We start from the raw sequence: 57,671 nt of genomic DNA, 5'->3' as shown, positions 1-57,671 counted from the left end.
TTGGCGGCATTTCTGGGCTTTAGTGGTTTTTTTACCTGGATCCAGGGCAGTGATATTTTTATGCGCCGCGAAGCGGACCTTGAAGTGTTTTTCTCTGTGGCTCGATGGACGCTGTTTTTCTTTATTCCTGCGTTGACGATGAAAATGGTGGCTGAAGAAAAGAAAACGGGGACCATTGAGATGCTCCTCACCAAAGATGTCACGGACAGAGAGGTGATCCTGGGTAAGTTTATGGGCTGCCTGATGTTGGTCAGCGTGGCTTTACTGTTCACCTTGCCTTATTATATGAGTGTGGCGTGGTTGGGCAAGATGGATCATGGGGCTACGATCACTGGTTATGTTGGTTTGTTATTGATGTCTGCTGCCTACATTGCTATCGGACTTTTTGCAAGCAGCATCACCAATAATCAGATAGTGGCTTTTTTGCTGGCTTTATTGATTGGGATATTTTTTCATCTATTGTTTGACTTTATTGCAGCCGGCACCTCTGGCTGGATGAGTGATTTGTTTCAAACTTTAAGCCTGACTAATCATTACGATTCTATCTCGAGAGGGGTAGTCGACACCAAAGATTTGATCTACTTTGGGTCATTGACGGCGATTGGACTATTTCTGGCTGAATATTTTATTTCAAAGCGATAATCATTTTATAAAAGTATAATCGTGATCATGAAAAAAAATCTAACTACCATATTGTTGATTTCCGGGATCTTGCTCATCGTCAATCTGTTATCGAGAAGGTATTTTATAAGACTTGATTTGACTAAGAGCGGAGAATTTACCTTGAGCAAGTCTACAAAAAACATCTTAAGAGGATTGGAAGATCCTATCACCATCAGCGCGTATTTTTCAAAGGATCTGCCAGCCAATATCACCAAAGTGCGTACAGATTTCAAAGACCTTTTGGTCGAGTACAGCAATCGAAGTGGCGGCAACATTAATTACGAGTTCATCAATCCCAACGAAAGTGAAACCATAGAACAGGAAGCGATGCAAGCCGGCATTCGACCTATCATGATCGATGTAAGAGAGAAAGATCAATCAAAACAACAAAAAGCATATCTCGGCGCTGTATTAAAAATGGGTGACCGAACAGAAGTATTACCTTTTGTCCAGCCCGGAGCTTCAATGGAATACGATCTCACCACCGCCATCAAAAAAATCTCTAATCTCAACAAACAGGCGATCGGCCTGGTCCAAGGATATGGGGCTGCCAGCATGCAGGAATTGGCTCAAGTCAACCAGGCGCTACAAGCACTGTATATTGTAGAACCTGTAGACCTAAATAATCCAATTGATCCTAAATTTAAAACGATCTTATTCGTAAGACCTAAGGATACGATCCAACCCATCGCCTTTCAAAATCTCGATCAATTTTTAGAGAGGGGAGGGAATATGGTAGCAGCAGTCAATGCGGTAGATGGAGACCTGCAGAATGCCATGGGTCAGGTGGTATTTACAGGATTTCCGGAGTGGTTAGCCACTAAAGGCATTCATATAAATAACGATTTGGTGATAGACTCCAGGTGTGGTCAGGTCAACGTGCAGCAACAGCAAGGTTTTTTTACCATGATGACTCCTGTCAAATTTCCTTATCTCCCTATGGCTGCTAATTTTAGTACCAATCCGGTGACCAAAGGGTTAGAACAAGTGATATTTCCATTTGTCAGCAGTGTCACGGTGAGAGACAGTTCGCTGAGATATATCTCCCTGGTCAATTCTTCTGAAAAGTCTAATACTGTCCCGGTACCAACCATGTTTGATATTCAAAAGCAGTGGACTCAGACCGATTTCCCCAAAAATAATATTTCGATGGGTGGGATCGTAGAAAAGATAGGATCTCCGGCATGGAAGATGATCGTGTATGGTGATGGTGACTTTGCAGTCAATGGACAAGAGGGTAGAGGAATGTCACCGGACAATATCAATCTACTGGTCAATAGCGTCGACTGGATGAGCGATGAATCAGGTCTGATGGAGCTCAGGACCAAAGGTGCCACCACCCATCCCATCAAGGAAATTGACGAGTCCCAGCGCAGCTTGATCAAATATGCCAATTTTATTCTTCCGGTTTTGTTGGTGCTGCTGTATGGTTTTATCAGGTCACAACAGACTAAATCAGCCAGAATTCGCAGGATGCAAGAGCGTTATGTTTAAAATGAGTGATCACCATTTAATTGTGTTTTCGATATGAATAATAAAAAACTATTGTACGTATTTCTGGGATTGATCGCCATCTTAGGTTTGACACAGTTGTTCAATAGCAGAAAAGATCGGTCTTTTAAATCTGAATTGGTCAATGTGGATACTTCCAAAGTGACCAGGTTGGTCCTTCATCCTCAATCAGAAAATCATGCAGAGATCATACTTTCTAAGGAGAATGGGGAGTGGATAGCAGAGAAAGGACAGAAAAGAGCCAAAACAGAACCTGGTTCAGTATCCTCCATACTCAAAGAACTGGTATCTATCAAAGTGAAATCAATTGCCACTCAATCCAAAGCCAGGTGGCAGGAATACGAGATCTCAGACAGTGCAGGATCCAGGATAGAGGCTTATGCAGGTGCGACCAAATTAGCCGATTTTTATAGTGGCAAGTTTGGGTTCAACCCCCAAGCCAAAAATATGACTTCATACCTTAGGGACGCTGGAGACAATGCGGTATATGCAGTAGAAGGATTTCACAGCATGACATTTAATCCCTCTTTCAGCTCGTTTAGAGATAAAACCATCAGTGCGTTTAGGCCTGATCAATGTACCCAGGTGAGCATCCAAAGTGGAGGCACTGCTATCAACCTTACCAAATCAGGTATGCATTGGACTGCCAATGGAGCTCAAATATCCGATACCATGGCAGTGCCTAATTTTTTGAACAGTATACAACACATGCGTGGTACAGATTTCAATGATGATTTCGTAGCTGGTGCTGCTATTCATTCTGCGAAAATAGTGACCGATATTAACCCGATCGATATTAATATCTATTCCTCTGGAGATTCTACCAGGCCATTTATGGTACACAGTTCTCTCAATCCTGAGGTTTACTTTGCTGAAGATTCATCTGGAGTGTATCGAACTTTAATTGAGGGATTGAATAAGTTATTGGAGAAAAAATAAGGATTTGGCCTTCCACTTGCTTTTTTATTATATCCAATAAAAATTAATTAACCTGTGCCGTTTGCGGAGCTCAAACTTGCAAGCTTTGCAGAGTAATCCTTTGAGGGGTTAACTATGTTAGTTTTTTTCAACAATCAATATTCCAATTCTAAAATCAAATAATTCTAACCAATACTAACCAGCATGGTTTGCCGAATAGCCCCTGTGAGTTGATATCCATGTAGGCTTTGTTCCGCCAGCCAACATCAATCTTGCTATATGCCTAATAACCCATTGGTGGAACCATGTAGGTTTTATTTCAAATGAATATCCCAATCTAAAATCAGATAATTCTAAATAGTTCCAACCTCCCTGGTTTGCCGAATAGCCCTTGTGTGCTGATAACCATATAGGTTTTGTAACAGACATTAGCCAATATCAACTATATAATCAAAGCCCCCCGGTCCCGATGAAACCAAAAAGAGTAGAGAATAAGTTGATGATTAAGGAAGGTTTATCGGGATCGGGGTACACGGCCTTTTTTTTGAGCCTCTTTTCAAATCGTTGGAGCCCCCCGGTCCCGATGAAACCAAAAAGAGTAGAGAATAAGTTGATGATTAAGGAAGGTTTATCGGGATCGGGGTACACGGCCTTTTTTTTGAGCCTCTTTTCAATCAAGTGGAGCCCCCGGTCCCGATGAAACCAAAAAGAGTGGAGAAGAAGTTGATGGTTTAGGAGGGTTTATCGGGATCGGGGTACACGGCCTTTTTTTTGAGCCTCTTTTCAAATCGTTGGAGCCCCCCGGTCCCGATGAAACCAAAAAGAGTAGAGAATAAGTTGATGATTAAGGAAGGTTTATCGGGATCGGGGTGCACGGCCTTTTTTTGGAGCCTCTTTTCAATCAAGTGGAGCCCCCCCGGTCCCGATGAAACCAAAAAGAGTGGAGATGAACTTGATGGTTTAGGAGGGTTTATCGGGATCGGGGTGCACGGCCTTTTTTTGGAGCCTCTTTTCAATCAAGTGGAGCCCCCCGGTCCCGATGAAACCAAAAAGAGTGGAGATGAACTTGATGGTTTAGGAGGGTTTATCGGGATCGGGGTGCACGGCCTTTTTTTGGAGCCTCTTTTCAAGTGGCACATAAAAAAAAGGCCGTGCCCCCCGACACGACCTTTCGTTTTTTATTGACTCTAGGTTCAATAAATATGTTGCAAAGGTAAAAATTAGTTGAATATATACCTAACTCCTAGCTGGATTTGCCATACATCGGATAAAGAACTACCGGTTTGAGTAGCATTAGTTGGCAATGCGTTACTGATCTCTGTAAATCTGTACACTGGTTGATTAGTTGTAGCATTTCTACTTCTAAACTGAAGTGGATTACGAGTAGTCGTCACGGTAGCAACGCCCCAATCGCTATTAATAAAATTAGTGAGGTTGACCATGTCCAATCTGAATTGAAGTGTATTTCGTTGACCAGCTACTTTTACAGAGATATCTTGTGTGATACTGGCATCCACCGTGGTCAACCAGGGAAGAAGATATCCATTACGGGTAGCATAACTTCCTTTATTGTCAGAAAGGTAGGGAGAGCTGGCAATAAACTTATCAAAGGCAGCTTTTTGAGCATCCACAGTCACTGTACGGGCACTGGCACCTGATCCAACAGTGTATTGTTCAAATTGAATTTCGCTGGAGGAGGTAGGGATATACATCAGGTCATTAGAAGTTTGTGCATCACCATTTAGATCTCCATTGACTATATAGGTGGCGCGTCCGATATTACCTGACTGTAGTCCCAGGTTAAAGGCTGTTGAAGCAAATTTACTCCAGGGAATTTTATAATACATACCAGCGATGATACGATGTCTTTGGTCATTGTCACTAAATGCTAATTGCTGAAGATTGTTACCCAACAGGCTGGGGTTGTCTCTCCAGGAAGAGAACGCAATAGAGCCGGCAGTCATCAAATCTTTAGCTTCGCCAAAATTGTAGGCAGCATTCAAAAAGAAATTCTTAGCAAACTGCTTTTGAACTTGTGCAGTCAAAGAATAAGTGTAACCTTTATTTGTATTGGTCAGTAAAATAGCATCGGTGATTTTATCGACTATTCTTAAAGCATTGTTCTGTGCAGTACTGGTTAAACCTAAACCTGGAAAAGTAGGTCTGTTATCGGCTCCACTATAAGATCCGGTAGCTTTTTCCTGATTAGCATTGATATAATAGATTTGATTTAAGTTTTTACTGAATATTCCCTCCAGTGTTCCGACCATACCAAAAGGCATTTTGAAGTCAACGCCGATATTGGTTCTCAATAATTGTGGAAACTTAAAGTTTGGATCCGTGACAGCAATATTGTAAGAAGCGGGAGTGGTAGCGTTTTCAGGAATATATTTTTCTACATTATCTGAAAACGGATAGTTTTTGGTATCATTGAAAGTAAATGAACCTGTCAAAATACCATTATTACCTACCTGGTTGGAGATCCATACAAAAGCAGGTCTTCCGGAGAATATACCGGTACCTCCACGAATTTGTAAAGAACGATCACCTTTGACATCCCAGTTAAATCCAACTCGGGGTGAAAAAAGGATTTTCGCACCAGGCAGTTTAGAGGTGCTGAGTTTTAAAGGTTTGTTTTCTGCATCTTGGAAAGTAAATCCTTCTACCTCTGGATTATTGCGTGCTGTTTTTCCAAATATTGGCATATCGAGCCTAAGTCCATAGGTTAGTTTGAACTTATCCTGCATCATATTAAGCTCATCTTGAATATAGATACCAGGTTGAGATGCTCTCGTAGTTGCAGTTGGCAAGGCGTGACCTGGCAGAGCTGAGTAAGTCAAAGCATACCTTCTGGCTGTGATACTGGCATCACCATTGGCTGCAGCATAAAAATCTTCTAATGAATTGTAGACATACTGACCATAATATGTAGGTGTAAAGGTGTTGTCAAATTTGAAAGTTTCAACATTTACACCTGCTGTAATCGTATGCCGGCCAGCGTAGAAGGTCACATCATCTTTAAACTGCCAGGTATCTGTATTTAAAATATTGTTGGCTGTAAATGGTTCATATCCAAAGGAGGTGTACGTTGTACCATCCTTTAGAATATCAACCAATGGGAATACACCGCCTCCACTACTTCTGTAATCTCTGTTGGCGGTATAACCAAACTGTAGGTTATTGGACATTTTACTCCCCAGGATTGTATTTAACTCGACGATGCCAGAGTATAGGTCATTGTTGATAATATAGTTGGCATTTTGAAAATTCATGGCAAACAAATTATTGCTTCTGTTTCCGCTGACCACACCACTATTACTCATAGTCACATCCCTAAATGATTTGAGATAATTAAATCTCACACTCAGGCGATTTTTCTGATTGATATTGTAATCTATTTTAGCTAGCCCTTTACGGCTCTCAGTTGCTAAAGGAAATCCTTCGTATGCCCCAGTGTTGTAGTTAAATTTGGTTTTAAGAAAGGCTGATAAGGCATCAAGATCTGATGCCAATACACGAGTTACGTTATTGCCGGAAGTGCCCCGATTAGCCAAATAAGAGCTAGAAGGATCCGAGCGCAATTCCTGCTCGTAGTTAACGAAATAGAACAATTTATTTTTGATGATGGCACCACCCAGGCGGCCTCCAGCTTGTTTTACATTAAAATTGGCTGTGACAACATCCGTTCCTGCCGCATTGGAGCCAACATAATCCTGGTTGCGGCCACTAAAAAATACAGAACCCTGGGTCTTGTTAGTACCTGAGCGTGTCACGGCGTTAATACCAGCGCCGGTAAATCCACCTTGTCTGACATCATAAGGTGCTAAACTCACCTGGATCTCTTCAATAGCATCCAGTGATATCGGGGTTGAATTAGTTTGTCCACCTGGTGCACTGGCCAGACCAAAACTATTATTAAAAATAGTTCCGTCGATGGTGAGATTGTTAAATCTGCTGTCCTGGCCTGCAAATGATACTCCTGAGCCAGCGGTAGATGCAACGGACGATGATCTGGACTGGGGCACAAATCGTAAGAAGTCATTCAAACCCCGGCTGATAGTCGGCATAGCTTCAAGCATTTCTTTTTTGATAGTGGCACCAGCACCGGTTCTTTCAGAACTCAGAATAGATCCTTTGTCACTTACGACGGTAACCTCTTCGATCAAAGAGGATTCTTCACCCAATTTAGCCCTGAACTGCAGCGTTTGGCCTAGTGACAATTCAATGTTTTTTTCTTGATAAGTGTTATAACCTACATAAGATACGGTGATAGAGTAAGGTCCACCAATACGTACATTGGGTATGTTAAATCTACCATCCTCCCGGGTAGCTGTACCATACTGCGAGCCAGAGGGTTCGTGTATAGCGATGACAGTAGCTCCAATCAAGGGCTCACCGCTTTTGTCTGTGATCAATCCTGCTATATTCGCAGAGGTAACACCTTGTCCAAATGACAAAGTACTGATACCGGCAAAAAGAATCATAAGTATGATTTTGGTTACCGATGTAGAGAGCGTGTAAAATTCCTTCATTTCTCAGGTAAAATTTGATTTCGGCGCAAAAATACGACACACATATTAAGAAAAAATTAATTTATGATAAAACTTTATATATTAATTATTACAATATGATGATTAAAAATATACCCTCATTTTCAGTTCTTTATACGTTAAAAAGTGCATTTTTGTGATCTATTGCATATTATCAAACTTAGTTATTGGAAATGAGCCAAATAGGTGAAGAAATAAAAAAGCTGCTGGAAGAGCATCAATCCCTCAAAAAATCAGAAGCCAGGCTGGCTGAAATCGTGCCTGAAATCGAAAATGTGAACCGTGAAGTCCAAACGCTGGAACAACAAATGCGTAAAGAGTTTGAGGATATTGAAAACCTCGAAAAATTAGGGATGAAAGCACTTTTTTACAAGGTTTTAGGTAGCCAGGAGGAGCAGTTAGAAAAAGAAAGACAAGAATACCTACAGGCATCCCTTAAATACGATCAGGTTCGGAAAAATTTAGAGCTCCTCGAATTTGAGTATAATATATTGAAAAAAAAATCAGGAAATCTAGCGACAATAGAGCAGAAGCTCAATGATTTAAGTGTGAGACAAGAGAAAGAATTGATCAATATGCCGGGTGCCGCTGCGCTGGAAATCAAAAAAATCTACCTCCAAATCGATCAGCAGGAAAGGTTGAAAATAGATATATCAGAAGCAATCAAAGCCGGATTAAAGGCATTAGAGTGCATTGATGCCGTCATAGCAGGATTGCAACAAGCACATAACTGGGGGCAATGGGATGTAAGTGGTCGTAATCCGATGAGCAACCACCTTAAATATTCAGCGATTGATAAGGCCAAGGACTGGGCTTATGAGTCGAATCGACAACTTAAAGTATTTGAGAAAGAATTATTAGATGTGTACAAGCAGATTCCAGAAGATTTTCAACTACATATCGATTCCTTTAACCGATTTATCGATGTCTTTTTTGATAATCTGATTACAGATTGGATTATTCAACAAAAAATTTACAATGCGCTTAATAACACCTTAAATATCAGGGATAAAGTAGTAAGAATGATCAAAACTTTAGAAGGTGAAAATCCTAAAGTAGCTCAAACTATTAGTACGCTGGAGCAACGTAAAAAGGAGTTTATCCTGTCCAATACTGTTTAACCCAGGACTGCAGTCTAATCTGGATATGATATAAGGAGAGTAGATAATCAATCCTCTATACCACCTCCTGCCTGAGATATATATTTATCCACATCAGTAGACTCCGGTGATAATGGAAAATCACTTTTCAATTTTTTAAACTCTGCCAATCCTCCGGGCATATCCTTTTGATACAAATAGAGCATGCCTAATTTCTTTATATAATATGGTGTGAGCAATTCATTGTTGCCAGCTGCTATGGCTTTCTTATAAAATGAAATTGCATTAGAGAAATCTTTTTTCTCAGAGTAAGCATCTCCAATGGTTCCTAAGCGAGTGATATTGGTAGGTTCATCTTTGGCATTGTAATCATTAAGAAATTCAATAGCTGCATCATGCTGACCCAGGTGCAAATAGCAGATACCCGCATAATATTTGGCCAGATTGGCTGATTTGGTGCCACTGTAAGTCTCTATGATATCGAGAAATCCTGAATATCCACCGCCGGGATTAGTCAAGGCGAGTCTAAACGAGTCTTTTTCAAATTGTTGCTCAGCCAGCATCATTTGCTCTATCGCTCTTTTTTGTCGGGGCTGTTGATACAGTAAAAAATATGCAAGTAATCCGCCAACGAGCAATATCAAGCCTCCTCCAGCAATGGAAATAAGCTTTTGATTGTGTTCAAAGAAACTTTTGGTTTTTTGTTGAACTTCTACCAGATCCAATAACTTTTCATCCGGTTTATTCTTATTCGTATTAACTTTTGCCATGCTGGGTCTTAAAAAAATTTGCGCAAAGATAAATATTTTAATCTACCTCGCAAATTTGTGAAAATATTAAAAATTTAATTTGTTATTGCCTCACTATCAATATTGAATCTGGACTTAAGACACAAAAGGGTAATCCGGCTGCACATAATTGTCTGTAAAAAGCTCAGAAGGATCAGGGAAAGGTGATTCTTCTGCAAAGGCCACTGCATCATCAATCTCTTGTTTGATCTTGTCCTTAATGATGAGCAACTCTTCTTCTGTACAGATGTTTTCGGCCAATATTTTTTCTTCAAGGGTTTCTATAGGGTCCTTTTCCTGATATTGGTGTAATTCTTCTTTTGACCGGTAATTAGCTGGATCACTCACTGAATGGCCTTTATATCTATAGGTCATGATCTCCAGGAAATAAGGGCCTTGACCTGACCTGATATGATCGGCTGCTTCCAGGATAGCTTCATGGACAGATTCCACATTCATGCCATCTACACGTTTTGATGGCATATCAAAAGCTGCGCCTATCCGGTAGATCTCTTTAACGTTGCTCGTCCTTTCTACCGAAGTTCCCATTGCATAGCCATTGTTTTCACAGATGTACAGGACCGGCAGCTTCCAGGTCATAGCCATGTTAAAAGCTTCAAATACAATGCCTTGCCTGGCTGCTCCATCCCCAAACATGGTGACACAAAGCAAATCCGTGCCCTTATATTTTTCAGCAAAACCGATACCTGTACCGATGCCTATCTGAGCACCCACTATACCATTCCCTCCAAAAAAACGATGCTCCTGTGAGAAAAAATGCATGGATCCTCCTTTGCCTTTTACACATCCTCCAGACTTGCCAAACAGCTCAGCCATACAGGTTGAGGGACTCAGTCCTCTTGACAATGCTATGCCATGTTGTCGATAGCCTGTGACCAAAGCATCTTCAGCTCTGATAGCTGTAACCAAGCCGCCCGCAATGGCCTCCTGACCTATATATACGTGGCAAAATCCCCTGATTTTCTGTTGACTATACATGAGAAGTGTACGCTCTTCAAATTTTCTGATTCTAAACATGGTTTCAAACCACTTCAGATAAGTGGCTTTATCATATTTATTGGCGGTAGCGACTACTTTTTTATCTATCACTTGCATGTACAAGAATTTTGACAAAGATAAACACTCTATTCATTATAGTTTTACATAAAAATTATTGATACTTAAAGTTTGGTGGCGTAGAAGCAGTGTCCAAGGAATTCTATTGATAATGAATATTTTATAGATATTTGGATCCTAACAATCAGATTTAATAAAGCATCGTACTTTCTTCCATCATACTGACTCAATTTAAAAATTATCCCTTTCAGGAAATAACATTCGCTGAAGGATTTAATTTAATTTATGGCTACAATGGGAGCGGTAAAACCAATATTTTAGATGCTATACATTATTTGGCCTTGACCAAAAGTCATTTTGTCCCTCAGGATCGAATGGCGATCATGCAAGGATCAGATTTTTTTCGATTGGAAGGCCATTTTGTTAATGCTTCCAATAACACCAAGGTAGTGATCAAATATAGACCTGCAGAGAAAAGGCTCGAAGTCAATGACGATCCATTGACCAGGCTAGCTGATCATATCGGGACGATTGGAATGGTGATGATCGCACCAGATGATCTCGATGTTATAGATGGCTTGAGTAATCTGCGACGGAAGTACATGGATGTATCTTTATCTCAACTTGACCGATCCTATTTGATGCATTTAAGCACTTATAAAAAGCTTTTAGATCAACGAAATGCTTATTTGAAGCAAACCCAGGTACCGGATACAGTTTTTCTCCAGGTATTAAATGAAAAAATGGCACCCAGTAGTGCTTATCTGCATCAATGTCGGAGTACATTTGTAGCTGCCCTTGAGCCCAATTTTCAATCATATTATGGAGCGATAAGTGGTGAAAAGGAAATGGTCTCACTCAAATATGAGTCAGAACTCAGTACTAAACCATTATTGGAGCTGTTCGGAGAGAGCCATCACCAGGATCTTAGAAACAGATACACACATAAAGGCAGCCATAAAGACGATTTAAAATTTTTAATCAATGGACAGGATCTGAAATATATTGGTTCGCAGGGTCAGAAAAAGACTTATTTGGTCAGCTTGTTTCTGGCGCAAGCAGATTATTTATCACATTTAATGCCTACGCCGCCTATAATATTACTGGATGATATCTTTGATAAGCTGGATACGCTCCGGGTCAGTCATCTTATGAGGACCCTGAGTGAGCTGCCTTGCAAACAAATCATCATGACAGATACCACAGACCATAGGGTAGGCGCTATCATCAATGAGCTATCCATGCCCTTAAAATATTTTAAAATAGAAAATGGTCAATGCCTATCAATGAAATAGGATAAATTTGTGCTGTGAAACGACATAATGATTTACCGATTTCTCAAGTACTTAAACAATGGAGCCAATCTCCCAAATTTAAACCCAGGTTGATCCAGGAAAAAATCGAGGCTGGATGGGAGGATTGGTTTGGGAAAACCATCTCAAAAAACACTGAAAAACTAGTGGTGAAGAATAATACCCTGTATGTCTATATTAAGTCGGGCCCTTTAAAATATGAAATGAATCTGGGAAGAGAGCAGATCAGGAGGATCCTCCACGAGCGCCTTGGAGAAAATTATTTTGAAGATATAGTCATCAATTAATCTTCCAGGATTTTAAACTGACTTATTAAATTTTAATTTTATAATTTCACTCAACATACCTTAAATAATCACTTTGTATGAAAACCGTCTGCTTTATCAGACATGCTAAATCAAGTTGGGATCAGGCTGGTCTATCAGATATAGATCGGCCTCTAAACATACGTGGAAAAACTACTGCACCCATCATGGCCAAAATTCTGGCTGATAAAGATATTACCCCTGATCTGATCATCTCCTCTCCTGCAAAAAGAGCCCGACAAACTGCAAAAGCATTTAGAAAGCAATATGGGATGAGCAAAAGCGACACCCAATTTGAACCATCTATCTATGGGGGTGATGAGCAAAATATTTTTGACATCTTGCGCAAGGTTGACAATGCCAGGGAAACAGTTTTCGTATTTGGACATAATCCTACAATGAATTACCTGGCCGCACTTTTTTCTGAAGACCATATACATGTGCCTACCTGCGGCATCATGGTGGTAAAGTTGAACATTACAGACTGGAAATCTCTTCAACCCGATCACAAAGGGTTACAGGAATTTATTTATCCAAAACAATATATTCCTGAAGAAGGTGAAGATTAGACCAATACTATATATTTTACTGGTCATCTTTTTATCAGGCTGTCAGTCCAAAGTGAAAACATTGAGTAAGGAGACCTATACAGACATCATCCTGGATCTGCAGGTAGGAGAAACTATAATCCTCAATTCAAAAGTGGATAATAAGGACAGTTTACGAAAAGCGATTCATCAAAAGATCTGTGAAATTTATGGTTTTTCGGATGTCGATCATTTAAAAGAAAGTCTTAAACCTTTGGAATCTGATCCACAATTAATGCTCGACATCACCAAGATTATGAGTGTCAAATTGGATGCCTTGGCAGATTCGGCAATAGCCTATCCTCAGTAAATCAACAGTTTACAACTTAATATTTATTTAATGTACTATATTAAGTTCTTTCAGCTTAATAGTATTTAATTTACATTTAATTAATATAACCAGTATATCACATGGAATCTAAGTTCAAAGTCTTAGTAGTAGATGATGAACCGGATATAACCGAGTTTTTGTCCTACAATCTTACAAAAAATGGATTTGAAGTGAGGTCAGCATCTACTGCCGATGAAGCTATGGAGATTGCAAGGGTATTTAAACCTCATGTTTTTGTTTTGGATATTATGATGCCTGGTAAAACAGGAATAGACCTTTGCAAAGACATCAGGAGAGATGATACTTTTAAATCTTCCATGATCGCGATGCTTACTGCGCGGCAGGAGGATCAGATCCAGATCGATGCATTGAATGTAGGAGCTGATGATTACATCACCAAACCGCTGAAGCCATCTGTGTTTTTGAGCCGAATACAGGCTTTGTTGAGGAGGATGGAGCCTTCTGCCAAGGAGCATAAACTTGAATTCAATGAGCTGGTGATCGATCCTGTCAATTTCATCATCAGCATAGAAGGAAAACAAATAGATCTGCCCAAAAAAGAATTTGAGATATTATACCTTCTCGCCAGCCGACCAGGCAAGGTATTCAACCGAACAGAGATATTGTCAAAGATCTGGGGGAAAGAGGTAATCGTTGGTGACAGGACCATCGATGTACACATCAGGAAACTCAGAGAAAAGATTGGAGAAAAATATGTTCAGACCATTAAAGGAGTTGGATATAAATTTGTGTTCTAAAATGGTTGATGGACAATATTACGCTTAGAAAGATTGCTCTCCTCGCCGGTGCGGTCGTCACTGCATCTGTATATTTCAATGATTGGTTGATTAGTTCATTATTATTCAACGAAAATTCTACTACGGTTAATATCATTGTTTCTCTGGCTACCGGTTTGATAGCATATTGGTTTACTGAAAAAGCTGTCAATTATTTTCTGCTAAAAAGGTTGAAACAGATCTACCAAATGATCTACCGTCAAAATCATAAATCGATTGACACCGTTAAAATAGACCTTGACAAACCATTGTTCAAAGAAGTGGAAAATGAAGTCTCTCTATTTATTAAGGCACAAAAAAACGAAATGAATACCCTCCGGCACCTGGAAAACTACAGGAAAGATTTTGTGGGTAATGTCGCGCACGAATTAAAAACCCCAATCTTCAATATTCAAGGTTATGTGCACACCTTGATCGATGGGGCTATAGATGACCCTGAAGTCAATAAGTCATATCTGCAAAAGGCTGCAGACAATATAGATAGATTAATCAAAATTATTGAAGACCTGGATTCAATCTACAAACTTGAATCTAATCAGCTCAAATTAGAATGGCAATCCATCGACTTAGGCCAGTTTATTGATTCTATGATGGATGAGATAAAATTGCTTGCGCTTGAAAAATCCGTCACTGTCCGCTATGAACCAGAGGTGGAGAGTGATATAGACATCATAGCAGATCCGGATTATTTACGCCAGGTATTTATCAATTTATTGGAGAACTCCATTAAATATGGGAGGGAGCAACGAGGAGAAACATTAATCAAGGTGCTGGAGCTGGATACGCAGGTATTGGTAGAGATCAATGACAATGGTCCGGGCATTGAAGCCAGGCACTTAAGGCATTTATTTGATCGATTCTACAGAGTAGACAAAGCCAGATCCAGGCAAGCAGGAGGCAGTGGACTAGGTCTTTCTATCGTCAAGCATATTATAGAAGCTATGGGGCAAAGTATTCAGGTGCGTAGTACTATTGGATCAGGCAGTACATTTAGTTTTACACTTGACAAGGCCAGCCCAAAGCGTTTGCTTCAAATGCAAAACGATCTTGCTTCAGGACCTAATTAATGAATTAACATTACAGGTGTCCAACGTAGAGTAGGGGGTAATTAAGGAGTTGGTATTGCCGGATTTTAGATGATCGACGATGACATCCCTGTATTTAAAGAAATTAGGCAATTCTGCCTTCGGCATCGGATCTGGGTCTGGAAAATTTTCTTTTAGATGATTGACTTGTTTGCCGTTTTTCCAAAACCTAAAACATACATGAGGCCCGGTTGCTAATCCTGATTGACCCACATAGCCAATAGTCTGACCCTGATTGACATGCGTCCCTGGATGGATACCAGCTCCGAGTTTGGACATATGCAGATATTGAGTTTCATACATTTTATCATGTCGGATTTTTACAAATAAGCCATTTCCACCACGTTTGGTGGATTCCTCGATCGTACCCGCAGCTACAGCCCTGATAGGCGAACCGTACCTTGCTGCATAATCGGTACCCATATGGGGTCTTCGATATTTCAGGATAGGGTGTAGCCTGTTCATATTAAACTTTGAGGAGATGTAACCAATTTCTACCGGCGATTTTAAAAAGGATTTTTTGGTAGGAGCACCATTAAGGTCAAAATAACCTTTCTGCTTTTCAAATTCATAGTAGATAGCAACGTTCTCCTTATTCTCATTTTTAAAATAAGCACCTATAAGATTGCCTATATTGACAATTTGGTCATCTATGGATCTGGTCTCGTAGATTAACCTGAACGAATCTCCTTTTTGGACATGATAGAAATCTATCTGGCTACCAAGTGCATTTTCCATTAAAGAAATGAGTTCAAGAGTCGCCCCTTTGGTCTCCATCGCTTCCCAAAGTGAAGACTCTATATGACCTTCATCAAATACGATGGAAGTATTGAAAGGACGGTTGACTATTTTTGCTTGAGGTTCATCCCCAAGTTTATATACCACATAAGACCATGCATTGGGTTCATAAACCAAAAAGTCAGGTTTGCCACAAGGTGTAGAGGAGACGGTAGCATACTTCTTGCCGACTTGAAGTTTAGTGACAGAAAAGACATTTTTAGCTTTTTCAGCCAAAGACATGATACAGTCATTGGATACACCGCAATTGGACAGGATTTTTCCAACAAAGTCATTTTTTAAGATTTTGCCCTCTTCAATATGAAAAAGCGATTCATCAAACCCATATTTCACTACAGGATCTACACAATGATCAATAGAAGTACCGGCTAATGCAGCTTTTGGACTGCTCATAAATGAGCTGGCAGGGATAATAAAAAAGGTGCAAAAAAGTAAAAAGCTTGAGAATAAAAACAAGCTAAACTTTGGATTGGTGGAAGCGACAAAAGTCGTATTATCTTGACGATGACTAATTTTCACGGTCAGTACACAGTTTAGGTTAATAAATAAAATCGTTTAGACTATTGATCTAGTCCAGAATCCTTTCGGGCTAAAATTATGCCAAAATATTCAGACTCCGTATATTTTAACATATGCTAAGTTTTATACTTATTTGCCTCATTTTGAATAATTTGACGACCTTTGCGGTTGATGCAAACCCATCCATTTTATTCCCCTGGTTCTCTTAATTGCAGGGGGAAACTGATTCCTTTAGAAGCTCCTTTAGTTATGGGTGTAATCAATATTACAAGTGATTCTTTTTATTCTGGTTCGAGGAAGTCGGCTGCTCACAGCATATCAGAGTCAGCGAACAAGATGATCAATGAGGGAGCGACCTTTATAGATTTAGGCGCAGCATCATCAAGGCCGGGAGCCAAACCAATATCATCAGACCTGGAGATAGAACGATTAAGGATGGCATGTGAGGTTGTTAGGTCAGAATGTCCTGGTGCCCTCATCTCTATCGATGCTCATAAAGTAGAAATTCTGCAAGCTATTGAGCCTTACCACATTGATATGGTCAATGATATATCCGGAGGGAAGGCAGGAGATGAGATCTGGTCGTGGACAGGTGCTCAGAGGGTACCTTATGTGCTCATGCATATGAAAGGTACACCAGAGTCGATGCAATCTGAAGCCCGGTACACCGACTTGATGGCAGAGATATTGGATTATTTTATTGAAAGGATTCCAAAAATTTTGGCCCAGGGCATTAAGGATGTTTTTATTGACCCGGGAATTGGCTTTGCCAAGACTGTAGAACAAAATTATGCTCTCCTAAAGCATCTTGAAGTTCTTGCGATACTGGATCTCCCAATCATGGTAGGCCTTTCACGCAAGTCTTTGATTTGGAAGACATTAGGAGTGCAGCCTGAAGACGGACTCAATGGTAGCACCGCTTTGCACATGCATTGTCTCAACAAAGGGGCAAAAATGCTTAGGGTCCACGATGTAAAAGAAGCCATGCAGACGATCAAACTTTGGCAAAAATTAAATCAAGCTACACTGCAGTCCACCGATTAACACCTTTGATCTTATGGATATAAACAAAGCTAATTTTGTTAAGCTCTACTTAATTGTCTTGCCAAGGTAACTATAAATCAATTTGTTGCGTTATTTTAGTTAAGTATGGAAAGCAAGCCAACAGCACCCTACAATCCCACCATCTTCGGTAAAATCATGCGGAGATTGTTGCTGTTTGTATTTATAATTATAGGTCTGCTTTTATTGCTTACTTTGGTGCTGCAGGTGCCTGCGGTGCAAAATATAGCTCGTCAGAAGACAGAAGTATATTTGCAGGATAAATTAAATCAGAAAGTTTCAATTGGGAAAATTCGCCTGGAATGGCTGAGCAATCTGCAGATAAATCAATTTTATGTAGAAGACGCTTTAAAAGATACGGCCTTATATGCAGGTTATTTATCAGCCAGTATCGATATGAATATCCTGGCTTTGATTCGGGGCCAATTATCCATCCACGATATTAAACTTCAGGATGTTAGTATTAATAACCAAATTATGGATGGGGATTCAACCAGCACACTCACTTCTATCCTGAACCGTCTTTTTGTGCCCAAAGCTAATAAGGATCAGGCCCAAAAATCTGCCTTAGAGTTAGACCTGAAAAATATCTCACTGGATAGAGTTTCCTTCAGGGATAAGTCAGATAAAATAGACAATAGTTATATTCTTGAAAATGGAGAGTTGGCCATAGAGAAAGTGGATATAACCAACAAAACGATCCTGATTAATACCATCCAATTGAATGGACCTGAGATTAATCTGTCAAAACTAGGGCTTCTGGCCCAAAAATCGGGTAAAGCACTGTGGACTGATACAAACTGGGTAATAAAAATAAATAAATTGAGTGTGGCAAATGGCAAATTTGCCACCGAAGGCTGGCCTAACCAATCCATTTTGAACAGGTTGGGGCAGCACATGAATGATGCTCGAATATCCCTGGAAAATGTGGTTTTAGACAAAGGTGCATTAAGCTTTAAAGTCGAGCAAATACAAGCGCTTAACCAAGAAGGTTGGGGGATTAAATCTTTCCAGGTGGATAAAGTATTCTTCGATAACCACCAGGCTCAAGCTCTAGGAATGGCACTGAATACAACTGAGAGTTATGTCTCCGATTCGCTGACATTTAGATATGATTCCTTAGGTGACTTTAAATTTTTTGCAGATCGGGTAAAATTGGATGTCAATTTTAAAAATACAGCCATCTCTTTAAAAGAATTAAGTGAATGGATACCCAGCATGGATCAGTCGGCATTTATCAAAAAATATTATAACCAAAAGGTATATCTCGATGGTAAGTTTACAGGTACTTTGAACGAACTAGCGAGTAAAAATACCAGGATCAGACTGAAAGATTTGGCTGAGTTTGATGGCCGAATTGAGATCACGGATCTGACCAAGCCCAAAGAAGCATTTTATTCGCTTCGAATAAATTCTCTGACTACCCAAGCCAAGATTCTACGTGATTTAATAAAAGGGATAGAAAAACTCCAAAATATTGATAAACTTGGAAATCTGAAATTCAAGGGAAGTTTTGATGGATCAATCCAGGATTTTGTGGCATATGGTATTTTGAATTCTGAACTCGGTATCACCAAAATGGATATGAGAATGAATACCAAAAATGGCATTGAGCAAGCCAGATATAGTGGAGAACTAGAGTTAAATAATTTTGATTTAAAAACCTGGACGGGCAATAGTGACTGGGGCAAGGTGTCACTTAAAGCCACCGTGTCAGACGGAGTCGGATTACAAGCCAAGTCTGCCAGTGCCAGCGTAAATGCCAATGTGGAAGTACTGGAGTTTAAAGGTTACACCTATTCTAATGCGATATTTAATGGCAAATTGCAGCAACGACTATTGGATGGTGCACTTAATATGCACGACAAGAACGCAGACCTTAATTTTAGTGGAAAGATAGATTTTACAGAAATTGCGCCTTCCTATGATTTTGTTTCAGAAGTAAAGAATCTGGATCTATATAAACTGAATTTGTCTAAACGGCCTCTGGCATTAAAAGGCGATATAGATATTTCCTTACAAGGGAAAAAAATAGAAGATTTAATAGGTGAAGTTAACCTCCAGCATCTTATTATCATTCAGGATACTTCAGAGGTGATCCTTCAAAACCTTTCTTTGACAGCGACACAGACGCTAGCAGGATTACAACGGCTGAATGTCAGGTCAGATTGGGTAGATGGCTTTATTGAAGGTAGTTATACACTCAAGGACATCTGGCCCGCATTGAGACAGCAAATGATCCTCCAATTTCCTGAAATTGCTCACAGTTTAGACCTGTATAAAAAATTATTAGCTACATCGGACAGTAACAAATTACAAAAATATCGATTTGAGTTCTTGATTAAAGACCTCGTGGGATTTGAAGAATTGCTCCACACGGAGATGTATGTTTCTCAGCCGATTAAAATAAGTGGAGCTGTCGATGCTGGTCAGAAATATTTCCAGACTAACTGGAATATCCCGGACCTTCGCGTGAAGAATTTAAGTATTTTCAATTCAGTAGGCCGCTTAGAAGCCAAAGGTGCTCTTGCCTTTACCTCTTCTTATGTAGACTCCACCATTTCTAAAGACTTTCGCATGCCGCATGTCGTGCTTACAGCTGACTTGTCCTATAACAAAATGAATTTTTCCATCAAAACCCCTAAAGTAGCAAACCTGATCAATAATGTCGCCTTGAATGGAACAATGGAATTAATCGATTCTACATATACATTAAAATTTGCAACTTCGCAGGTGTCGTTTCTGGATCGAAATTGGGACATATTACCAGACAATGAAATATCCTTTCGTCCGGGTTTTATAAGAACTAAAAATCTTCAGTTTGTCAATGGAATTGAAAAAATTGAATTTGCAAGTGTAGGTTCAAATGGATTGAAAGCAGAGGTTACTAATCTTGATATAAACTGGATCAATTCATTTATGCCACTTAAACAATGGCAGTTAAAAGGAAATGTCAACCTCAAAGCAGAGGTAGAAAATATAGCTAACCTAAAGGGATTAAAAGTGGCCGGATTAATAGATTCAATTTGGATCAATGATTCGTATTTTGGATTATTGGATTTGAACGCATACACACCCAGTATGAATCAACCGCTCAAGATAAGTCTGGCGATGTTGGATGGCAAGCGGCAGTTAATAGGGGAAGGGTACTATGATAAAGAAGGTTTGCTTTCTAATGGAGTAAAAAATAATTATCAGTTCAAAGTAATATTTAAAGATTTTCCTTTAAAGTTGTTTGAGTTTTTAATTGATGATATAGTGGACAATACCCAGGGCAATATGCAGGGCCGTTTAGACATCACTAAGGTTGATAATAAACCAAATTTTGATGGTGATATCCAAATAAGAGATGGTGGCTTGAAGGTAAACTACCTCAATACTACTTATAGTTTGGGCACACAGCCCGTGAAAATTAATAACAATATAATCAATGTGGCCGGAATCCAATTGAAGGATGAATTGGGTAATCTGGCTACTTTGAGCGGCGGCATCCTACATGATCATTTTAAAAATTTCAGACTGGATGCAGGCGTGTCTTCCAATAGATTTTTAGTCTTGAAGACTACCAAAGAGCAGAATCCGGATTATTATGGTACTGTGGTAGGAAACATGGTAGCAAGGTTTCATGGACCATTCAATATGATCGATATAGATGTGCAGGGCACTACGGCCAGGCCATCTGCACTGTATATTCCTATCAGTCAGGCCACCACCACCACCACAGATAGGCTGGTGCGATTTAGGCCTCAGGTTAATACAAATCAAGATACTTTGAAATCAAAAAGGATATTAGCGGCAAGAGGAGTATCTGTAGGTATAGATCTCACGGTTAACAATGATGCAGAAGTATCTTTGATATTTGATGAAAAAAAAGGAGATATCCTAAAAGGTGTTGGCAATGGAGTATTGCAAATGAGATTTGAACGCAGTGGAGATATCACTATGTATGGAAACTATGAAGTAGACCGGGGGGAATATTTATTTACGTTGTTTGGTGTGGTCAACAAACCTTTTTCAATTAAACAAGGTGGTACTATCCAATGGAATGGTGATCCGATAGGTGCTATCATTGATCTCGATGCAGAATACAAGGGGCTTACTTCAAATCTTATAAATCTTTTGCCCGAATACGAGAATTCACTTCAAAGCGGAGAGCTCAGGACCCAAGCTAATATAGACCTCGGCATGCATTTGTACGGCGAATTGTTCAAGCCTGAGATCAGTTTCAATATTGAAATCCCCAATCTTACTGGCAATTTGCGGAGCATAGTTGATCAAAAACTCAATCTGCTCAAATCCGATCAAAATGCGTTAAATCAGCAGGTATTGGGTTTGATGGTATGGGGTAGTTTTTTGCCCCCCAATCAACTGGTGGCATCCAGTGGGGTCATAGGTTCTACCATCAATAATCTTTCACAGTTCGTCAGTAGTCAGCTTTCATTATTGGTAGAAAATGCACTTAAGGAATTGGTTGCTGATAATAATGTAATTTCTGGATTTGATTTTGATGTCAACTATTACAACAATACCAATGCCGTTGATATCAACAACCTCTCTATTTTTGATGAGGTGAATATAAATCTTGGGCCTAAGTTTTTTGAAGATAGGTTGAGTGTAGGCGTTGGCGCCAATTTTGTCAATAGTACTTTGTTTGACAGACTGATCACTCCACACTTTGAAGTCGAATATGCCTTGACTAAAGACAGAAGACTTAAAATAAGAGCTTATGCAAGAAAAGATGATATCAGTCAGGGCCAATTAAAAGATCGTATCGGAGGCGGTATATCCTGGCGAAAAGAATTTGATTCCATAGAGGATTTTAGGCGGCAGCTCAATGATGATCTTAAACTGAAAAAATCTGAGCTTTAAGAATATTTTTTGTTATTTATTATTTCCTGAGGGCGGACCATAATATTTCTGCCGGATGCAAAGCAAGTCTTTTGGTACCATCTGATATTTGGTGTCGACAACTCGTCCCTGAAGCAACAATGATGGTGGAAGCATTGGATGCTCGTATAGCTGGAAATAAAACAAGTTCTCCGATTTTCATGCTCAGATCATAATGTTCTTTTTCGTAGCCAAAGCTGCCAGCCATACCACAGCATCCACTTTGAATCATGGATATCCTATGCCCCACTGGCAATCCTAATACATGCAGTGCTTGCTCAGTGTCAGTCAATGCTTTTTGATGACAGTGGCCGTGAATCTTTATGTCCCTTTCTGTAGTATCGAATTGATCTGCAATGATATTTCCTTTATTTATTTCCTGATAAAGAAATTCCTCTAAAGTAAAGGTATGCAGGGCGATGATTTTTGCTTGCTCTTGAGCGTCGTTTCTTAAAAGCTTAGGGTATTCATCTTTAAGAGTCAAGATGGCAGAAGGTTCGATGCCTACAATGGCATACTTTGGGATATATTTTTGGAAGATTTCAGTGTTTTTTTGAGCCAGTTGTTGCGCTTGATCCAGCATGCCTTTTGATAATTGGGCTCTTCCACTGGAACCATGATCTGTAAAATGTATGGGGTAGCCGAGTTTGTCAAGGAGTTCCACCGCTTTGATGCCGATAGCTACATCATAATGGTTGGTGAATTCATCCACAAAAAACAGAACTGGTCTTTTAGAATTGTTTTTGTTAGATTCAAATTTATTGGTCCACGATCGAAAGGTATGATGATACAAATTGGGCAGCGTGCGATCCTGATGGATGCCAATCATTTTTTTTACAAAAGAAAGATTTTGAGCCCAATTGCTGAAGGCAGGGAGGATTGAGGCGTATTGATTAATTGCATCGATTTGACCAAAAAGGCTGGTTCGGAAAGGCAATCCTTGTCGTTGATGGTATTGGTTCATAAACTCTGCTTTCAGGATAGTCATGTCCACTTTCGACGGGCATTCGTTATGGCATCCTTTACAGGACAAACATAGGTCTAATATTTCTTTGACCTCTTTCATCTCTTTGATCGATGACAGAGCCTGGTCACTATAAAATTCACGCAAGGCATTGGCTCTCGCTCGGGTACTATCCTTTTCGTCCAGGGTAGCCATAAAACTTGGACACATGGTACCACCCAGGCTGGCTTGTTTGCGACAATCAGCAGAACCAGAACACCGGGCTGCGGAATGATAAAAGCCACCCGTTTCAGAAAAATCAAAAACAGTAGCCACTTCAGGCCCTGCTTTTTCGTGGTCGTAACGAAGGTCTTTGTCAAGCTTAAAAGCATCGACTATTTTGCCCGGATTAAAGATGTTTTGAGGATCCCATATCTGCTTGATCTTTCGAAGAAGTTGATAGTTTTTTTCTCCAATCATAAGAGGGATCAGCTCACCTCTTAATCGGCCATCCCCATGCTCGCCACTGAGGGAACCATCGAATTTTTTTACCAGGCGGGCACTGTCCTCGCAAATCGATCTAAAATCTTTCCTGTCCGCAGGATCGTGCATGTTGAGCACTGGTCTCAAATGAAGCTCACCTGCACCGGCATGAGCATAATACAAGGGCTTCTGATGGTAGGTGTCCATCATAGCTGTAAACTCTTTGATGTATTGAGGAAGGTCCTCCAATGCTACCGCTGTATCCTCAATACATTCTATTGCTTTTTTGTTGCCTTCGAGATTCGCCAACAAGCCCAATCCTGCCCGTCGCAGATCCCAGACCTTTTTGATGTTTTTTTCTTCTATCATTGGATATGCATAACCGAGACCCATTGCTTTTAAGTCAGCTTCAACTGCCTGGATCTTGGCCTGGGCGATCGCAGGATCATCATGTCGAAACTCTACCATCAATATGGCCGCAGGATCACCTTGCACAAAAAATTTATATTGTCTAAAGACTTCATTGCCGTCAGTACATTTCAGAATAAACCGATCCATGAGCTCGCAGGTGTATGGTGCATGATTCATTATGGTGACCACAGCCATCATGCTTTCGTCTATTGAACTAAAATGTGGGCAGATCATCACACTGGCCTTGCCAGGAGGGTCTACTAATTTGAGCTTGATCTCCGTAGTGATGGCCAGGGTGCCTTCAGAACCGCAGATTAATTTGGTGAGGTCAAAAAGACCAAGATCCAATTGGTCCAGTACCAGGTCGACTGCATAACCTGTGTTTCGGCGATGTATGGATCTTTTAGGGAATTCTTTTCGGATTTCGGTACTGGCGCCTTCGGCGGCTAATGTTGATAGCACATGTCCTTTGATTTTCGACAAAAATGGATTTGGTGAATCAATTTCGGCAGCTGGAGTTGATTTTATACTAGCCATAGATCCATCGCTAAGGACTACCTGTAATTCTTGCACATAGTCGCGGGTAGACCCGTAGACGATCGAATTGGCCCCACAGGAATTATTCCCGACCATACCACCAATCATGGCTCTGCTTGCAGTGGCTGTCTCTGGAGGAAAAAAAAGATTTTCGGATGCCAATACCTGGTTGAGTCGATCTCTAACTACTCCAGGTTGTACTCGTACCCATTTTTCTCGTCGATTGATCTCCAGGATATGATTCATGTATCGGGAAGTATCCAGCACGATGCCCTCACCCACGCATTGCCCTGCCAGCGAAGTGCCTGCTGTCCGGGGGATGATATTGGTCTCGTGGGCTAATGCAAAAAGAACGATTTTGTGTATGTTTTTAGTATTTTTTGGGTGTATTATCGCAGCTGGGATTTTTCTATACACAGAGCCGTCGGTAGCATAAATCGCTTTATGCAGTGCATCCCAATAGACATCTCCTTCAATCTCCTCTTTTAAACCTTGTAGTAATTTTTCGGCCAACATTTGATCATCAAGTTAATTGTCGTAAAATTAGGCTTTCGCCAGCAGACCAGATATTTTCTTTATAGCTTTGTCACCCAACCAATCCAATCAAAATATGGCAAAACCTAAAAATATATTTATAGCTGGTGCTGGTGGAATCGGCAGAGCCGTGGCTTTGATGTTGGTAGATTATTACAAAGACGATATCCAAGTAACCATTGGCGATATCAGCACTTCGACTGCCGAAGCAGCGTCGCGGTGGATCCAATCCGGCACTTCTGGTGATACATCTGTTCGATTGGTGGTGATGCCCAGAGAAGGATCTTCAGAGGAGATGAATGCTGTTTTGAGTACTTGCCAGGTCATTTTGGATTGTTTGCCAGGCACGCAGGCTCCCCGTATCGCCCGATTGGCCAGGCAGTATCATCTTCATTATGTCAATCTCACAGAATATGTCAAAGAGACCAACGAAATTATAGAATTGGCACAAGGTGCAGACACCGCATTTGTACTACAAACCGGTCTGGCTCCCGGTTTTATCAATATTCTGGCCCATCGGTTGTACCTGGATTTGTTCAAAGAATATCCAGTAGAAAAAGCAGACAGCATCATCATGAGGGTAGGGGCCTTACCACTTAATTGTAAAGATCCTCATTTTTATGGATTCACCTGGAGCCCGGTTGGGGTGGCTACTGAGTATCTGGAAGATTGTATCGTGGTCCGCAATTTTCAAAAGACAGTAGTGCCGGCCTTATCTTCGAGGGAAAATTTAATCATCGATGGGTTCCCTTTTGAGGCAGACCTCACTTCAGGAGGAGCTGCAGACTTACCCGATTATTTTACTGACAAAGTATCAGAGTTGGATTATAAAACATTAAGATATCCCGGTCATTATGATTGGGTCAAAATAGCGACTTCTACCATCCCACAAAATCGCGACAAAATAGCGGAGCTACAACGAATCATGTTGGAGAATATCCCTATGGTCGAGGAAGATTTTGTATTGATCTATTCTGCCGCACAAGGACGAGACAAAAACAATACCCTCTGGCTCAATGAAAAATCTTATTGGATCAAGCAGGTTCCATGGGGAAATATCAAATTAAAGGCGATTCAGGCTACGACTGCAGCGCCGATGGCAGAGATCGTCCGACTATTATTTGAAGAAAACTGGAAGGGAGTGGTCAATCAAAGTCAGATCGACCCACATAGGTTTATGAGTGGTCCTTTTGTAAAGAGGGTGTATAGGGATTGAAATTGATTTTTTAAGAAAAGAGCAGTCCCTAAATCGCAGGACGCAGGAAAAGGGGAGGTCAGCTTCAGCTGTATTGGTTCAACGTAAAGTGTATGATGTCGTAAGGGATTACGGGTTTCTAACTTATCAATCCACCTACCAAAATGATTCGGGAGATAACGCTCGAAAACCTCTAAAACCCTTATGAATTATACACATTGTTTTAGGGCTTTTTTTTTACTTTATTGAATAATTAGTTCCAGGTCCTGTCCCAAATTTTTCAATCAAATTTTTTTCAATCAATTCAGGTAAAATTCGTTTAACTGTTGGACTTGGAATTCCAAGTTTTTTCGCAATATCTCCTGATTTACATCCGGCATTATTTCCTATAAAAGTCAAAATGGATTTTTCTCGAGGCGACAATCGTGTTTCAACTCCTTTACTTTCTAGTTTAATCATTAATTGAGTCTGAATATTTCCAAGAGCATCAAAGAAAAATCGAATCCAATCCGTTACATCTTCATTGGGTCTTTGTGCTTGACAACTCCTTAAAACTCTGTAGTATTCAGTTTTTCTACTTTCGATTTCATGTTCAAAACTTACATATTGAATCCATTTATATCCATGTTTTAGTAACAGCAAAGTTGAAAGCAATCTGCTCAGACGACCATTTCCATCTTGAAACGGATGAATGCTCACAAATTCATAAGCAAATATTGCACTCTTTACTAATGGATGAGTTGCATTGTCATTTACATACCAATCAATTAGGAATCTCATTGCATCCTGTGTCGGTAATCCAGCTTCCGTGGTCTGAAATATTATCTGTCGAGTTCCACCGTGAAGCTTAGCTTCTACAGCATTGCTATGTTGCTTGTAATCACCCTTATGCCACTCGTCTTTCTTGCTATATTTCATTAAAATATTGTGCAAGTTTTTCAGGCTGTTTTCTGTTATTGATATTTCTTCATGTGATTCCGAAATTAAATCTAGGGTTTCAAAATATCCTACAACTTCTTGAGAATCTCTATCGACAATTTTAGTGATGTCAATTTCTTTGAGCAATACTTCAACCTCTTCATCAGACATACTTGAACCTTCAATTCGCGTTGAAGCTCCAACGCTACGAACGGTGGCAATCATTTTTAATTGCTTTAAGCTTTGTCCTTCTTTCTTTTCGATTGCAGTCCAAGATGCATCAAATCGGTCAATCTGGCTTATCAATCGGATAAGTTCCCAATCAATGTTTAATGAAAATGAATGTATTTTATTTTCCATGCTTCAAATATATCACTTAACAAATTTGATACGATATGATTCGTTTTTGTTTGATAAATATACGATAATTATGATACGATATGAGCTTATTATATACGATAGCGGTTCGGTCGAAGCCTCCACAATTCGGTAGATAATATTTTTAGTTTGTCAAAATAATTTCGTAATTATCTGATAACGTAGTGGTTATAGGTAAGGATATGGTAACAAAGTCCAAGAACAATTTAAAAGAACATTCTGCCTCTCGTTAAGCAAACTAATTTGATTACATGGAAGCTGCTGAATACCTGAAATCAGTAAACTTACATTATACGGTTATGTCCAAAAGGGCAAAGAATTACCATTGCAGTCTGGTAGTACTTTAATTATTTTCAAAGGGATCAGTCTGTTGGTAATAGGCTTTTTGGTTCAAATTTGTTCATAATTCAGGCGACAAATAGTCGACAAAACTTAAAAACCAAAACATAACCAACTTACATTCAATAAATTATCACTCGATTAAAGTGCCGAAGGCGGGACTCGAACCCGCACATCCTTACGGACACACGCCTCTGAAACGTGCGTGTCTACCAATTTCACCACTCCGGCAAGAGAGATATTAAAAAGGGTCGCCTTCATCTAGACAACCCTTAAGTACCGAAGAGGGGAATCGAACCCCTACATCATTGCTGACACTGGATTTTGAGTCCAGCGCGTCTACCAATTCCGCCACTTCGGCTTTTTATTCCCAATGTCCTGAGCAAGCAGAAAGTTCTTTTAATTTCTCTTTCACCCAGGAGTTAATCAGCGACAAGCTGCATTAACGGGCAGCAAATTTATTCAAATTCTCACGGATGCGCAATATATATCGCTTCTTATAATGATAATCTTTTAGAAGTGTCTGATCCTCGTCAGATATGGTCTGATGGTCATATCGCTCTAACACCGGGGAGATAGATTCGAAAAGGTCAGCCTCCAATTGATCCAAATTGTGTGTCGCCGCGGTAGCGTCTTCTTCTACCAGATCGTTGAGATCCAACATGTCCATGAGAAATTCCTGATCCAGCGTATATATCTCCTCATCTTGTACTACTCCTTTGAGCTCCAGCAGGTATCTAAGTCGGCGGTCTGGCTGAGATAAAACTCTGTAAGCCTTATTGTTAAATGCACTTTGTTCGTCAGCCAGATCTTGTTCTTCCTGAGATCCGAGCGCGAAATGATCAGGGTGAAATCGGCGGCTGAATGCGAGGAACTTCTTTTTGAGCTCTAACACATCTACTTTATAAGCCGGCTCCAGATCATAAAATTCAAAAAAGGTCATTTTTTGAGAAATCTAAATACATCGAGACCATTGGCATAAATCATTAACGCTATCAAGAGTACAAACCCTACCATGGTCGCTTTCTCTACAAATTGATCACTGAGTTTTTTGCCGGTCACCATCTCAAATAGTAAAAAGATCACATGACCTCCATCCAATCCGGGGATTGGCAATAAATTCATAAAGCCTAGAATCAAGGACAATACGGCAGTAATGCGAATAAAATCTTCCCAATCCCAGGTCTCCGGAAACAAGCTGGTGATACTGGCAAATCCTCCCAAACTCTCTGATGTTTTGATTTTGCCCTTAAACATTTGCCCAAAGGCTTTGATCTGGTCGCCCAGAAATCCAAGTCCTTTATTTACCCCAGCAGGGATTGATTCAATAACTCCGTACTTTCTTCTTTCAATTTTAAGGTCAGTGATTGGCTGAAAACCCATTTTGCCTTCTGCATTGGTCGCCATCACAAATTCTTTTTCTTCCAGGTTACGAACTACTCTGATTCTAGCCGTATCTCCGGGTGGAGTTGGCCTCAATTCAGCATATTCTTTAGAAAAATGGGCTGGTTGGCCATTGATAGACAATATTTCGTCCCCTACCTGAAGACCAGCCAACATAGCAGGTGAACCTTCGACGATCTTTCCAATGGTCATCGGTACCCTGGGAGCAATCAAAGTGGCATTTTTATACTGATGGGAGGACAATTCGCTAATAAATCTTTCCGCTACGGAGACATTGACGATTTGATCTCCTCTGCGTACAGCGATTTGTTTGGCTCCATTGATGACGATCTCTCTTCGGATGACCCTGTTGTCAAAATTGACAAAATCCTTGTTGCCCACTTTTAATATAATATCACCATCCTGAAGGCCAATCTCTTTGGCTAACGAGTCTGTATAAATACCGTGGGTGACGGAGCTATTGGGTACATACTGTTCTCCCCAAACGCACAAAACAAAGGCAAACAATAAAAATCCCGCGATGAAATTCACTGTCACACCTCCTAACATGATGATCAATCTTTGCCAGGCTGGCTTAGCTCTGAATTCGTCAGGCTTTGGAGGTTCTTTGAGTTTTTCAGTATCAAAACTTTCATCTACCATACCAGCGATTTTCACATAGCCACCCAATGGCAGCCAACCAATGCCGTACTCAGTATCACCTCTTTTAGTCTTGAATAGGGAAAACCAGGGATCAAAAAATAAATAAAATTTCTCTACTCGGGTCTTAAACCATTTAGCTGGGAAAAAGTGGCCACATTCATGGATGATCACTAAAAAAGATAAGCTCAGCAAAAGCTGTAATATCATCATTGGTATTCCTGTCATTCGGTATGATTAGTTTTTGAAAATGACCGCAAAAGTACAATCTATTGGCATAGGGAACAAACTGGGATAAAAGTGATCAACTCACTACATTTACAGTCTCAATAATTTATCGATGCATTATTTATTCACCGACACAGATCCCTCAGAAGTTATTGAGATCTATGGCGACGAAGCCAGGCATGCTAAAGTGCTTCGATTAAAGGCGGATGAAAGCGTCGGCTTGCTTAATGGCAAGGGCCGCATCTTGATAACAAAAGTGTTACACCTGGGTAAAGATCAAGTCACCCTGGGTCTGGTTGATACGGAGCAAGTACCGGCATCGATATCGGGTATACATATAGCTATCCCACCAACTAAGCAAATGGATAGATTTGAGTGGTTTGTGGAGAAAGCAACCGAACTTGGAGTGCAGGAGATTACACCTTTGATCTGTGACAATAGCGAGCGGGTTCATTTTAACCCCGGCAGAATACAAAAAATCATTTTGTCAGCCCTGAAACAATGTGGAAGGCCCTGGCTGCCTGTACTCCATGAATTGACTACTTTCCGCCACCTTGTGCAAAACCAAAGAACTGGTACTATGTTGGTAGCTCATGTAAACGGAACTCAATTGAACCGAAATTTAGTACCAGCGACTTCTCCTATCACCATATGTGTTGGGCCCGAAGGAGATTTTTCTGGAGCAGAGCTGACGATGATAAAAGAGCTTCTCCACCCAATGGTTTCATTGGGTAAATATCGGCTGAGGACCGAAACAGCGGCACTTTACATGGCTGCTCAATTTATGAACATGGATATCTAAAATCGGTATCTTTGGTACTTGAACCTGAATATAATGTCTAAAAAATTGTTTAAAGCGGTCTTAGTCAGTTTTTCCTTAATTTCCTTTCTAGTATTGACTTCTTTCGTGGATCCTACACCTCCAACGATCAAGTTGGCCTTGCTCAAATACAATGGAGGAGGGGACTGGTATGCCAATCCAACTTCCTTAACCAATCTTGCTACTTTTTGCAATAAACAATTAGGGACAAACCTGGATGATGATTATGCCACGGTAGAGGCGGGGAGTGCAGATATTTTTAATTACCCTTTTGTACATGCCACCGGCCATGGCAATATCGTATTCAATGACCAGGAAGCTGAGAATATGCGGAATTACCTTTTATCCGGAGGGTTTCTTCATTTAGACGATAATTATGGAATGGACCCCTATGTACGACCAGCTATGAAAAAAGTATTTCCTGAACTGTCTTTTATTGAGCTGCCGTTTGAACATGAGATTTATCACCAAAAATTTGATTTTAAATCAGGCCTGCCTAAAATCCATGAACACGATAAGAAACCTCCCCAGGGATTTGGACTCCTCTGGGAAGGAAGATTGATTTGTTTTTATTCTTATGAATGTGATTTAGGTGATGGATGGGAAGATCCGGATGTGCATAAGGATCCGGAAGAAACAAGACAAAAAGCTTTACGTATGGGTGCTAACCTGGTTCAATACGTATTTAACGAAGCGAAATAAATTTTTTTATAGACTTTTTTCTGAGACGAAATGTTTTACCCTGAGATTTTAGTTAGGATATAGAATATCTCAGATGTAAAATAAATATCAAAAACAGACTAGATGCAGCTCAGTCATTCCTCATACCAGACCATATTATTCTTACGAATGTATTTCTGAATATTGAGCCAAAATGCAATAAAGAAATAAATAATGACTGGCGAACCAAAGGTAAAAAAGGATAAATAAATGAAATACAACCTGATCTTGGTCTTGGCAATACCGAATTGATCACCAATGTATGTACAGACACCAAAAACGGACCGTTCGATAAAAGATTTAAACATTTGGTAAAGGTAACTGTGTAAATTTGCGCTTTAAGATAAATATCAAATGGCAAAAGAACAAGATTTAAAGCAAGAAATCAATATTGAGATGAATGAGGAGATCGCCGAAGGCATCTATTCCAACTTTGCAATCATCTCTCATTCTAACAGCGAGTTTGTAATAGACTTCATCAGGTTGATGCCAAACCTGCCTAAAGCGAAGGTTAAATCAAGGATCGTACTCACGCCACAACATGCCAAAAGACTGATGTTGGCCTTAGGCGATAATATCAAAAAATTTGAAGCTCAATTTGGCGAAGTGCATGACGAACACGATGTACAAGGCTTTCCTCCAATGAATTTTAATACCCCTATTGCCAAGGCCTGATTTGACTTATGGCTTTAGAATTTCCTAGCCTGGACTGGCATCAGATATTGGCACAGGAGCAATCTCTGGACCCGGATAATTGGGATGCAGTGTCTGATCTGGGTAAAAAAATGGTCGAGGAAATGGTCGACTATCTGCAACATATTGATCAGGAGCCCATCTGGAGAAAACCACCCGAAGAGGTCAAAAACCTGGTCAAGGAAAAATGGTCAGATCAGGGAAAGGAACTGCAGCATATTTATCAAGATTTTAAACAATACATTCTGCCTTATCCAAAAGGCAATATTCATCCCAGGTTTTGGTCCTGGGTGCAAGGGACAGGTTCGATTACTGCAGCTTTGGCAGATTTTTTGGCATCTACTTTAAACTCTAATCTAGCCATAGGGGATCATAGCGCCATGTATATCGAGCAGCAAGTGATCAATTGGTGCCTGGAAGCCATGGATTTTCCGCTGCAGTCAGCGAGTGGTATCCTGCTCAGTGGGGGTTCAATGGCCAATATAACAGCCCTCGTAGTTGCGCGAAATAATATTGATCCTTCTATTCGATCTCATGGGATCCAGTCCTGGCCTAAAAAATTGACTTTTTATGCTTCCACGGAAACACATAGTTGCCAGCAAAAAGCAGCCGAAATCATTGGTGTTGGAGCTTATGGTCTTAGAAAGGTGTCAGTTGACAATCAATATGAGATGGATATTGCAGCTTTAGAGACTATGATCCTGGCAGACCTTGATGCCGGCATGCAACCATTTTGTGTAGTAGCCAATGTCGGGACAGTCAATACCGGGGCTATAGATTCGCTACTGGAGGTGGAGCGTATCTGTAGAAAATACAACATTTGGTTTCATGTAGACGGTGCTTTTGGTGCGCTTGTTTATTTATTGCCAGAGTATAAGGATATTTTGGCTCCTATGTCCCGAGCTGATAGTATAGCCTTTGACCTGCACAAATGGATGTATTTGCCCTATGAAGTAGGTTGTCTGATAGTTAAAGACAAAGCAGCGCACCGTGCTGCTTTTGCACTGCAGCCTAGTTATTTGACGAGTCATGAAAGAGGCCTTGCAGCAGGACCCGATCCTATTGGAAACTATGGTATGGAATTGTCGCGGGGTTTTAAGGCATTAAAGGTCTGGTTTTGCCTTCAGGAGCACGGTCGAAAAAAGTATGAAGATTTGATCAGGCAGAACCTGGCTCAATGTCTTTATCTGGCTGATCTGATTGAGCAGGAATCTGACTTGCAACTAATGGCCCCTGTCACTATGAATATTGTCTGCTTTAGATATTTCAAGACAGGTATGACGCAGGAAGAACTCAATAAATTAAACAAAGAGATATTGATGACACTCCAGGAAAGGGCTATCGCAACACCTTCATCCACTATTTTAGAAGGATCATATGTCATCCGGGTCGCCAATGTCAATCATCGAAGTACCAAAGCTGATTTTAAAGCATTGATCATTGGAGTCTTGGAAATTGGTCGGGAGCTTCAGTTAAACTGAGATAACTCTTAAAAAAATATACATCTAAACTAGTGCCATTTTCTTTTTTACCTCGACCCAGGACGCCCTGGGTGTCATTAATAGCTCTGCTATAAAGTCACCCATCGCAGAACAGCTGATGATCTGCTTTGGAGCTATATCCATCGTACCAAATCCATCTGTGATAGCTTGATCGACTGCCAGGCTGATTAGATCAGACTCTGCTACTAATCCAAAATAGTCCAACATCATGCCCATTGCCAATATGGTAGCCAGGGGATTTGCGATATTTTTTTTGGCAGCTTGTGGATAGGAGCCATGAATCGGTTCGAACAAGGCTTTACCTTGCCCATAAGATCCTGAGGGCAATAAGCCTATGCTGCCTACGATGACACTAGCTTCATCTGAAAGGATATCTCCAAACATATTTTCGGTCAGGATGACATCAAATTGTTTGGGATTGAGCAAGAGCTGCATGGCAGCATTGTCCACAAACATAAGATCCAGTTCGATTTCAGGATAATCTGCCTTTTGGATTGCCTGGACAGTAGATCTCCAGAGGCGCCCAGTCTCCAGCACATTTGCTTTGTCGACCAAAGTAACTTTTTTCTTCCTTTGACCGGCTTCTTCAAAAGCAAGTTTAGTGATCCTGGTGATTTCGTCTATGTGGTAATAACATTCATCACTGGCCCATCGACCTGCTTCATCTTTTTGTTTTTTACCGAAATAAAGCCCCCCGGTCAATTCTCTAAAGATGACGAGGTTTACATTTTGAATTTGCTCTTCTTTAAGCGGTGAAAGCGCCTGCAATTTGCGATAAGATTTGATAGGACGGATATTCGCATATAGACCGAGCTCCTTACGTAATCGGAGCAGTCCTTGTTCGGGTCTAATCTCAGCGTGGGGATTGACATCGTATTTGGGATCGCCTATGGCACCAAATAATACTGCATCTGCCTGGTTACAACCTGACAGGGTATCATCAGGTAAGGGAGGCAATCTAAGATCCATCGCTGCTGCCCCGATGGGGTATTCCTTTAATTCAAACTGGTGGCCAAATTTTTGTTCAACAGACCGTAAAGATTTGATTGCTTGTTGAATTACTTCCGGCCCGATCCCATCACCTGGTAAAACCGCAATGTTTTTATTCATCTACTGAAAAAAGATAATTGAATGGAAGAAAAAAAATAAATCAAGCCTGCAAGGTCGTAGGATTTACACCATTACCACAAATTTCTTTTTAAGATGCTCGTCATACAGCTTTAACAAGTCATCGCTGTTTACCTCTTTTTTATCATCAGCCAGTTTTAGAAAAGCCTGGTATAATAAATCGAGTTGCTCTTTGCCTAGTTCAATATCCAGGTGTCGGTATCGATAGGCGAGTGCAGCGCGGCCGCTGCGGGCAGTTAGGATAATAGAAGAAGTATTGACGCCGACTTCAGCTGGATCTATGATTTCATAATTTTCCCGGTGCTTGATCACACCATCCTGATGTATGCCAGACGAATGAGCAAAAGCGTTGGCCCCTACTATGGCTTTATTGGGTTGAACCGGTATTCCCATCCTGTCTATGATTAGCTGACTCATCTGGGTGAGCAATTCGGTTTTGATCCCAGTCTCGAAACCTAAATATTTCTTTTGTTTGATGATCATCACGACTTCCTCCATCGAAGTATTGCCGGCACGCTCTCCGATCCCATTGATTGTACATTCTATTTGTCTAGCTCCATGTTGAATAGCTGCGATAGAATTGGCAGTAGCAAGTCCTAAATCATTGTGACAATGCGAGGAAAGTATGGCTTTGTCGATGCCGACTACATGTTCTTTTAAATATTGAATTTTGGTCCCGTATTCTTCAGGAAGGCAATAACCGGTAGTGTCTGGGATATTGAGTACTGTTGCACCTGCTTTTACGACAGCCGTGCACACTTTAGCTAAGAATTCATTTTCTGTTCTCCCTGCATCTTCTGCATAAAACTCCACATCCTGTACATATTTCTTAGCCAGGCTCACAGCGGCCACAGCACGCTCTATGATCTTGTCCTGCGTGCTATTAAACTTGTACTTGATATGCATGTCCGAAGTGCCAATTCCAGTATGTATGCGTGGGTGTTTAGCAGGTTTGAGTGCTTCCGCTGCAGAAATAATATCTTTTTCGACACTTCTTGATAGACCACAGACAGTGGCATTTTTGATCAGTTGGGAGATCTGAAAAACACTTTGAAAATCACCAGGACTAGAAATTGGGAATCCTGCTTCTATCACATCGACTCCCAGGTTTTCAAGGGCTTCCGCCAACTCAAGCTTTTGAGCGGTATTGAGCTTGCAGCCAGGCACTTGCTCACCATCTCTCAATGAGGTATCAAATATTTGTATTCGTTCGGCCATTGAATTTATTATGATATTTGTTTAGATAAAAACCTATTAAACTTGATAAAATTATTACAATTGCAGGCGACAGCCAAATTGCTCTTTTGTATACCTACGAATCAAACTTGCAAAACGATGAGTATAAATCGTTGATTATTAACTAGAAACATCATTTTTACTACAATGCCCAAGCAGCCCACAGACTTTCTCCTGCAGCTCATCAAGTCCATGTCAAAGCCTGAGAAACGACATTTTAAACTTTTTGTACAGCGCAACCCCAGCAATTCTGATTCATTATTCTTGAGATTATTTGCCCACCTGGAGAAACAACAGTCATATGATGAAATTAAGACTTTATCTCAAATACCGGAGATTAAGAAACAGCAATTACCCAACCTAAAGGCCCATTTATACAAACAATTATTACTCAGCTTACGACTGATCCACCGGTCTGATAACGAGGATATAGATATCAGAGAACGTATTGATTATGCCCGAATATTGTACAACAAAGGTCTTTACCGGCAATCCCTGGAAATGCTCGCCAGGGCCAAGGAAAAGTGCCAATCTCTTGGGTTCCCAAGTCTACTGATGGAGATCATCGACTTTGAGAAACTCATCGAATCTCAGTATATAACCAGAAGTATTGCCAATCGAGCAGAGGCATTGTCAAATGAAGCTATACGGACCGCTGAAGAAATAATGAGGATCCAGAAATATTCCAATTTATCCCTTCAGTTATATGCGTTGTACCTCAAAGTAGGGTATGTCAGAAACGAAAAAGACCATTTTTTAGTCAAAGAATTTTTTCAATCTCACAAGCTGACAGACCACGAAGATTCACTCGGCTTCTATGAACATTTGTACCTTTATCAGTCATATGTATGGCACAGCTACATGTTGCTGGATTTTAAACTCTATTATCGATATTCTCAAAAATGGATATCCCTATTTGACTCTCATGAGAATATGATTATGCTCGAGAGGCCTCTCTATCTGAAGGGCATGCATAATCTGCTCAACGCACTTTTTTTGTTGCAGCGACATGACAAATTCATGGTTTCACTGCAACTATTGCTGATCAATCTTAAAAAGTACCCTGCCAGAAATGAAAATGACAAAAGCCTGGAGTTTATATACACCTATACTCATAAGATCAATCAACACTATCTGGAAGGTACTTTTAATCAGGGACTTCCCCTGGTCCAGGATATAATGAGTGCGATTAAAACGAATGTTTTTCATCTGGATTTTCATAGGATTATTTTATTCTATTACAAGATCGCTTGTCTGTACTTTGGTAGTGGTGACAACAGTCAGGCTATTGATTATCTCAATATGATAGTTAATGAATCTCCTGATTTCCGGGGCGATATTCAATGTTATGCTCGTATCCTTCGTGTCATAGCTTATTATGAAATGGGTGATAATTACCTGGTGGAATATCAGGTAAAGTCTATCTACAGATTTTTGATAAAAATGGATGACCTACACGCCGTACAGAAAGAAATACTGAGTTTTATTCGAAAGCTTCCACGGGTGCAGACTTCAGACCTTAAGCGGGAGTTTAAAAAATTGCTCGATCGTCTAAATAGATTAAAATCAGATCCTTACGAACAACGCTCGTTCTTATACCTTGATATCATTTCTTGGCTGGAATCAAAAATCCAGGGGGTGCCGGTGCAGACCATTATCAAGGATAAGTTTTTGAAAAAATCTAAAAGAAAACTAGCCTGATCAAAAGCGGCGATATGACCACTTACTCTTGCTTTTGCCAATCCGTAAATGCAATATAGGCCAATAGAATACCCCCGAATAACATGGAAACTTTGAGCAGCAAAGGTGCTACTCCAGGAAGCCTGTCCAGCCAATTTAAAAAGCTAAATTCTAAGCCCAGGATCTCTAGCAAAAAAGTAAGAAATCCGAAAGCAAACAACAAAAACGATATAATTTTTAATACTGTGAGTTTATTCAAGGTTACAGATTTGATAGTTGATAGATTAAAGCTTTAAGCCGGAGATTTTTTCCATTTTTCAGTGATCCATTTTTTATTCAAAACATCTTTGTAAAATACTGATCACCTGCGCATCATGGACTTTTTTATATCCAGTCGCTACTGAAGCTGATGCAGGTCTTGATACGACTTCAAATGTATTAGGGTAATGGTTATTGATATGGGTCCAGGCCCCCATATTTTGCGGTTCTTCCTGAACCCAAATGAGTTTGGCTTTTTTATACTTTTCCAGCAAATTATTCATCTGGGTGACAGCAAAAGGGTAGAGCTGTTCTATTCGGATCAGGGCTATATCTTCCCGCTTATATTCGGTGCGTCTTCTTAATAATTCATAATAGATCTGACCAGTACAGAATAACGCTTTTTTGACTTTCCTGATGGGTAAAGTGTCATCTATGGTTTCCTGAAATCGATGATCTCCAGTCAATGCTGTTATGTCCGATATACAAAGGTTATCCCGCAATAAAGATTTTGGAGACATAATGATGAGCGGTTTTCTAAATGGCAAATAAAGTTGTCGTCTAAGTGCATGAAAAAAATTGGCTGGCGTGGTGATGTTGCAGATATACCAATTACAATCAGCAGATACCTGCAAAAATCGCTCAGGCCTGGCATTGGAATGTTCTGGTCCTTGCCCATCATAGCCATGTGGAAGTAAGAGTACAAGGCCACTCATACGTTGCCATTTAGATTCAGCTGATGCGATAAATTGATCTACCATCGTCTGTGCTCCATTATAAAAATCTCCAAACTGAGCCTCCCAAATGACCAAATGGTCTGGAGACGCTGAGGAATATCCATACTCAAACCCCAGGACCCCAAATTCTGACAACAAGCTATTGTAGATAAAAAATCTACCGGAAGCATTCGGCACTTGTGCCAAACGAGCATATTCAATATTGGTCTCAGCATCATAGATCACTGCATGACGATGCGAGAAGGTGCCCCTTTTGACATCTTGACCACTCAGTCGTACATTTTTGCCTTCCTGTAACAAGGAAGCATAAGCCATCAATTCCGCCAGGGCCCAATCAATTTTACCAAGATTGGTAAGATCTCCATAAGACTTAAATAATCTTTTGATTTGATTTAATACATTGAAATGATCAGGGAGGGTCAATAAATGCTTTAATAATTCATCCGCCGTAGCTTGAGAGATACCGGTAGGAGGAGAGATTTCAAAATCATCAGGATTGTTGGTTTTTTTGAGAGCTTTCCAGGCCAGGTCTGGTTCCTGGTATACATGCGGTAAAGACTTTTGTTTTACCAAATCCAACCGATCCTGCAACACGCCCCAAAATTGTTTTTCCATCTCTTCAGCGAGGTCCTTTTGAACTTCGCCTCTTGATATTAAAAGTTTGATATAAATTTCCCTTGGGTTAGGGTGACCAGTGATGATGTTATACATTTCAGGTTGCGTAAACTTTGGTTCGTCTGACTCATTATGCCCATGTTTGCGATAACACACCATATCTATATATACATCCGTATTGAATTCCTGGCGATAATCTGTAGCCAACTCAGCGACAAACCTCACTGCTTCAGGATCATCTCCATTGACATGAAAGATCGGTGCCTGTATAGTCGTAGCGATACTGGTGCTGTACGTGGACGATCGGGCATCGTCAAAATCAGTGGTAAAACCTATTTGATTATTGATGACGAAATGGATCGTGCCACCTACATAATATCCTCGGAGTTGACTCATTTGAGCAATTTCATATACCATACCTTGTCCTGCGATAGCAGCATCTCCGTGGATCAAAATGGACAATATTTTATCATAATCGCTTTGATACAGCACATCTGCCTTGGCTCTTGCCAGGCCCATCACTACTGGATTGACAGCTTCCAGATGTGAAGGATTGGGAGCGAGCTTTAAATGTACTTTTTTCCCAAGTTTCGTTTCCACCTGGCTTGAATACCCCTGATGATATTTGACATCTCCTGATCCAAAACTCATGTCCGGGACTGCTGTCCCCTCAAACTCATTAAAAATCTGTTCATAAGTCTTTCCAACTACGTTGGCCAAAACATTTAATCTGCCGCGATGAGCCATTCCAATGATTACTTCTTCTACTCCCTGCTCTGCTCCAACTTCAATCATGGTATCGATGGCAGGAATAGTGGTCTCTCCACCTTCAAGTGAAAATCGCTTTTGACCAACATATTTTTTATGCAGGAACTCTTCAAAAATGACTGCTTCATTTAATTTTTCCAATATCCTTTGCTTTTCCGATAGATCCAGGTCATAATCTTCTTTTAAGGCTCTTCTTTCGATGCGATCGCGCAACCACATTCTTTTTTCCTTATTATTGATATGATTGTATTCAAATCCGATATGCCCACAATAAATGGTTTGCATGCGCTCTATGGCTTGTTGTAGCGTGCCACCTGGCAATCCGATTTCTTGTGTCGCCTGAAAAGTTCTGGTTAGATCAGATGCTGTAAGGCCATAGTCTTCGAGTTCAAGATGTGGCTTTCGATCTCTCCTTTTTCTGATAGGATTGGTATCTGAAAGCAGGTGTCCTCTGTCCCGATATCCATGGAGTAAAGCCATTACTTTAAACTCTTTATCTATTCCTTCAGCACTTGCCGAAGCAGTTGTTTGTCCATTTCCAGACCTGTCTGCGAAATCAAAACCCTTAAAGAATGCCTTCCAACCCTCATCCAGGCCCTTTGCGTCAGCTTGGTATTGTTTGTACATAGAATCTATATAATCAGGGTTGGCATTATATATTGCGGAAAAATCTTTCATCATCGTTATGGAATAAGCTTACAAAGTGTAAAAATAGTACCTCTTGAAGAGAGCGGACTCAATTTATTACATATCAAATAAGTGCATGTGTAACATATTGAAAAATAGCGGTCAAGGCTAAAGATTATTATAGTTTAAGACTATTTGCTTATTTCAATGAATAAATCTTATATTTGCGCCCGATTTTAAAACATACTTCATGGCAAATATTAAAGGATCTAAAAAAAGAGCAGAGTTGGCAGAAGGTCGTCGCACTGCAAACCGTTTTAATAAAAAGACTGCTAGGACAGCAATCTCCAGACTAAGGTCACTGACTGATAAAAAAGATGCTGAGACTTTTTTGAAAAAAGTAAACAGTCTTATCGATAGGTTGGCTAAAAAAAACACCTGGCATAAAAATAAAGCATCCAATCTTAAAAGCAATTTGACCAAACATGTTAATGGCTTAAAGTAAATGGATTTTATTTAACGATATACAATTGGTGTATTGAGAAGCTCAGTACACCTTTTTTATTTTTATAAAGAAAAATAGTTCATGTTTTACCAGGCTGTAATTGAATCGATAGAACAAATGACTTCTGATTCGGTCAATATCCGACTGTCAGTGGCACCAGAGTTGAATCCTGGTTTTAAGTACCTTGCAGGGCAATATCTGGTGATTAGAATTCCGTCGCACGATCCGACAGAGCACAGATCATATTCTTTAAGTGAAGCTCCTTCGGAAAACATCCTTCAGATCGGTGTTAAAAGACTTGAAGGAGGTAATATATCTACCTATCTGTGTACGCAAGCCAAAAAAGGTGATGTGGTAGAGCTCATGGCACCGCAGGGAACATTTTTAATTCCGCCATCAAGCAATATAAAAAACATGGTTGCATTTGCGGCTGGTAGTGGTATTACGCCCATTATAGCTATGATCAAGACGGTGCTTTCTTCAGATCAGGATGCTGTGATCACTTTATTTTATGGAAACAAGGATGCAGAAAGCACAATGTATAGGCAGGATCTGGCCAATCTTACAAATCTATACGTAAGCCGGTTTGAATGCATAAATATTTATAGTCAACAAAGGACAGGGCTGGCAGACTTGGAAGGTCGCATTTCGCCTGAAAAAGTTAGTCGATGGAGTCAATACTTGTTTTCCTTAAACAATACTGATCTCTATCTCATTTGTGGACCGGGATCTATGGTTTCAGATCTTGAAAAACACCTGATTGCAACAGGCATAGAAAAATCTAAAATCCTGACCGAGCTTTTTACCAGCCCGGTTGAAGATAATCCTGCTATTGATATTCAAGCAAATGTTCTAAATTCTGACTTTTTAATAAAAGTCAAATTTGAAAAAAAATTGTTTGAGATTAGTGCCCATTCCAATGACAGTGTAATTTTGGATTTAGGTATTAAATCGGGATTGGACTTGCCTTATTCATGTAAAAGTGGTGTTTGTAGCACCTGCCAGGCAAAGCTGATTTCCGGTGAAGTCCGCATGGACAATAACTACGTACTATCTGACAGCGAATTAAAGCAAGGATTTATCCTTACCTGCCAGTCACATGCGCTGACACCAATAGTGGAAGTAGATTATGACATGAAGTAAAAATTTACTTTATTTCAACTTCTCTAATTTACTTTCCTGCTTTCTCTCATTTGTCTCGAGGCCTTCTTAGCTTTGATTGCATAAAATAATAGTAATTTTATACGTTATTAAAATTTAATGTAATGGCCTATTACCGAACCAATGATCCCCGATATTCCAACCAAGGTTATGGGGGTCGAAGCAATTTTAGGTGGGGCGGCCTCATTATAGCGGCCCTCTTTGCTGGAGTAGCGCTCTGCAAGTATTATGGTACTTCTCAAATCAACGAGATTACTGGAGAGAAACAACATATTGGCAATATCACGAAAGAACAAGAAATGTCTCTTGGGGTTCAAAGTGCTCCTTCTATGGCCCAGCAATACGGTGGTTTATACCCTGATGAAAGAGCTCAAGCTTATGTAAAACAGGTAGGGCAACGGATCGTGCAACAGTCTATCGTCAATACATCCGGTTACCAATACGACTTCCACTTATTGGCAGATCCTCAAACCGTCAATGCATTTGCACTGCCCGGAGGACAAGTTTTTATTACGCAAGCTTTGTTTTCGCGCTTGGAAAATGAAGATCAGTTAGCAGGAGTTTTTGGGCACGAGATAGGTCATGTTATCGCACGACATGGGGCTGAAAGAATGCAAAGTGAAGAACTCATACAAGGACTTACCGGGGCAGCCGTGATAGCAGCCGGCGATTACAATTCTGCTCAGGGTATACAGATGATAGCCAATATGGTAGGAATGAAATATGGCCGAGGTCAGGAATTGGAGTCTGATGATCTTGGAGTCAGATTTATGTATGAAGCTGGATATGATCCGAGAGCTTTGATCGATGTCATGCGCATATTGGAAGAAGCATCCCAGGGAGGACAACGACAACCAGAGTTTTTTAGCACACACCCTAGTCCTGAAAATAGAGTCCAAAAAATTAAAGAAGCCATCGATAAATACACACAAGGAAGAAGATTGGATCAGGGCAATGCTACCGCAGAGCCCGCCATTAGACTTAAAGACCCCAATTTTAAATTAGATTGACTTTTAATTACTATGAACAGAAAAGAATTTCTATCAACCTCTATAAAAGCAGTTGCTGTTATGCCACTATTCAATATATTAAACAGTGCCCCTAAACTCGGTGAAGAGATTTTGGGTCATGGAAAATTTAAATATAGAGCACATCGTGCCTGGGGCAATCTGGATCCGGCCTCCGTACCAGTAAAAAATTGCCATGAGATGGTGATGGATGCCAAAGGCCGCCTGATCATGATTACAGATGAAGTAAAGAACAATATCCTGGTGTACGATCAGTCAGGTAAATTATTAGATACCTGGGGGCACACTTATCCTGGCGGGCATGGATTGACCTTATGGAATGCCAATGGGGAAGAGTTTTTGTTCATCTGTGATCCAAATTTGCATCAGGTATTCAAAACTGACCTTAAAGGAAATCAATTACTGATGATCGATCATCCCTCTACTATTGGTGAGTATAAGCAGGAAGATCCATTTAATCCTACTGAAACCGCTATAGGTCCTAATGGAGACATCTATGTAGCAGATGGGTATGGCTCACAATATGTTTTGCAGTACGACAGTCATGGCAGATTTATTCGCAAATTTGGAGGCAAAGGCAATGAAGATGATCAATTTAGTACTGCTCATGGAGTCACCGTTGATTATCGACATGGCCACCCAAGTTTGATCATCACCTCCAGAGGGCACAATTCTTTCAAAAGATTTTCTTTAGATGGCAAGTATATATCAACTATCTTTTTGCCAGGAGCTTATGTCTGCAGACCTGTGATACACGGTGATCATTTGTATGCAGGTGTATGTTGGTCTCGATTAAGGTATTTGGATCAGACACCCAACTCTGGCTTTGTCACCATTCTGGATAAAAACGATAAAGTGGTCTCTAATCCCGGAGGCACCAAGCCCACTTATATCAAAGGCCAGTTGCAACTCATGTTACAAACCAATAGCAGCTTTATGCACTGTCATGATGTCTGTATCGATCAGGATGAGAATATATATGTATGCCAATGGAATGCCAATAAAACTTATCCAATCAAACTGGAGCGGGTTTAGAATATTTTCGGCCAGAATCTACCTACTTTTTGTTTATAATCATTATACTCCGGATACTTAATGAGTAGCAGGGACTCTTCATACTTTGATTTAGAATAAAATAAGAGGATCAAAGCACCCGAAATGGCCAATTTGATCATGCTTTGTTCATACATAGCGTATGCCACAAGGCAAAGTATCAAGCCTGCATAAATAGGATGCCTTGCTAGTTGATATGTGCCATTCTGCACCAGGTAAGCATCTGATTTAGGGGTAGGCCATGGCGTGAGATTGGTTTTGAGTTGAATCAAAGCCATGCAAACAAATATTAGACCTAATATGCTGATAACCAGTGATAAATATATTAACCAGATAGGCAAATGTATATTAAAAGAGTCAAATGGTGATATGGCATAAACCAGAAATAGAATCATTTGAATGCCAACATATAAATAGTCCTGTTTGGATCTTGAAGTCAAAATGATGGATTTATTTTATTTTTTGCTCATTCATCCAATCATGAAATTTTCTCGCATTGGCATTGTGAGCTGCAAGAGTAGCTGCAAAATTGTGTTGGCCGACTGCGCCAGGTTTGGCACAGAAGTAGACATAATCATGATCAGCAGCATCCAGGACGGCGTCAATACTTTCTATGGAGGCGATGGAGATAGGACCTGGCGGAAGCCCATCATTCAGGTAAGTGTTATACGGCGAATTGAATTCCAGATCAGCCAGTTTTACTCTTTGTATTGAAAAAGCTTTTTTTGCAAAAACTACGGTCGGATCTGCCTGTAGACGCATGCCTTTTTTTAATCGGTTGAGATAGACCCCTGCAATGATAGGTTTCTCAGCTTTATTGTTGGTTTCTTTCTCTACGATGCTGGCCATCGTATATACTTCATCCGTCGAAAGGCCTTTAAGTTTGGCTTTGTAGATCCTGTTGTTTTTAGTCCAAAACTTATCAGCTTCCTGTTTCATTTTAATCAAAAAATTTCTGGCCGAAATATTCCAATAGACTTCATAAGTATTCGGAATAAATATATTCATTGCATTGTCCCTGGTGTGCTGGATAGAAGCCAAAAATGATTCACTGTATAAGGTGTCGAGCAGGGTCGCCATATCCGTTTCCAGGTGGTCATCCGCTTTTCGAATGATATCATCCGGTGTTCTGCCTTCGTATATGACTATTTTGACCGGAGTTTGATTACCACTTCGCAATAACCTCACAAGCTCTATATTGCTCATTCCCGGGGTCAGAATGTACCGGCCGGGCTTTACTGATTTATCATTGTAGCCCATTTTTTGGGACAACCATTTAAATCCATTTTCTCTCGCCAGCTGATTATTTTGTTTTAACTGGTATAGAACATCTTCGAAGGTAGATCCGGTCTTTAATTTGAGTTCTTTTTGCTTTAGTTCTTTAAACAGGACAGGGGAGAAGAGTTGATCATAATAATAATAGCCCATGCCAGCTCCAGCAAAGCATATTCCTGCAAGAATCCAAAATATTTTTTTCTTCATATCAGTATTGTTCCTGGTCATTGGGGAAGCTCACTGCCTTGACATCAGCGATATACTGTTGTGTTGCACCCAGCACGGTTTCATAGAGGTCAGCATATCTGCGAAGAAAACGAGGGGAGAACCCTTTATTAATACCCAACATATCATGCGATACCAACACTTGACCATCCGTATCATGACCTGCGCCAATGCCAATCGTCGGAATGGAAATGTTTGCACTGACTTCCTGAGCCAATGCTGCGGGTATTTTTTCCAGCACCAATCCAAAGCAACCTATCGTCTCGAGTAACTTTGCATCGGATTTTAATTTATTTGCTTCCTCTTCATCCTTAGCTCGTACGGTATAGGTCCCAAATTTGTATATCGACTGGGGAGTCAACCCAAGATGTCCCATGACGGGTATCCCGGCGCTTAGGATTCTCTTTATACTTTCTTCTATTTCCTGCCCCCCTTCCAGCTTGACACCATGAGCACCAGATTCTTTCATGATTCTAATGGCGCTTTCTAAGGCCAGCCTTGAGTTGCCTTGATAAGTGCCAAAAGGTAAGTCGACTACTACAAAGGACCTTTTGACTCCCCGGATTACGGATGACGCATGATAAATCATTTGATCGAGCGTGATTGGAAGAGTGGTCTCATGACCAGCCATTACATTCGAAGCAGAGTCACCTACTAATAATATATCCATCCCTGCAGCATCAAAGATTTTCGCCATAGAATAATCATAAGCAGTCAACATGGCAATTTTTTCTTTTCTGGCCTTCATTTCCAGCAATACCTGGGTAGTAATCCTTTTAATTTCTTTGTGTACCGACATGATATTTATTTATTTCTTAGAATTTTAGCGGCCGAAAAGTTACAAGTATAATCTTGAATATTCAGAGCATTCCTTAAATCATATTTGCCAGTATAAATTCTTATTCCGTGTAAATATTATATCGCAATCGTGATTATTAACACATTAAAGAAATTATCATTTATTATTTTTGCCCCATGCAGGCATATCTAGACCTTCTTCAAAAAATCATAAACGAGGGTAGTGTAAAAAATGATCGTACCGGGACTGGCACTAAAAGTTTGTTTGGATACCAGATGAGATTCGACCTGAATGCCGGGTTTCCACTCATGACCACTAAAAAACTTCATATTAAATCGATTATTTATGAATTGCTCTGGTTCTTGAAAGGAGACACCAATATTAACTATTTAAAAGATCATGGAGTGAAGATTTGGGATGAATGGGCTGATGCTCAGGGGGATTTAGGTCCGGTCTATGGTAGGCAATGGCGTAGTTGGCCTGCTCCAGATGGCAGATCGATCGATCAGATCTCACAAGTGGTCCATACGATCAAAAACAATCCCGACTCCCGACGGATGATAGTGAGTGCCTGGAATGTGGCTGAATTGGATGAGATGGCTTTGTGTCCCTGTCATTGCCTTTTTCAGTTTTATGTAGCTGATGGTAAATTGTCTTGCCAGCTTTATCAAAGGTCAGCTGATGTTTTTTTAGGCGTGCCTTTTAATATTGCATCTTACGCTTTGCTTACACATATGATTGCGCAAGTGGTTGGATTACAAGTAGGATATTTTGTACATTCTTTTGGTGATGTTCATTTATATTCAAATCACCTGGATCAAGCCAAAGAACAATTGGCTCGCATACCACGTAAACTCCCCTTATTAAAGATCTCTCCATCAGCTAAAGATATTTTTAACTTCAATTTTGACGATTTTGAATTTATAGATTATTCACCATATGCAACTATAAAAGCTCCGGTAGCAGTGTAGCGCTAAGTATAAAGCCAGAATGAACGAATTTTTAAAGACTTGAAATATAATAAAGAATGAGATACTTTAGGGACCGAAATGATTTTGAGAAAAAGCGGAAAATGTCTGCCTCAGGAAAGAAAACAGACCGATTCTATTTAGATAGTGTCTAAATAGAAAAAACAATCTAAAAGAAATCTTAAAATCAGATCGCCATTTTCTATTTTTGCGTCGCTATATCAACCATATAAGCTTAATATTATAATATAAGTTTTCATGATATATAAAATATTCAGATTTAGTAGTTTATTTTTTGTTTTATCACTAAGTCTCCTCACGACCACCTGGTCTCAGGGTAATCCTGATGAAGGTAAAACCTTGTTTGCTAATAATTGTGCTGCCTGTCATGCAAAAGACATGAAGACCAGGGCTACAGGGCCAGCTTTAGCAGGATTCAATGATCGATGGGCAGACTTTCCGGAGGCAGATTTAAGTGCATGGATTCGTAATTCTCAGGCTTTAGTTGCCAAAGGCCATCCAAGGGCTCAGGCACTCTGGAAAGAATGGGGTCCAACTGTCATGACTGCATTCCCCAATTTGACCGATGATCAAATTTTATCAATAGAGGCATATATAAAAGGTGTAGCTGCAGGTACCTATGGCGTTGCAGCCGCAGCCCCGGTAGTTGCAGTCACGACGGATACAAAGCCTCAGGGGTTGAGCTGGATTTGGTACGCTTTATTAGGCGTATTGGTTTTTATGGCCGCTATTCTCAGTAGATTGATTGGCGGACTCAATCGTCTTAGTAAAGTTCAAGCTGGTGAAGTGCCTGTAGAACCTAAGAGTTTTTGGGAATTTCTGACCAGTAAGGGCATGATCACCACTTTAATCATCCTGGGAGTAGTTTTAGCTGGCTATACTACGGTAAAGAACGGAATTGGCTTTGGTCGGCAGCAAAACTATCAACCTGACCAGCCTATCAAGTTTTCTCATACCACGCACGCCGGGCTGAATAAAATTGATTGCTAATACTGCCATGATGGAGCCCGCAGAAGCAAACATTCTGTCATTCCGGCCATGAATACCTGTATGAATTGCCATAAAGCGATTACCAAGGGTAGTACTTATGGTACCTCAGAGTTGAGTAAAATATTTGCCTCTGTAGGATTTAACCCAAATACTAATCAATATATACCAAACTATGATCAACTCCCTGAGAAAGACATCGAAGGGATATTTAAAAAATGGATTGGCGATAACTACCTCGTAGACAATAATATAAAGGCTATTGACCGGGATGGGGAAAGAGTGATGAATGAGCAGTGGAATGAAATTAAGTCCAGTCTTACCAGTTCGACCAAACCTAAAATACAAGGTCCGGTAGAATGGATTCGAATCCACAGCCTGCCTGATCATGTATATTTTAACCATGCACAACATGTAACTGTAGGCGGAATTGAGTGCCAACAATGTCATGGAAAAGTAGAGACCATGGATGTCGTGAGGCAATATGCTACTTTATCTATGGGTTGGTGTGTAAATTGTCACCGAGAAACTGAGGTGAAAAGCTTCAGCACAAACAACTATTATCTTGGTCAATACGAGAAATATCATGACGCTTTAAAAAATGGCACGATGAAAAAAGTGACCGTTGAAGACATTGGCGGATTAGAGTGTCAAAAGTGCCATTATTAATATATTACAAATTAGAGATAAATTTTTGAATCAATTCAGTATGAGCGACAAATTAGAAGGAATCTGGATAGGAGAAAAAGATCTTAACTCAGATATAGATTACCTCAAACAAGCCGACGAAAAATCTCGAATTAGACCTGATGAGACTACACCGTCAGAGGACTCACCAGAGCATCAGTCCAACCGACGGGACTTTCTTAAATATATGGGATTTGGACTGGGAGCCGCTACTTTGGCAGCCAGTTGTAAGACACCCATACGAAAAGCCTTGCCATATTTGGTCAAACCAGATAGCATCGTACCCGGGATTGCAAATTATTACGCTTCTTCATATGTAAATGGTGGCGATTATTGCAGCATCCTGGTCAAAACCAGAGAAGGACGCCCCATCAAAATTGAAGGCAATTCACTTTCTAATATATCCTTTGGAGGTACCTCCGCGCGTGCCCAGGCATTGGTGCTGTCATTATATGATACTCACCGTATCCAGGGTCCAATGATCAAAGGAGAAAATAAATGGGAATCTGCTTCGTGGGATGTATTGGATGAGAAGATTGGAAAAGAAATATTACCTGCCTCCAAAGTCAGAATACTTTCTAATACGATATTGTCTCCGACCACTAAAAAAGTAATCGGAGAGTTTAAATCTAAATATCCAAATACGGAAGTGATCAGTTATGATCCTATTTCCTCTGCGGCCTTGTTAATCGCCAATGAAACCAATTTTGGCATAAAAGCTATCCCATCTTACCGTTTTGACGAAGCAAAGGTCATTGTAAGCTTCAATGCTGATTTTCTGGGCACATGGATTTCACCTATCGAATATGCTCACCAATATATCAAAGGAAGAAAAATAAGTGAGGTCGCTGGGGCCAAGATGTCCCGCCATTTTCAAGTAGAAAGTCATATGTCACTGACAGGGTCCAATGCGGATAATCGTATACTGATAAGACCTTCTGAACAAGGAGCTGCTATTGCATTTTTATACAATGCACTGGCTTCGAAAAGTGGTGGTGCTACCTTGACCAGTCCGCCTCTAAATGAAAAAGCTGCCGGCTCCCTTGCCAAAGTAGCCGACCAACTGCTAGCCAACAAAGGTGCCTCTTTAGTTGTGTCAAGTTCCAATAATGTTGCTGAACAAATTATCGTCAATAGAATCAACCAACTTTTAGAGAATTACGGTAAGACACTAGATATTACCACTCCTTCTTACCAAAGACAAGGGGATGAAAAAGCCCTTGAAAAGTTAATAGCAGACATGGATGCAGGGAGTATAGATGTCCTCATCGTTTTGGACAATGCCAATCCAGCCTATGATTATCCGGGAGCTGACAAATTTGTAGCTGCTGTTTCAAAAGTAAAATCTAGAATTTCTTTTGCTGGATCATTAAATGAGACAGGTGATCTGTGCAATATGATTGCGCCGAATCATCATCTCCTGGAATCCTGGGGTGATGCGGAGCCTAAAAAAGGTCAGTTGTCATTGATTCAACCAACCATAGCTCCTCTATTCAATACCCGGCAGGCTGAAGTATCCTTATTGAAGTGGGCTGACAGCAATACAGTAAACCTAAAGGCAGAATCACCTTATTATGATTATTTGAGGCACGTTTGGTTGAATTCATATTTGCTCAATGATTCATGGGATCAAGCTTTACATAATGGCGTTTTTGTAGAGGAGAGTACGACTGAATCAGGTGCCGTCTCGATACCTGCTATTGATTTAAGTAATCTGAAAGTAACTCAACCAGTCAATGCCGAAAACGAAATTGAGTTTTTTGAAACTGTAAATATTGGAGCAGGCCAACATGCCAACAACCCATGGTTGCAAGAAATGGCTGACCCGGTGACCCGATGTGTTTGGGGTAATTATTTGGCAGTGCCGGTGGCTTTCAATGGCGTCAATAAGTTTGTCGGTGCTTTTGACTTGTCCAATGGTGATGTAGTCAAATTGGGTATAGGAAATGGGATTATTGAGACAGAGACTATTCAACAGTTTGGCCAAATGCCGGGTACCATGGCTATAGGGTTAGGCTACGGTCGCAAAGTGGCTGGCCCTGCAGGAAAAAATATTGGTACCAATGTTTTTTCTTATTGTCAAATAGTAGATGGTTTGATCCAGTACTTTAATACCGTAGCTGCTGCTCCTGTCAAGTTGAGTTCTAATGAAAGGCTTGCTTGTGTACAATATCATCATACCATGGGAGTAGAAGATATTGATAAGAAGACCGGTACAAAAATCAATGCTGATGAAGCTGCTACAGTATTTTTTACCTATTTCGGCTTAGCTAAGCAAGGTTTTCAAGGCTCTTTAGTAGATCGATCTGTCATTAGACGCGCTAACCTTAGTGATTTGGAGAAATTTGCAGGTGAACTTAAAGAAGAGCGCAAAGAATTCCAGCATCTCAATGATCAGACACTTTATCCTGATTATTCAGAGTTTTATGAGAAAGGTCTTCAGTGGCATATGCACATAGATCTCAATTCTTGTATAGGTTGTGGTGCCTGTGCTGTAGCCTGTATGGCTGAAAACAATGTCCCCGTAGTGGGTAAAAAAGAAGTCAGCCGACATCATGAAATGACCTGGCTTAGAGTAGATCGATACTATTATGGTGATGCTCACAATCCTAATGTAGTGTTTCAACCACTGATGTGTCAGCATTGTCATAATGCTCCTTGCGAAAATGTATGTCCTGTCAATGCTACCAACCACAATAGTGAGGGGATCAACCAGATGGTTTACAATCGTTGTGTAGGTACCAGATACTGTGCCAACAACTGTCCTTATAAGGTTCGTCGATTTAATTGGTTAGACTATATGAAAGCTGACCTATGGCCTATTAATGAACCTTCTATCACTGAAGGCGAAGAGTCTCCTTTTATGACAGACAATTTGACGAGGATGGTTCTTAATCCAGATGTCACTGTGAGGGCAAGGGGAGTTATTGAAAAATGTTCTTTCTGTACTCAAAGAATCCAGGAAGGTAAATTGACAGCAAAAAAAGAAAATCGCACATTGGTAGATACCGATGTAAAGACAGCTTGCCAATCAGCATGTCCTACAGGTGCAATTACTTTTGGGAACATTAATAATAAAGCTTCTAATGTTCATGGAAAGGTGGCTCATCCGCTTAATTATCAAGCGTTGGAGGAGATAAACACCAGACCTTCGGTTACATATATGTCCAAGATTACAAACCGCGATGAAGCCATTGAAGCATGAAATTGAATATTTTTTTAACTATTAGTGATTTAACGAATAAAATATGAGCGCAATAGTTTCTCCGATCCGGGAACCATTAATACGCGGAAGCAAGACTTACCATCAGATCACAGAAGATTTGTGTGCTGCTACTGAAAGAGCGCCAAGCTTGGCATGGATTCTTGCTTTTGGTGCTGCCACAACTGCCCTGAGCATTGGTATGTTTTGTATCATTTGGACTATTTGGGTAGGTATCGGAAGTTGGAATCTCAATCGAACTATTGGATGGGGATGGGATATTACCAACTTTGTATGGTGGATCGGTATCGGACACGCTGGTACACTGATCTCTGCCATCCTTTTGTTATTTAGACAAAAATGGCGTACAGGGGTAAATCGTGCAGCAGAGGCTATGACCATATTTGCTGTTATTTGTGCCGCTTTGTTTCCAGGTATCCACGTTGGTAGAATGTGGGTAGTTTATTTCTTTTTCCCTTATCCAAATACGAGAGGACCGCTTTGGCCCAATTTTAATTCGCCTTTGTTATGGGACTTGTTCGCTATTTCTACATATTTCTCCGTATCGCTCCTTTTCTGGTATACAGGTTTGGTTCCGGACTTTGCTACGGTGAGGGACAGAGCCAAAGGTGTTCGTAAAAAATTATACAACTTTCTGTCATTTGGATGGACCGGTTCAGCCAAACATTGGCAAAGATGGGAGGCGCTTTCTTTGGTTCTTGCTGGTATCTCAACCCCACTAGTGCTTTCAGTTCACACTATAGTAAGTTTTGACTTTGCAACTTCAGTGATTCCAGGATGGCACACTACCATTTTTCCGCCTTACTTTGTCGCTGGAGCTATTTTCTCGGGATTTGCGATGGTCCAGACTTTGATGCTTATCACCCGAAAAGTCTTAAAGTTAGAAGATTACATCACCGTGGAACATATTGAATCCATGAATAAAGTCATACTGCTCACAGGTACTATTGTGGGGGTGGCCTATCTTACAGAGTTGTTTATAGCTTGGTATTCCGGATACGTTTACGAGCAATTTGCTTTCTTTAATAGAGCTTTGGGGCCTTATTGGTGGGCCTACTTTGGCATGATGGCTTGCAATGTGCTTTCGCCCCAATTATTTTGGTCCAAAAAAATCAGAAGAAGTATTTATTGGACCTTTCTCATGTCAATTTTCGTCAATATTGGTATGTGGTTTGAGCGATTTGTAATTATAGCTACCACGCTTGCAAGAGATTATTTGCCTTCAAGCTGGAGTTTATATTCTCCAAGTTGGGTTGAGATCGGAATTTTCATAGGCACCCTGGGAATATTTTTTACTTTCTATTTGATTTTTGTGCGATTAGCTCCCGTGGTTGCTATCGCAGAAGTGAAACATATCCTAAAGGTTGCTGGTGATCAATACGTGGATAAAAATAATGCTGCAGCTAAAGAAGCAGCACTACATCCGCCGGTACACCATGAAGAACATGCAGCGCATCATTGATAAAATTTAAATTTAACTGATCTTATGTCCAATCATAAAGAAGTAATATACGGTTTATACAACGACGAGGAAGATTTGTTGAAAGCGGTAAAAAAAGCCAATTCAATGGATCTTTCTATCATGGATGTTTTTACCCCTTTTCCGGTGCATGGCTTGGATTCGGCCTTACACCTGTCTGAGTCACGACTTCATCAGGGCGGATTTGTATATGGTTTGTTGGGTTTATTGACCGCCTTTTTAGGAATGACCTGGATTTTTACCAAGGATTGGCCGATAATTTTTGGTGGTAAGCCATATTGGTCGGTTCCTGCTTTTATACCCATTACCTTCGAAATGACGGTATTATTTGCTGCCTGGGGTATGACCATCACTTTCTATATTATTTGTGGCCTCGGCCCTGGTATTTCTAATGAAGTTTTAGACGACCGAATTACTGATGATAAGTTTTGTATCGCATTCAATAAATCTAATATTGATCCTTCTAAAGTAAATGAGTTTTTTAGAACTACAGGAGCCGCCGAGGTTAATTCTAAAGTAATGTAATCTATGAGTAAGAAAAATTTTATTTATTTGGGTTTTATCTGCTCTCTGATGTGGTGGGGTAGTGCTTGTTCTACTGCTGGAGGCAATAAGACTGGCCATGAATTCATGCCTGATATGGTGCATCCTATTGGATATGAAGCCAACTTTTATGATTTTTATTATTTTAACCGGTGGGGGACTGAAGCTGAATATAAAAAATATGCTACACCCAGACTTCCAGTTAAGGGAACGATAGCAAGAGGTATGGTCGGCGATGCTTCCTCTTCCCTGGGTATGCCTGCCAACGGTTCGGTACCATATTATTATGCGGACACTGAAGATGACCGTGTGCGAGCTTCAAAAGATATTACTACCAGTCCAATACCCATTACGGAAGCCGGTCTGGCTTCTGGTAAATTACTGTATAATATCAATTGTGCTATTTGTCATGGCGAGAAAGGAGATGGTGCCGGATATCTTGCGCGGGATGGAAGCAAATACCCTGTAGCTCCGGCTAATTTTAAACAAGATACTTTTTATCATTCCTCTAATGGCAGATTTTACCATGCTATTATGTTCGGTAGAAACTTAATGGGGAGTTATGCTGACAAGCTTTCTTATCAAGAGCGTTGGCAGGTAATTCAGTATATCCGCTCACTTCAGGCAAAAGACAAAAAACTTCAGTACGACGAGACGGCAAATTCCTTTAATTCAGATATCCCGTTTGCAAAATGGGCACCTCAACCATCCGGTGAGGCAGGAAAGGCTATGCAAGAACACGAAATGACCCCTAAAGAATCACTACCCAAACATTGATAATTTAATTATTTGACATGGCAGATCAGCATCATATGACATCGACAGATATACATGCTCAAAAGTTCGAATTGAGCTCTACGGCACGGACAGTATTATTATCCACACTTGGTGTAGGATTGTTGTGTCTTATATTTATTTATTTTAAGGATGACCAGTTTCACACCCGGTTTTGGACTTCTATTTTACATAATTCCATTTTCTTCACAGGGATAGCTTTATTTGCACTTTTTAAATACGCAGTATCTGTTGTTGCACTTGGGGGTTGGGTAGTAGCATTCAAAAGAATTTGGGAAGCTTATGCGCAATTTTTATTGATTGGATTGGTTTTATTGCTCATTCTTGCTGGCGGACTTTACATGGGCTATCACCACTTGTATCATTGGAATGACCTTGGAGTTCGTACATCGGACAAAGTCATCATTGGTAAATCAGGTTTTTTGAATAAAAACTTTTTTACTTTATTTACCATTGTCGTTATGGGCGTTTGGATATTCCTCGCTAAGAAGATCAGATCTATATCGCTCGATGAAGATGTAAATGGCAATGCCAGTTTCAGTCATCATGTGCAACTAAGAAAATATTCATCCATAGCTCTTCCAGTGATCGGATTTACAAGTGCAGCATTCATTTGGCTTTGGATCATGTCTTTGGATGCTCATTGGTATAGCACTATGTTTGCCTGGTATAGTTCGGCTTCTTTATTTGTGGCCATGATGGCTTTGACCATTGGCATCATTATCTATATGAAGTCATTGGGTTATCTTGAAGAAGTCACCACGGAACATTTACATGACTTGGCCAAATTCGTTTTCGCCTTCTCTATATTCTGGACCTATCTCTGGTTTTCACAATATATGTTGATCTGGTATAGTAATGTTGGTGAGGAGACGATATATTTCCGACAAAGGTTTGATCACTACAAAGTGTTGTATTATGGCAATCTCGTCTTAAACTTTGTTTTGCCTTTCCTTTTATTTATGAGAAATGATACCAAAAGAAAGGTTGGAACCTTGATCTTTGTTTCAATGCTTGTATTTTTTGGACATTGGTTGGACTTCTTTCAAATGACCAAGCCCGGTCCTTTACATACCGCTCATGAAATAATGGCTGAGAGAAGCTCAATAGGGGAACTACAAACTTTGGAGACGAAGCCGATGGAGGTTCATCAGGCTGAAACTAAAGCCTCTGCAGAAATGACCACTCCATCAGGTGAGAAAGCAGCTGAATCTACTCACGAATCAACTTCTGCCTCAGAACATTCGACCACAGAAAATGTACATGGAGAAGAAATGCATGAGACCGGACATGAAGCCTCCTCTGATTATACACCTGGTTTTACCATACCTGGATTACTTGATATAGGAGTTTTGCTGGGCTTTCTGGCTGGATTTTTATTGTTTGTATTTAAAGAAATAGGTAAGGCTCCATTGCAGGCTAAAAATGACCCATATTATGCAGAAAGCTTACATCACCATGTGCAATAACCTTATAAATATTTGATATAAAAAATTAATATGACCGCAATCATAATCATCGGCATCCTCGCTTTACTAGCCATCGTGGTAGTACAGATCGGCAAACTTAGTGATCTGCGCAGTAAAATCATGGGCGAAGAAGATATCAATTATCAGAACTATGATATAACTGGGAAGTTATTATTATTTTTCATGATAGGTTTTCTGATATTTTGTGTGGTATCTGCTTATCATTATAAAAATTGGATGCTTGGCTATGGACCACATGAATCTGCCTCTATACATGGCCATAGTATTGACGGTATGTTCAATACGACCTTGATCTATACCGGCATTGTGTTTTTTGTCACTCAGATTTTATTATTTTGGTATGCTT

45 protein-coding genes, 2 tRNA genes and 1 pseudogene (2 of these 48 only partly in view) are annotated in these 57,671 nt (G+C 40.3%); 30 read left to right on the top strand and 18 right to left on the bottom strand.

The features are described 5' to 3' along the window. The 3 genes in view from IPJ09_05290 to IPJ09_05280 are tightly spaced (at most 33 nt apart) and all read left to right on the top strand, a layout consistent with a single transcriptional unit that may run on beyond the window. Nucleotides 1-642 carry the 3' portion of an ABC transporter permease subunit gene (locus tag IPJ09_05290; GenBank protein ID MBK7370844.1) on the top strand. It extends 72 nt beyond the left edge of the window, so the window shows 642 of its 714 coding nt (coding positions 73-714); its start codon lies off the left edge, out of view; the stop codon is at nt 640-642. A gap of 27 nt (nt 643-669) precedes the next feature. Next, a complete protein-coding gene (locus IPJ09_05285) occupies nt 670-2,157 on the top strand; it encodes a GldG family protein (GenBank protein MBK7370843.1) in 1,488 nt (495 codons plus the stop codon). Between the two features lie 33 nt (nt 2,158-2,190). Further along, nucleotides 2,191-3,114 (top strand): DUF4340 domain-containing protein, encoded by a 924-nt coding sequence (locus tag IPJ09_05280; GenBank protein ID MBK7370842.1) that lies wholly within the window; start codon nt 2,191-2,193, stop codon nt 3,112-3,114. A gap of 1,199 nt (nt 3,115-4,313) precedes the next feature. Here IPJ09_05280 and IPJ09_05275 read toward each other — a convergent pair. Then, nucleotides 4,314-7,577 (bottom strand): carboxypeptidase regulatory-like domain-containing protein, encoded by a 3,264-nt coding sequence (locus IPJ09_05275; protein ID MBK7370841.1) that lies wholly within the window; start codon nt 7,575-7,577, stop codon nt 4,314-4,316. Between the two features lie 239 nt (nt 7,578-7,816). Between IPJ09_05275 and IPJ09_05270 the strand changes: the two genes are divergently transcribed. Further along, complete coding sequence (locus IPJ09_05270) at nt 7,817-8,764, top strand: hypothetical protein (protein ID MBK7370840.1); 948 nt, start codon at nt 7,817-7,819, stop codon at nt 8,762-8,764. 47 nt (nt 8,765-8,811) lie between these two features. On the opposite strand, the gene IPJ09_05265 is transcribed toward IPJ09_05270, so the two are convergent. Both IPJ09_05265 and pdhA read right to left on the bottom strand, forming a co-directional pair. Further along, the gene (locus IPJ09_05265) at nt 8,812-9,513 is read right to left on the bottom strand and encodes a tetratricopeptide repeat protein (protein MBK7370839.1); all 702 of its coding nucleotides are present in this window, start codon (nt 9,511-9,513) and stop codon (nt 8,812-8,814) included. Nucleotides 9,514-9,627: 114 nt separating this feature from the next. Further along, on the bottom strand, nt 9,628-10,647 hold the full coding sequence (gene pdhA / locus IPJ09_05260; protein ID MBK7370838.1) for a pyruvate dehydrogenase (acetyl-transferring) E1 component subunit alpha: 1,020 nt from the start codon (nt 10,645-10,647) through the stop codon (nt 9,628-9,630). 161 nt (nt 10,648-10,808) lie between these two features. Here pdhA and recF point away from each other — a divergent pair, with 161 nt between their 5' ends. The 6 genes from recF (at nt 10,809) to IPJ09_05230 (ending at nt 15,008) form a co-directional block, all read left to right on the top strand. Continuing rightward, a complete protein-coding gene (gene recF, locus IPJ09_05255; GenBank protein MBK7370837.1) occupies nt 10,809-11,903 on the top strand; it encodes a DNA replication and repair protein RecF in 1,095 nt (364 codons plus the stop codon). 14 nt (nt 11,904-11,917) lie between these two features. Beyond that, nucleotides 11,918-12,208 (top strand): DUF721 domain-containing protein, encoded by a 291-nt coding sequence (locus IPJ09_05250; GenBank protein MBK7370836.1) that lies wholly within the window; start codon nt 11,918-11,920, stop codon nt 12,206-12,208. A gap of 77 nt (nt 12,209-12,285) precedes the next feature. Then, nucleotides 12,286-12,795, top strand: coding sequence for a histidine phosphatase family protein (locus tag IPJ09_05245; protein MBK7370835.1), 510 nt, complete (start codon nt 12,286-12,288; stop codon nt 12,793-12,795). Further along, nucleotides 12,785-13,123, top strand: a complete 339-nt coding sequence (locus tag IPJ09_05240; GenBank protein ID MBK7370834.1) for a hypothetical protein — start codon at nt 12,785-12,787, stop codon at nt 13,121-13,123. Before IPJ09_05245 ends, IPJ09_05240 begins: the two co-directional genes overlap by 11 nt. Nucleotides 13,124-13,224: 101 nt before the next feature. Then, nucleotides 13,225-13,902: a response regulator transcription factor gene (locus IPJ09_05235; GenBank protein MBK7370833.1), complete on the top strand. Its 678-nt coding sequence runs from the start codon at nt 13,225-13,227 to the stop codon at nt 13,900-13,902. A gap of 8 nt (nt 13,903-13,910) precedes the next feature. Beyond that, nucleotides 13,911-15,008 carry a sensor histidine kinase gene (locus tag IPJ09_05230; GenBank protein MBK7370832.1) on the top strand — a complete coding sequence of 366 codons (1,098 nt, stop codon included), beginning with the start codon at nt 13,911-13,913 and terminating at the stop codon, nt 15,006-15,008. Here IPJ09_05230 and IPJ09_05225 read toward each other — a convergent pair. Beyond that, the gene (locus tag IPJ09_05225; protein MBK7370831.1) at nt 14,994-16,217 is read right to left on the bottom strand and encodes a M23 family metallopeptidase; all 1,224 of its coding nucleotides are present in this window, start codon (nt 16,215-16,217) and stop codon (nt 14,994-14,996) included. The genes IPJ09_05230 and IPJ09_05225 overlap by 15 nt on opposite strands. 375 nt (nt 16,218-16,592) lie before the next feature. Between IPJ09_05225 and folP the strand changes: the two genes are divergently transcribed. Together folP and IPJ09_05215 are read left to right on the top strand one after the other, a co-directional pair. Beyond that, the gene (folP, locus tag IPJ09_05220; GenBank protein ID MBK7370830.1) at nt 16,593-17,387 is read left to right on the top strand and encodes a dihydropteroate synthase; all 795 of its coding nucleotides are present in this window, start codon (nt 16,593-16,595) and stop codon (nt 17,385-17,387) included. Between the two features lie 105 nt (nt 17,388-17,492). Further along, the gene (locus tag IPJ09_05215) at nt 17,493-22,274 is read left to right on the top strand and encodes a translocation/assembly module TamB domain-containing protein (GenBank protein ID MBK7370829.1); all 4,782 of its coding nucleotides are present in this window, start codon (nt 17,493-17,495) and stop codon (nt 22,272-22,274) included. Nucleotides 22,275-22,293: 19 nt separating this feature from the next. Here IPJ09_05215 and IPJ09_05210 read toward each other — a convergent pair whose 3' ends face one another. Beyond that, a complete protein-coding gene (locus IPJ09_05210) occupies nt 22,294-25,182 on the bottom strand; it encodes an FAD-binding protein (protein ID MBK7370828.1) in 2,889 nt (962 codons plus the stop codon). Nucleotides 25,183-25,276: 94 nt separating this feature from the next. Between IPJ09_05210 and IPJ09_05205 the strand changes: the two genes are divergently transcribed. Continuing rightward, a complete protein-coding gene (locus IPJ09_05205; protein ID MBK7370827.1) occupies nt 25,277-26,416 on the top strand; it encodes a saccharopine dehydrogenase NADP-binding domain-containing protein in 1,140 nt (379 codons plus the stop codon). A gap of 216 nt (nt 26,417-26,632) precedes the next feature. Here the strand turns inward: IPJ09_05205 and IPJ09_05200 are convergent, their stop codons facing one another. From IPJ09_05200 to rseP, 5 genes are all read right to left on the bottom strand, one after another. Continuing rightward, the gene (locus IPJ09_05200) at nt 26,633-27,673 is read right to left on the bottom strand and encodes a Fic family protein (GenBank protein ID MBK7370826.1); all 1,041 of its coding nucleotides are present in this window, start codon (nt 27,671-27,673) and stop codon (nt 26,633-26,635) included. A 504-nt stretch (nt 27,674-28,177) separates the two neighbouring features. Continuing rightward, a tRNA-Leu gene (locus IPJ09_05195) sits at nt 28,178-28,261 on the bottom strand. Between the two features lie 46 nt (nt 28,262-28,307). Continuing rightward, a tRNA-Leu gene (locus IPJ09_05190) sits at nt 28,308-28,391 on the bottom strand. 81 nt (nt 28,392-28,472) lie between these two features. Continuing rightward, on the bottom strand, nt 28,473-28,973 hold the full coding sequence (locus tag IPJ09_05185) for a Fe-S protein assembly co-chaperone HscB (protein MBK7370825.1): 501 nt from the start codon (nt 28,971-28,973) through the stop codon (nt 28,473-28,475). Further along, nucleotides 28,970-30,301: an RIP metalloprotease RseP gene (gene rseP / locus IPJ09_05180; GenBank protein MBK7370824.1), complete on the bottom strand. Its 1,332-nt coding sequence runs from the start codon at nt 30,299-30,301 to the stop codon at nt 28,970-28,972. Before rseP ends, IPJ09_05185 begins: the two co-directional genes overlap by 4 nt. A gap of 112 nt (nt 30,302-30,413) precedes the next feature. Between rseP and IPJ09_05175 the strand changes: the two genes are divergently transcribed. Continuing rightward, nucleotides 30,414-31,103: a 16S rRNA (uracil(1498)-N(3))-methyltransferase gene (locus tag IPJ09_05175; GenBank protein MBK7370823.1), complete on the top strand. Its 690-nt coding sequence runs from the start codon at nt 30,414-30,416 to the stop codon at nt 31,101-31,103. Nucleotides 31,104-31,136: 33 nt separating this feature from the next. After that, nucleotides 31,137-31,823, top strand: a complete 687-nt coding sequence (locus tag IPJ09_05170) for a DUF4159 domain-containing protein (protein ID MBK7370822.1) — start codon at nt 31,137-31,139, stop codon at nt 31,821-31,823. 113 nt (nt 31,824-31,936) lie between these two features. On the opposite strand, the gene IPJ09_05165 is transcribed toward IPJ09_05170, so the two are convergent. Continuing rightward, the gene (locus IPJ09_05165) at nt 31,937-32,149 is read right to left on the bottom strand and encodes a PspC domain-containing protein (protein ID MBK7370821.1); all 213 of its coding nucleotides are present in this window, start codon (nt 32,147-32,149) and stop codon (nt 31,937-31,939) included. Nucleotides 32,150-32,195: 46 nt separating this feature from the next. Between IPJ09_05165 and IPJ09_05160 the strand changes: the two genes are divergently transcribed. Continuing rightward, entirely contained in the window at nt 32,196-32,516 is a 321-nt protein-coding gene (locus IPJ09_05160) for a DUF3467 domain-containing protein (protein ID MBK7370820.1), read from the top strand. Between the two features lie 8 nt (nt 32,517-32,524). After that, nucleotides 32,525-34,015, top strand: coding sequence for an aminotransferase class V-fold PLP-dependent enzyme (locus tag IPJ09_05155; protein MBK7370819.1), 1,491 nt, complete (start codon nt 32,525-32,527; stop codon nt 34,013-34,015). A gap of 24 nt (nt 34,016-34,039) precedes the next feature. On the opposite strand, the gene leuB is transcribed toward IPJ09_05155, so the two are convergent. Together leuB and IPJ09_05145 are read right to left on the bottom strand one after the other, a co-directional pair. Beyond that, nucleotides 34,040-35,146, bottom strand: coding sequence for a 3-isopropylmalate dehydrogenase (leuB, locus tag IPJ09_05150; protein ID MBK7370818.1), 1,107 nt, complete (start codon nt 35,144-35,146; stop codon nt 34,040-34,042). Nucleotides 35,147-35,209: 63 nt separating this feature from the next. Continuing rightward, a complete protein-coding gene (locus IPJ09_05145; GenBank protein ID MBK7370817.1) occupies nt 35,210-36,382 on the bottom strand; it encodes a 2-isopropylmalate synthase in 1,173 nt (390 codons plus the stop codon). A 165-nt stretch (nt 36,383-36,547) separates the two neighbouring features. Between IPJ09_05145 and IPJ09_05140 the strand changes: the two genes are divergently transcribed. Continuing rightward, nucleotides 36,548-38,101, top strand: coding sequence for a hypothetical protein (locus IPJ09_05140; protein ID MBK7370816.1), 1,554 nt, complete (start codon nt 36,548-36,550; stop codon nt 38,099-38,101). A 22-nt stretch (nt 38,102-38,123) separates the two neighbouring features. Here the strand turns inward: IPJ09_05140 and IPJ09_05135 are convergent, their stop codons facing one another. Both IPJ09_05135 and IPJ09_05130 read right to left on the bottom strand, forming a co-directional pair. Further along, the gene (locus tag IPJ09_05135) at nt 38,124-38,339 is read right to left on the bottom strand and encodes a hypothetical protein (protein ID MBK7370815.1); all 216 of its coding nucleotides are present in this window, start codon (nt 38,337-38,339) and stop codon (nt 38,124-38,126) included. Between the two features lie 73 nt (nt 38,340-38,412). After that, nucleotides 38,413-41,136, bottom strand: coding sequence for a 2-oxoglutarate dehydrogenase E1 component (locus IPJ09_05130; protein MBK7370814.1), 2,724 nt, complete (start codon nt 41,134-41,136; stop codon nt 38,413-38,415). A gap of 199 nt (nt 41,137-41,335) precedes the next feature. Here IPJ09_05130 and rpsT point away from each other — a divergent pair, with 199 nt between their 5' ends. From rpsT to IPJ09_05110, 4 genes are all read left to right on the top strand, one after another. Continuing rightward, complete coding sequence (gene rpsT, locus IPJ09_05125; GenBank protein ID MBK7370813.1) at nt 41,336-41,590, top strand: 30S ribosomal protein S20; 255 nt, start codon at nt 41,336-41,338, stop codon at nt 41,588-41,590. An 81-nt stretch (nt 41,591-41,671) separates the two neighbouring features. Then, nucleotides 41,672-42,733, top strand: a complete 1,062-nt coding sequence (locus tag IPJ09_05120; GenBank protein MBK7370812.1) for a 2Fe-2S iron-sulfur cluster binding domain-containing protein — start codon at nt 41,672-41,674, stop codon at nt 42,731-42,733. A 122-nt stretch (nt 42,734-42,855) separates the two neighbouring features. Further along, a complete protein-coding gene (locus tag IPJ09_05115; protein ID MBK7370811.1) occupies nt 42,856-43,761 on the top strand; it encodes a M48 family metallopeptidase in 906 nt (301 codons plus the stop codon). Nucleotides 43,762-43,773: 12 nt separating this feature from the next. Beyond that, nucleotides 43,774-44,814: a 6-bladed beta-propeller gene (locus IPJ09_05110; protein ID MBK7370810.1), complete on the top strand. Its 1,041-nt coding sequence runs from the start codon at nt 43,774-43,776 to the stop codon at nt 44,812-44,814. On the opposite strand, the gene IPJ09_05105 is transcribed toward IPJ09_05110, so the two are convergent. The 3 genes from IPJ09_05105 to panB are packed head-to-tail and all read right to left on the bottom strand — an operon-like array spanning nt 44,811 to nt 47,131. Next, nucleotides 44,811-45,227 (bottom strand): isoprenylcysteine carboxylmethyltransferase family protein, encoded by a 417-nt coding sequence (locus IPJ09_05105; protein ID MBK7370809.1) that lies wholly within the window; start codon nt 45,225-45,227, stop codon nt 44,811-44,813. The two genes, IPJ09_05110 and IPJ09_05105, sit on opposite strands and share 4 nt — an antisense overlap. A gap of 55 nt (nt 45,228-45,282) precedes the next feature. Then, nucleotides 45,283-46,314, bottom strand: coding sequence for an endolytic transglycosylase MltG (gene mltG, locus IPJ09_05100; GenBank protein MBK7370808.1), 1,032 nt, complete (start codon nt 46,312-46,314; stop codon nt 45,283-45,285). 1 nt (nt 46,315) lies between these two features. Then, nucleotides 46,316-47,131: a 3-methyl-2-oxobutanoate hydroxymethyltransferase gene (gene panB / locus IPJ09_05095; GenBank protein MBK7370807.1), complete on the bottom strand. Its 816-nt coding sequence runs from the start codon at nt 47,129-47,131 to the stop codon at nt 46,316-46,318. A gap of 176 nt (nt 47,132-47,307) precedes the next feature. Here panB and IPJ09_05090 point away from each other — a divergent pair, with 176 nt between their 5' ends. From IPJ09_05090 to IPJ09_05055, 8 genes and pseudogenes are all read left to right on the top strand, one after another. Further along, nucleotides 47,308-48,102, top strand: coding sequence for a thymidylate synthase (locus tag IPJ09_05090; protein MBK7370806.1), 795 nt, complete (start codon nt 47,308-47,310; stop codon nt 48,100-48,102). 255 nt (nt 48,103-48,357) lie between these two features. After that, nucleotides 48,358-49,776 (top strand): annotated as a pseudogene (locus tag IPJ09_05085) (c-type cytochrome). Nucleotides 49,777-49,816: 40 nt separating this feature from the next. Continuing rightward, nucleotides 49,817-52,999, top strand: a complete 3,183-nt coding sequence (locus IPJ09_05080; protein ID MBK7370805.1) for a 4Fe-4S dicluster domain-containing protein — start codon at nt 49,817-49,819, stop codon at nt 52,997-52,999. Nucleotides 53,000-53,042: 43 nt separating this feature from the next. Next, nucleotides 53,043-54,479 (top strand): polysulfide reductase NrfD, encoded by a 1,437-nt coding sequence (gene nrfD, locus IPJ09_05075; GenBank protein ID MBK7370804.1) that lies wholly within the window; start codon nt 53,043-53,045, stop codon nt 54,477-54,479. A gap of 24 nt (nt 54,480-54,503) precedes the next feature. Then, on the top strand, nt 54,504-55,022 hold the full coding sequence (locus tag IPJ09_05070) for a DUF3341 domain-containing protein (GenBank protein ID MBK7370803.1): 519 nt from the start codon (nt 54,504-54,506) through the stop codon (nt 55,020-55,022). Nucleotides 55,023-55,025: 3 nt separating this feature from the next. Further along, the gene (locus IPJ09_05065; GenBank protein ID MBK7370802.1) at nt 55,026-55,817 is read left to right on the top strand and encodes a cytochrome c; all 792 of its coding nucleotides are present in this window, start codon (nt 55,026-55,028) and stop codon (nt 55,815-55,817) included. A gap of 71 nt (nt 55,818-55,888) precedes the next feature. Next, complete coding sequence (locus IPJ09_05060; protein MBK7370801.1) at nt 55,889-57,304, top strand: hypothetical protein; 1,416 nt, start codon at nt 55,889-55,891, stop codon at nt 57,302-57,304. A 30-nt stretch (nt 57,305-57,334) separates the two neighbouring features. Further along, a protein-coding gene (locus tag IPJ09_05055; protein MBK7370800.1) for an OmpA family protein crosses the window boundary here: on the top strand, nt 57,335-57,671 show its 5' portion. 1,163 nt of this gene lie beyond the right edge of the window; the window shows 337 of its 1,500 coding nt (coding positions 1-337); the start codon lies at nt 57,335-57,337; the stop codon falls past the right edge of the window.

The sequence above is a fragment of the Saprospiraceae bacterium genome, assembly GCA_016709995.1.
GTDB lineage: Bacteria > Bacteroidota > Bacteroidia > Chitinophagales > Saprospiraceae > JADJLQ01.
Note: the sequence above shows the minus strand (reverse complement) of the source record. Positions and strands in the feature narration are given on the sequence as shown.

What these genes read in the sequence shown, in the direction of transcription:
- IPJ09_05285 (MBK7370843.1), top strand. Translation starts at nt 670, where the DNA reads ATGAAAAAAAATCTAACTACCATATTGTTGATTTCCGGGATCTTGCTC.
- IPJ09_05280 (MBK7370842.1), top strand. Translation starts at nt 2,191, where the DNA reads ATGAATAATAAAAAACTATTGTACGTATTTCTGGGATTGATCGCCATC.
- IPJ09_05275 (MBK7370841.1), bottom strand. Translation starts at nt 7,577, where the DNA reads ATGATTCTTTTTGCCGGTATCAGTACTTTGTCATTTGGACAAGGTGTT.
- IPJ09_05270 (MBK7370840.1), top strand. Translation starts at nt 7,817, where the DNA reads ATGAGCCAAATAGGTGAAGAAATAAAAAAGCTGCTGGAAGAGCATCAA.
- IPJ09_05265 (MBK7370839.1), bottom strand. Translation starts at nt 9,513, where the DNA reads ATGGCAAAAGTTAATACGAATAAGAATAAACCGGATGAAAAGTTATTG.
- pdhA (MBK7370838.1), bottom strand. Translation starts at nt 10,647, where the DNA reads ATGCAAGTGATAGATAAAAAAGTAGTCGCTACCGCCAATAAATATGAT.
- IPJ09_05245 (MBK7370835.1), top strand. Translation starts at nt 12,286, where the DNA reads ATGAAAACCGTCTGCTTTATCAGACATGCTAAATCAAGTTGGGATCAG.
- IPJ09_05235 (MBK7370833.1), top strand. Translation starts at nt 13,225, where the DNA reads ATGGAATCTAAGTTCAAAGTCTTAGTAGTAGATGATGAACCGGATATA.
- IPJ09_05230 (MBK7370832.1), top strand. Translation starts at nt 13,911, where the DNA reads ATGGACAATATTACGCTTAGAAAGATTGCTCTCCTCGCCGGTGCGGTC.
- IPJ09_05225 (MBK7370831.1), bottom strand. Translation starts at nt 16,217, where the DNA reads ATGAGCAGTCCAAAAGCTGCATTAGCCGGTACTTCTATTGATCATTGT.
- folP (MBK7370830.1), top strand. Translation starts at nt 16,593, where the DNA reads ATGGGTGTAATCAATATTACAAGTGATTCTTTTTATTCTGGTTCGAGG.
- IPJ09_05215 (MBK7370829.1), top strand. Translation starts at nt 17,493, where the DNA reads ATGGAAAGCAAGCCAACAGCACCCTACAATCCCACCATCTTCGGTAAA.
- IPJ09_05210 (MBK7370828.1), bottom strand. Translation starts at nt 25,182, where the DNA reads ATGTTGGCCGAAAAATTACTACAAGGTTTAAAAGAGGAGATTGAAGGA.
- IPJ09_05205 (MBK7370827.1), top strand. Translation starts at nt 25,277, where the DNA reads ATGGCAAAACCTAAAAATATATTTATAGCTGGTGCTGGTGGAATCGGC.
- IPJ09_05200 (MBK7370826.1), bottom strand. Translation starts at nt 27,673, where the DNA reads ATGGAAAATAAAATACATTCATTTTCATTAAACATTGATTGGGAACTT.
- IPJ09_05185 (MBK7370825.1), bottom strand. Translation starts at nt 28,973, where the DNA reads ATGACCTTTTTTGAATTTTATGATCTGGAGCCGGCTTATAAAGTAGAT.
- rseP (MBK7370824.1), bottom strand. Translation starts at nt 30,301, where the DNA reads ATGACAGGAATACCAATGATGATATTACAGCTTTTGCTGAGCTTATCT.
- IPJ09_05175 (MBK7370823.1), top strand. Translation starts at nt 30,414, where the DNA reads ATGCATTATTTATTCACCGACACAGATCCCTCAGAAGTTATTGAGATC.
- IPJ09_05170 (MBK7370822.1), top strand. Translation starts at nt 31,137, where the DNA reads ATGTCTAAAAAATTGTTTAAAGCGGTCTTAGTCAGTTTTTCCTTAATT.
- IPJ09_05165 (MBK7370821.1), bottom strand. Translation starts at nt 32,149, where the DNA reads ATGTTTAAATCTTTTATCGAACGGTCCGTTTTTGGTGTCTGTACATAC.
- IPJ09_05160 (MBK7370820.1), top strand. Translation starts at nt 32,196, where the DNA reads ATGGCAAAAGAACAAGATTTAAAGCAAGAAATCAATATTGAGATGAAT.
- IPJ09_05155 (MBK7370819.1), top strand. Translation starts at nt 32,525, where the DNA reads ATGGCTTTAGAATTTCCTAGCCTGGACTGGCATCAGATATTGGCACAG.
- leuB (MBK7370818.1), bottom strand. Translation starts at nt 35,146, where the DNA reads ATGAATAAAAACATTGCGGTTTTACCAGGTGATGGGATCGGGCCGGAA.
- IPJ09_05145 (MBK7370817.1), bottom strand. Translation starts at nt 36,382, where the DNA reads ATGGCCGAACGAATACAAATATTTGATACCTCATTGAGAGATGGTGAG.
- IPJ09_05140 (MBK7370816.1), top strand. Translation starts at nt 36,548, where the DNA reads ATGCCCAAGCAGCCCACAGACTTTCTCCTGCAGCTCATCAAGTCCATG.
- IPJ09_05130 (MBK7370814.1), bottom strand. Translation starts at nt 41,136, where the DNA reads ATGAAAGATTTTTCCGCAATATATAATGCCAACCCTGATTATATAGAT.
- rpsT (MBK7370813.1), top strand. Translation starts at nt 41,336, where the DNA reads ATGGCAAATATTAAAGGATCTAAAAAAAGAGCAGAGTTGGCAGAAGGT.
- IPJ09_05120 (MBK7370812.1), top strand. Translation starts at nt 41,672, where the DNA reads ATGTTTTACCAGGCTGTAATTGAATCGATAGAACAAATGACTTCTGAT.
- IPJ09_05115 (MBK7370811.1), top strand. Translation starts at nt 42,856, where the DNA reads ATGGCCTATTACCGAACCAATGATCCCCGATATTCCAACCAAGGTTAT.
- IPJ09_05110 (MBK7370810.1), top strand. Translation starts at nt 43,774, where the DNA reads ATGAACAGAAAAGAATTTCTATCAACCTCTATAAAAGCAGTTGCTGTT.
- IPJ09_05105 (MBK7370809.1), bottom strand. Translation starts at nt 45,227, where the DNA reads ATGATTCTATTTCTGGTTTATGCCATATCACCATTTGACTCTTTTAAT.
- mltG (MBK7370808.1), bottom strand. Translation starts at nt 46,314, where the DNA reads ATGAAGAAAAAAATATTTTGGATTCTTGCAGGAATATGCTTTGCTGGA.
- panB (MBK7370807.1), bottom strand. Translation starts at nt 47,131, where the DNA reads ATGTCGGTACACAAAGAAATTAAAAGGATTACTACCCAGGTATTGCTG.
- IPJ09_05090 (MBK7370806.1), top strand. Translation starts at nt 47,308, where the DNA reads ATGCAGGCATATCTAGACCTTCTTCAAAAAATCATAAACGAGGGTAGT.
- IPJ09_05080 (MBK7370805.1), top strand. Translation starts at nt 49,817, where the DNA reads ATGAGCGACAAATTAGAAGGAATCTGGATAGGAGAAAAAGATCTTAAC.
- nrfD (MBK7370804.1), top strand. Translation starts at nt 53,043, where the DNA reads ATGAGCGCAATAGTTTCTCCGATCCGGGAACCATTAATACGCGGAAGC.
- IPJ09_05070 (MBK7370803.1), top strand. Translation starts at nt 54,504, where the DNA reads ATGTCCAATCATAAAGAAGTAATATACGGTTTATACAACGACGAGGAA.
- IPJ09_05065 (MBK7370802.1), top strand. Translation starts at nt 55,026, where the DNA reads ATGAGTAAGAAAAATTTTATTTATTTGGGTTTTATCTGCTCTCTGATG.